59 protein-coding genes and 2 pseudogenes (2 of these 61 running past the window's edge) are annotated in these 56,207 nt (G+C 58.4%); 20 read left to right on the forward strand and 41 right to left on the reverse strand.

Translation table 11 applies throughout. The annotated features are described in order from the left end of the window. The 16 genes from ACQKP1_RS22435 to ACQKP1_RS22510 form a co-directional block, all read right to left on the reverse strand. A protein-coding gene (locus ACQKP1_RS22435) for an ATP-binding protein (RefSeq protein ID WP_427277100.1) crosses the window boundary here: on the reverse strand, window positions 1-346 show its start. 905 nt of this gene lie to the left of the window's left edge; the window shows 346 of its 1,251 coding nt (coding positions 1-346); its start codon is at window positions 344-346; the stop codon falls past the left edge of the window. Window positions 347-639: 293 nt separating this feature from the next. After that, window positions 640-951 (reverse strand): type II toxin-antitoxin system RelE/ParE family toxin, encoded by a 312-nt coding sequence (locus ACQKP1_RS22440; protein WP_136600446.1) that lies wholly within the window; start codon window positions 949-951, stop codon window positions 640-642. Further along, the gene (locus ACQKP1_RS22445) at window positions 948-1,199 is read right to left on the reverse strand and encodes an antitoxin (protein ID WP_427277101.1); all 252 of its coding nucleotides are present in this window, start codon (window positions 1,197-1,199) and stop codon (window positions 948-950) included. Before ACQKP1_RS22445 ends, ACQKP1_RS22440 begins: the two co-directional genes overlap by 4 nt. Before the next feature lie 339 nt (window positions 1,200-1,538). Further along, a complete protein-coding gene (locus ACQKP1_RS22450) occupies window positions 1,539-1,799 on the reverse strand; it encodes a hypothetical protein (RefSeq protein WP_427277102.1) in 261 nt (86 codons plus the stop codon). Window positions 1,800-2,202: 403 nt separating this feature from the next. Then, window positions 2,203-2,646 carry a chemotaxis protein CheW gene (locus tag ACQKP1_RS22455; protein WP_427277103.1) on the reverse strand — a complete coding sequence of 148 codons (444 nt, stop codon included), beginning with the start codon at window positions 2,644-2,646 and terminating at the stop codon, window positions 2,203-2,205. Next, window positions 2,646-4,160 (reverse strand): methyl-accepting chemotaxis protein, encoded by a 1,515-nt coding sequence (locus tag ACQKP1_RS22460; RefSeq protein ID WP_427277104.1) that lies wholly within the window; start codon window positions 4,158-4,160, stop codon window positions 2,646-2,648. Before ACQKP1_RS22460 ends, ACQKP1_RS22455 begins: the two co-directional genes overlap by 1 nt. A gap of 111 nt (window positions 4,161-4,271) precedes the next feature. Continuing rightward, on the reverse strand, window positions 4,272-5,015 hold the full coding sequence (locus ACQKP1_RS22465; RefSeq protein WP_427277105.1) for an SDR family oxidoreductase: 744 nt from the start codon (window positions 5,013-5,015) through the stop codon (window positions 4,272-4,274). Window positions 5,016-5,199: 184 nt separating this feature from the next. Beyond that, window positions 5,200-6,114 carry an AraC family transcriptional regulator gene (locus ACQKP1_RS22470; RefSeq protein WP_427277106.1) on the reverse strand — a complete coding sequence of 305 codons (915 nt, stop codon included), beginning with the start codon at window positions 6,112-6,114 and terminating at the stop codon, window positions 5,200-5,202. 167 nt (window positions 6,115-6,281) lie between these two features. Next, window positions 6,282-6,683, reverse strand: coding sequence for a putative quinol monooxygenase (locus tag ACQKP1_RS22475; RefSeq protein ID WP_427277107.1), 402 nt, complete (start codon window positions 6,681-6,683; stop codon window positions 6,282-6,284). A 296-nt stretch (window positions 6,684-6,979) separates the two neighbouring features. After that, complete coding sequence (locus tag ACQKP1_RS22480) at window positions 6,980-7,861, reverse strand: SDR family NAD(P)-dependent oxidoreductase (protein ID WP_427277108.1); 882 nt, start codon at window positions 7,859-7,861, stop codon at window positions 6,980-6,982. 509 nt (window positions 7,862-8,370) lie between these two features. Beyond that, entirely contained in the window at window positions 8,371-9,249 is an 879-nt protein-coding gene (locus tag ACQKP1_RS22485; protein ID WP_427277109.1) for a ribokinase, read from the reverse strand. Between the two features lie 6 nt (window positions 9,250-9,255). Beyond that, window positions 9,256-10,128, reverse strand: coding sequence for a MurR/RpiR family transcriptional regulator (locus tag ACQKP1_RS22490; RefSeq protein WP_427277110.1), 873 nt, complete (start codon window positions 10,126-10,128; stop codon window positions 9,256-9,258). After that, on the reverse strand, window positions 10,125-11,099 hold the full coding sequence (locus ACQKP1_RS22495; RefSeq protein WP_427277111.1) for an ABC transporter permease: 975 nt from the start codon (window positions 11,097-11,099) through the stop codon (window positions 10,125-10,127). The genes ACQKP1_RS22490 and ACQKP1_RS22495 overlap by 4 nt, the downstream gene beginning before the upstream one ends. A 5-nt stretch (window positions 11,100-11,104) precedes the next feature. Next, window positions 11,105-12,625: a sugar ABC transporter ATP-binding protein gene (locus tag ACQKP1_RS22500; RefSeq protein WP_427277112.1), complete on the reverse strand. Its 1,521-nt coding sequence runs from the start codon at window positions 12,623-12,625 to the stop codon at window positions 11,105-11,107. Window positions 12,626-12,694: 69 nt separating this feature from the next. Next, the gene (locus tag ACQKP1_RS22505) at window positions 12,695-13,741 is read right to left on the reverse strand and encodes a substrate-binding domain-containing protein (protein ID WP_427277113.1); all 1,047 of its coding nucleotides are present in this window, start codon (window positions 13,739-13,741) and stop codon (window positions 12,695-12,697) included. Window positions 13,742-13,771: 30 nt separating this feature from the next. Next, the gene (locus ACQKP1_RS22510; RefSeq protein ID WP_427277114.1) at window positions 13,772-14,761 is read right to left on the reverse strand and encodes a sugar phosphate isomerase/epimerase family protein; all 990 of its coding nucleotides are present in this window, start codon (window positions 14,759-14,761) and stop codon (window positions 13,772-13,774) included. Window positions 14,762-15,521: 760 nt separating this feature from the next. Between ACQKP1_RS22510 and ACQKP1_RS22515 the strand changes: the two genes are divergently transcribed. Both ACQKP1_RS22515 and ACQKP1_RS22520 read left to right on the forward strand, forming a co-directional pair. Beyond that, the gene (locus ACQKP1_RS22515; protein WP_427277115.1) at window positions 15,522-15,788 is read left to right on the forward strand and encodes a type II toxin-antitoxin system ParD family antitoxin; all 267 of its coding nucleotides are present in this window, start codon (window positions 15,522-15,524) and stop codon (window positions 15,786-15,788) included. Beyond that, window positions 15,785-16,081, forward strand: a complete 297-nt coding sequence (locus ACQKP1_RS22520) for a type II toxin-antitoxin system RelE/ParE family toxin (RefSeq protein ID WP_427277116.1) — start codon at window positions 15,785-15,787, stop codon at window positions 16,079-16,081. Before ACQKP1_RS22515 ends, ACQKP1_RS22520 begins: the two co-directional genes overlap by 4 nt. Window positions 16,082-16,488: 407 nt before the next feature. Here ACQKP1_RS22520 and ACQKP1_RS22525 read toward each other — a convergent pair whose 3' ends face one another. Further along, entirely contained in the window at window positions 16,489-17,247 is a 759-nt protein-coding gene (locus ACQKP1_RS22525) for a MauE/DoxX family redox-associated membrane protein (protein WP_427277117.1), read from the reverse strand. 53 nt (window positions 17,248-17,300) lie between these two features. Between ACQKP1_RS22525 and ACQKP1_RS22530 the strand changes: the two genes are divergently transcribed. Continuing rightward, complete coding sequence (locus ACQKP1_RS22530; RefSeq protein WP_112831544.1) at window positions 17,301-17,756, forward strand: MerR family transcriptional regulator; 456 nt, start codon at window positions 17,301-17,303, stop codon at window positions 17,754-17,756. A 249-nt stretch (window positions 17,757-18,005) separates the two neighbouring features. On the opposite strand, the gene ACQKP1_RS22535 is transcribed toward ACQKP1_RS22530, so the two are convergent. The 11 genes from ACQKP1_RS22535 to ACQKP1_RS22585 all read right to left on the reverse strand — a co-directional run bounded on the left by ACQKP1_RS22535 (window position 18,006) and on the right by ACQKP1_RS22585 (window position 29,163). Further along, entirely contained in the window at window positions 18,006-18,716 is a 711-nt protein-coding gene (locus ACQKP1_RS22535) for a response regulator (RefSeq protein WP_427277118.1), read from the reverse strand. A 214-nt stretch (window positions 18,717-18,930) separates the two neighbouring features. Beyond that, a complete protein-coding gene (locus tag ACQKP1_RS22540; protein ID WP_427277119.1) occupies window positions 18,931-21,135 on the reverse strand; it encodes a copper-transporting P-type ATPase in 2,205 nt (734 codons plus the stop codon). A gap of 11 nt (window positions 21,136-21,146) precedes the next feature. Further along, window positions 21,147-22,595, reverse strand: a complete 1,449-nt coding sequence (locus ACQKP1_RS22545; RefSeq protein WP_427277120.1) for a multicopper oxidase family protein — start codon at window positions 22,593-22,595, stop codon at window positions 21,147-21,149. 1,317 nt (window positions 22,596-23,912) lie between these two features. Further along, complete coding sequence (locus tag ACQKP1_RS22550; protein ID WP_427277121.1) at window positions 23,913-24,362, reverse strand: DUF411 domain-containing protein; 450 nt, start codon at window positions 24,360-24,362, stop codon at window positions 23,913-23,915. A 58-nt stretch (window positions 24,363-24,420) separates the two neighbouring features. After that, window positions 24,421-24,696: a copper-binding protein gene (locus tag ACQKP1_RS22555; RefSeq protein ID WP_333900652.1), complete on the reverse strand. Its 276-nt coding sequence runs from the start codon at window positions 24,694-24,696 to the stop codon at window positions 24,421-24,423. A 16-nt stretch (window positions 24,697-24,712) separates the two neighbouring features. Continuing rightward, window positions 24,713-25,189, reverse strand: coding sequence for a cupredoxin domain-containing protein (locus ACQKP1_RS22560; protein WP_333900653.1), 477 nt, complete (start codon window positions 25,187-25,189; stop codon window positions 24,713-24,715). A 26-nt stretch (window positions 25,190-25,215) separates the two neighbouring features. Beyond that, on the reverse strand, window positions 25,216-26,574 hold the full coding sequence (locus ACQKP1_RS22565; protein ID WP_427277122.1) for a multicopper oxidase family protein: 1,359 nt from the start codon (window positions 26,572-26,574) through the stop codon (window positions 25,216-25,218). Between the two features lie 14 nt (window positions 26,575-26,588). Then, entirely contained in the window at window positions 26,589-28,049 is a 1,461-nt protein-coding gene (locus ACQKP1_RS22570) for a TolC family protein (protein ID WP_427277149.1), read from the reverse strand. Beyond that, on the reverse strand, window positions 28,049-28,270 hold the full coding sequence (locus tag ACQKP1_RS22575; RefSeq protein WP_427277123.1) for a hypothetical protein: 222 nt from the start codon (window positions 28,268-28,270) through the stop codon (window positions 28,049-28,051). Before ACQKP1_RS22575 ends, ACQKP1_RS22570 begins: the two co-directional genes overlap by 1 nt. Window positions 28,271-28,358: 88 nt before the next feature. Next, window positions 28,359-28,781 (reverse strand): hypothetical protein, encoded by a 423-nt coding sequence (locus ACQKP1_RS22580; RefSeq protein WP_427277150.1) that lies wholly within the window; start codon window positions 28,779-28,781, stop codon window positions 28,359-28,361. Between the two features lie 109 nt (window positions 28,782-28,890). Next, window positions 28,891-29,163, reverse strand: coding sequence for a hypothetical protein (locus ACQKP1_RS22585; protein WP_427277124.1), 273 nt, complete (start codon window positions 29,161-29,163; stop codon window positions 28,891-28,893). Between the two features lie 185 nt (window positions 29,164-29,348). Between ACQKP1_RS22585 and ACQKP1_RS22590 the strand changes: the two genes are divergently transcribed. From ACQKP1_RS22590 to ACQKP1_RS22600, 3 genes are all read left to right on the forward strand, one after another. Next, window positions 29,349-30,026: a winged helix-turn-helix domain-containing protein gene (locus tag ACQKP1_RS22590; RefSeq protein WP_427277125.1), complete on the forward strand. Its 678-nt coding sequence runs from the start codon at window positions 29,349-29,351 to the stop codon at window positions 30,024-30,026. Further along, window positions 30,013-31,371, forward strand: coding sequence for a sensor histidine kinase (locus tag ACQKP1_RS22595; RefSeq protein ID WP_279875230.1), 1,359 nt, complete (start codon window positions 30,013-30,015; stop codon window positions 31,369-31,371). The genes ACQKP1_RS22590 and ACQKP1_RS22595 overlap by 14 nt, the downstream gene beginning before the upstream one ends. Window positions 31,372-31,733: 362 nt before the next feature. Then, complete coding sequence (locus ACQKP1_RS22600) at window positions 31,734-32,204, forward strand: DUF305 domain-containing protein (RefSeq protein ID WP_112828944.1); 471 nt, start codon at window positions 31,734-31,736, stop codon at window positions 32,202-32,204. Between the two features lie 119 nt (window positions 32,205-32,323). Here the strand turns inward: ACQKP1_RS22600 and ACQKP1_RS22605 are convergent. The 3 genes from ACQKP1_RS22605 to ACQKP1_RS22615 form a co-directional block, all read right to left on the reverse strand. Then, window positions 32,324-33,270 (reverse strand): IS630 family transposase gene (locus ACQKP1_RS22605; protein ID WP_427277151.1). Its coding sequence is split into 2 segments (ribosomal slippage): window positions 32,324-32,931 and window positions 32,931-33,270, totalling 948 coding nucleotides; the frame shifts between segments, so codons are not numbered across the junction. A 310-nt stretch (window positions 33,271-33,580) separates the two neighbouring features. Next, window positions 33,581-33,892, reverse strand: coding sequence for a type II toxin-antitoxin system RelE/ParE family toxin (locus ACQKP1_RS22610; RefSeq protein WP_427277126.1), 312 nt, complete (start codon window positions 33,890-33,892; stop codon window positions 33,581-33,583). Then, window positions 33,889-34,140, reverse strand: a complete 252-nt coding sequence (locus ACQKP1_RS22615; RefSeq protein ID WP_112828946.1) for an antitoxin — start codon at window positions 34,138-34,140, stop codon at window positions 33,889-33,891. Before ACQKP1_RS22615 ends, ACQKP1_RS22610 begins: the two co-directional genes overlap by 4 nt. A 59-nt stretch (window positions 34,141-34,199) precedes the next feature. Between ACQKP1_RS22615 and ACQKP1_RS22620 the strand changes: the two are divergent. The 3 genes and pseudogenes from ACQKP1_RS22620 (at window position 34,200) to ACQKP1_RS22630 (ending at window position 36,286) form a co-directional block, all read left to right on the forward strand. Beyond that, a pseudogene (locus ACQKP1_RS22620) lies at window positions 34,200-35,508 on the forward strand (multicopper oxidase family protein). A gap of 31 nt (window positions 35,509-35,539) precedes the next feature. Continuing rightward, window positions 35,540-36,016 (forward strand): cupredoxin domain-containing protein, encoded by a 477-nt coding sequence (locus ACQKP1_RS22625; RefSeq protein ID WP_077546209.1) that lies wholly within the window; start codon window positions 35,540-35,542, stop codon window positions 36,014-36,016. A gap of 18 nt (window positions 36,017-36,034) precedes the next feature. After that, complete coding sequence (locus ACQKP1_RS22630) at window positions 36,035-36,286, forward strand: copper-binding protein (RefSeq protein WP_072492835.1); 252 nt, start codon at window positions 36,035-36,037, stop codon at window positions 36,284-36,286. A 38-nt stretch (window positions 36,287-36,324) separates the two neighbouring features. On the opposite strand, the gene ACQKP1_RS22635 is transcribed toward ACQKP1_RS22630, so the two are convergent. From ACQKP1_RS22635 to ACQKP1_RS22660, 6 genes are all read right to left on the reverse strand, one after another. Further along, the gene (locus tag ACQKP1_RS22635; RefSeq protein ID WP_052821447.1) at window positions 36,325-36,693 is read right to left on the reverse strand and encodes a hypothetical protein; all 369 of its coding nucleotides are present in this window, start codon (window positions 36,691-36,693) and stop codon (window positions 36,325-36,327) included. A gap of 125 nt (window positions 36,694-36,818) precedes the next feature. Continuing rightward, entirely contained in the window at window positions 36,819-37,250 is a 432-nt protein-coding gene (locus ACQKP1_RS22640; protein ID WP_037094849.1) for a c-type cytochrome, read from the reverse strand. Window positions 37,251-37,391: 141 nt separating this feature from the next. Then, window positions 37,392-37,826, reverse strand: a complete 435-nt coding sequence (locus tag ACQKP1_RS22645; RefSeq protein ID WP_077546207.1) for a c-type cytochrome — start codon at window positions 37,824-37,826, stop codon at window positions 37,392-37,394. Further along, entirely contained in the window at window positions 37,823-39,307 is a 1,485-nt protein-coding gene (locus tag ACQKP1_RS22650; RefSeq protein ID WP_037094843.1) for a multicopper oxidase family protein, read from the reverse strand. The genes ACQKP1_RS22645 and ACQKP1_RS22650 overlap by 4 nt, the downstream gene beginning before the upstream one ends. Window positions 39,308-39,382: 75 nt before the next feature. Then, window positions 39,383-39,784, reverse strand: coding sequence for a hypothetical protein (locus ACQKP1_RS22655; RefSeq protein ID WP_115672697.1), 402 nt, complete (start codon window positions 39,782-39,784; stop codon window positions 39,383-39,385). Window positions 39,785-39,854: 70 nt separating this feature from the next. Continuing rightward, window positions 39,855-40,994 (reverse strand): cytochrome D1 domain-containing protein, encoded by a 1,140-nt coding sequence (locus tag ACQKP1_RS22660; RefSeq protein WP_427277127.1) that lies wholly within the window; start codon window positions 40,992-40,994, stop codon window positions 39,855-39,857. A 1,012-nt stretch (window positions 40,995-42,006) separates the two neighbouring features. On the opposite strand from ACQKP1_RS22660, the gene ACQKP1_RS22665 reads away from it, so the two are divergent. From ACQKP1_RS22665 to ACQKP1_RS22675, 3 genes and pseudogenes are all read left to right on the forward strand, one after another. Further along, window positions 42,007-42,267 (forward strand): metal-sensing transcriptional repressor, encoded by a 261-nt coding sequence (locus tag ACQKP1_RS22665; RefSeq protein ID WP_097137468.1) that lies wholly within the window; start codon window positions 42,007-42,009, stop codon window positions 42,265-42,267. After that, window positions 42,267-42,743: pseudogene (locus tag ACQKP1_RS22670) on the forward strand (MFS transporter); the annotation flags it as partial. The gene ACQKP1_RS22665 and the pseudogene ACQKP1_RS22670, both read left to right, overlap by 1 nt. A 437-nt stretch (window positions 42,744-43,180) precedes the next feature. Beyond that, window positions 43,181-43,801 carry an RNA polymerase sigma factor gene (locus ACQKP1_RS22675; RefSeq protein ID WP_172977939.1) on the forward strand — a complete coding sequence of 207 codons (621 nt, stop codon included), beginning with the start codon at window positions 43,181-43,183 and terminating at the stop codon, window positions 43,799-43,801. A gap of 238 nt (window positions 43,802-44,039) precedes the next feature. Here the strand turns inward: ACQKP1_RS22675 and ACQKP1_RS22680 are convergent, their stop codons facing one another. Then, entirely contained in the window at window positions 44,040-44,804 is a 765-nt protein-coding gene (locus ACQKP1_RS22680; RefSeq protein WP_097136877.1) for a Crp/Fnr family transcriptional regulator, read from the reverse strand. Window positions 44,805-46,377: 1,573 nt separating this feature from the next. Here ACQKP1_RS22680 and ACQKP1_RS22685 point away from each other — a divergent pair. The 3 genes from ACQKP1_RS22685 to ACQKP1_RS22695 all read left to right on the forward strand — a co-directional run bounded on the left by ACQKP1_RS22685 (window position 46,378) and on the right by ACQKP1_RS22695 (window position 48,740). Next, window positions 46,378-46,650 (forward strand): DUF2933 domain-containing protein, encoded by a 273-nt coding sequence (locus tag ACQKP1_RS22685; protein WP_077546201.1) that lies wholly within the window; start codon window positions 46,378-46,380, stop codon window positions 46,648-46,650. Window positions 46,651-46,671: 21 nt separating this feature from the next. Continuing rightward, window positions 46,672-47,328, forward strand: a complete 657-nt coding sequence (locus ACQKP1_RS22690; RefSeq protein ID WP_097136873.1) for a methyltransferase family protein — start codon at window positions 46,672-46,674, stop codon at window positions 47,326-47,328. Window positions 47,329-47,465: 137 nt separating this feature from the next. Then, the gene (locus ACQKP1_RS22695) at window positions 47,466-48,740 is read left to right on the forward strand and encodes a class I SAM-dependent methyltransferase (RefSeq protein WP_427277128.1); all 1,275 of its coding nucleotides are present in this window, start codon (window positions 47,466-47,468) and stop codon (window positions 48,738-48,740) included. A 75-nt stretch (window positions 48,741-48,815) separates the two neighbouring features. Here the strand turns inward: ACQKP1_RS22695 and ACQKP1_RS22700 are convergent, their stop codons facing one another. The 3 genes from ACQKP1_RS22700 to copM form a co-directional block, all read right to left on the reverse strand. After that, complete coding sequence (locus tag ACQKP1_RS22700) at window positions 48,816-49,259, reverse strand: NrsF family protein (protein WP_427277129.1); 444 nt, start codon at window positions 49,257-49,259, stop codon at window positions 48,816-48,818. Between the two features lie 359 nt (window positions 49,260-49,618). Then, on the reverse strand, window positions 49,619-50,041 hold the full coding sequence (locus ACQKP1_RS22705; protein WP_097137466.1) for a hypothetical protein: 423 nt from the start codon (window positions 50,039-50,041) through the stop codon (window positions 49,619-49,621). A gap of 122 nt (window positions 50,042-50,163) precedes the next feature. Next, window positions 50,164-50,610 (reverse strand): CopM family metallochaperone, encoded by a 447-nt coding sequence (gene copM / locus ACQKP1_RS22710; protein ID WP_245423430.1) that lies wholly within the window; start codon window positions 50,608-50,610, stop codon window positions 50,164-50,166. A gap of 363 nt (window positions 50,611-50,973) precedes the next feature. On the opposite strand from copM, the gene ACQKP1_RS22715 reads away from it, so the two are divergent. The 5 genes from ACQKP1_RS22715 to ACQKP1_RS22735 all read left to right on the forward strand — a co-directional run. Further along, window positions 50,974-52,410: a YfcC family protein gene (locus tag ACQKP1_RS22715; protein ID WP_077546196.1), complete on the forward strand. Its 1,437-nt coding sequence runs from the start codon at window positions 50,974-50,976 to the stop codon at window positions 52,408-52,410. 12 nt (window positions 52,411-52,422) lie between these two features. Beyond that, entirely contained in the window at window positions 52,423-53,649 is a 1,227-nt protein-coding gene (locus tag ACQKP1_RS22720; RefSeq protein ID WP_077546195.1) for an arginine deiminase, read from the forward strand. Window positions 53,650-53,659: 10 nt separating this feature from the next. Next, window positions 53,660-54,661: an ornithine carbamoyltransferase gene (gene argF, locus ACQKP1_RS22725; protein ID WP_077546194.1), complete on the forward strand. Its 1,002-nt coding sequence runs from the start codon at window positions 53,660-53,662 to the stop codon at window positions 54,659-54,661. 2 nt (window positions 54,662-54,663) lie between these two features. Beyond that, a complete protein-coding gene (gene arcC, locus ACQKP1_RS22730) occupies window positions 54,664-55,575 on the forward strand; it encodes a carbamate kinase (protein WP_077546219.1) in 912 nt (303 codons plus the stop codon). Between the two features lie 206 nt (window positions 55,576-55,781). Continuing rightward, window positions 55,782-56,207, forward strand: the start of a protein-coding gene (locus tag ACQKP1_RS22735; protein WP_077546193.1) for a heavy metal translocating P-type ATPase. It continues 1,692 nt past the right edge of the window; the window shows 426 of its 2,118 coding nt (coding positions 1-426); the start codon lies at window positions 55,782-55,784; its stop codon lies beyond the right edge, outside the window.

The following is a 56,207-nucleotide window of genomic DNA, read 5'->3' on the forward strand; positions in this document are numbered from 1 at the left end:
GAATGTTTGCTGAGCCGGTTAACAAAAATCGCCCAGGCCGCCGATCGTTGTCTACAGCCTGTTTTATGGCACGCAGCAACTCCGGTGCACGCTGCACCTCGTCTATGATGGCGGTATCAATCTGACGAACGAAGCCGACTGGATCGGTCTTTGCCGATAGTAAGGTCGTTTCGTCATCTAACGTGAAATACGGACGATCTGTCTGGAGCAGGGCTCGAGCCAACGTCGTCTTGCCACACTGACGCGGTCCGTTCACGAGTACGACTGGCGTATCTTCGAGCGCGACCCTAATTCGCTCGGCTGCGCCTCGCGGATAAAGGAGGTCAGAAGGACTTTCCCCATTCAATCTGTTTTTCCTCCTGATCGCTGCCAAATTCTACGATTGCCGATGCGTTCAGGTCGGAGTTTACATGCGTCCAATTCGGATTACAACTTCGTCCAATCCGGAACTTTCAGCCGTCCATTTCGGAAACTTAAGGGGGCGGGCCAGCTATCGAGAAGAGTGAGCGGCGGCGCGTTGGAGTGGGCATTCAAATCGTATTGCTCTTGAAGGGATCCGAACCGACGACACTTTTTTGATCGCTCGAAGACAAGGGCTTATCTAGCACGCGCACAGGAGTTCCTCCCGTCGTGAAAACATCACTCGTTTAGACGGTCAGCCAAACGCCTCAGGAGATCCATTCGTTCGTGAAGAATCGCTACGATGAGAGCGGGAGCATGTTCGCGAGGCAGACAGAAGATGTAGTGGTGCTGGCATCGCGCCATCCGCAGCGCCGGATAGAGTGCGCTCAGATCCTTGAAGGGAACTTTGCCCGCGGCAATGTCCTCCATTCCTCGCTCCAAAGCCGAGACGTAGTGACGTACCTGGGCGGCACTCCATTGTGTCCGTGTGTAACGGATTACCGAGCGAAGATCGGATTCTGCCTCTGCGGTCAGGATGTAAGCCGTCAAGCGCGACCTTCTGCAATCTCCTCGTCGAGGATCTCACCTACGGTTTTGGTCGACAGTTTTCCGGCGAGCCCCTCACTGATGCGCGTACTCATCAACGCCTTTAACTCTTGCCAGGCCCGTTCTCCCTCGACGTCGCCGGGAAACAGGCGCTCAAGTGCGTACTGCTTGATTGTCTTGCCCTGCAGAGCGGCTAGCGCTTTGAGGCTTTGATGTTGTTTGTCCGTTATGTCGATCGTCAAGCGGCTCATCTCACATACTCCCGAAGTGACGAACCCACATTAGCACATATGTGGTTTAGTTGCCACCATTGCAACGTTATCATAAGACCTCGCTTGCGGGGTTCCGTCATGTCGAGAAATTGCCAATCGGCATCTATTTGCCACTGCCAGCACGGAACCCTAGGCCATTCAATTTGCGGGTACGTGCGCACAGTCGTGGGGTTGAATATCCGCAAGCTCGGTGGATCATCCAAGCCACTGAAGAGACAAACCTGGCGTAACGTTAAATTATGGAACTAAAGCCGAGATTGCATTGGTTCCGAGGGCGGCGCCTCGATCCGGCACAAGCTGTTATGGCACCAGTTCGCATTACTTTCGATTCGAGTTGGCCCGAAGCGCCGCCCGTGCCTGCCGGCAAATCTGCCTCAGATCGTCGCCCTCGGCACGGCAATTCTGATCAACGAAGGTCAAAAGGACGACCGCCCGCCGCATGCCGAGGACACCCCGCAGTTTGTCCAGAACGTCCAGATCATACGGGGAGAGCTGCGCCAGTGTTTGCAACTCGTGGAGACTTACATGGGGCAGCCCCATAAACGCGACACTGGTCATCGGCAGTTCCACATCCGCCACCACCGGGCTCTTCCACCGAATTGTTTGCTATGCGCATGGATGCCGCGGTGCGACATGGTTGGCCTTCGCCTTTTGAGCCGCTGCGCTGATCGCAAAGCAAGCGACTCCTAAGGCATGGAGATTGCAAAAACGGGAACAGCCAGGGCCGCAAGTGAAACAATTGCCGACACTGCCAATTTGATCCGACGTATCCTGCGCGTGCGCGTCCCGGTCCAGTCATAGGCCATCACAGACACCCCTAGTTGACCAACCATCATGGCCGGCTCTGCTGAAATGTCCGACAACCAGCTTGCCCGAACCTTTCCACCTAAATTGGGTTGCGCTGCCCGGAAGGGCTCCTCCCCGACCCGGTCGACCGCTCCTCGACGGACCGCGAAGCAATCCGCCGGGGACTGTCAGTTGTTTACGCTGCCAGGGGCGCGGTCTCGCTCCCCTGGAACATCCGCTCCAGATTGAGGAAGCAGATCATCTTGCCGTCATGCGCGACGATGCCTTCTGCGTGGGCTAGACCTGCCGATGACCCGACCGTAGGAACCGGTTGCAGAACATCCGCCGGCAGAGTGAGGATATCGGACACGCCGTCAACAAGAAGGCCGATGACGAACCCGTTGGCTTCCGTCACCACAATGGCGCTTCTTTCGGTCGGCTCAGCCGAGGCCATGCCCAGTTTCGTAGCCAGATCAATGATCGGGATCACCAGGCCACGCAGGTTCATGACGCCGATCACGTCTGGAGGCGTGTGAGGCAAGGGAGTGGCAGGACCCCATCCGCGAATTTCGCGGATGGTTGTCGTGCGAACACAGAATTCCTGTTCTCTGAGACGAAATGCAATGATCTCCAGCATCATCAGAAATCTTCCCAGCTCTCAGCCTTGGGCGCTGCTGATCCGAAAGCTTTGGACAGGGTGCCGACCATACGACGGGCCGGAGAAGTGAAAGGCCGGTGTGCGCTCGCTGCAGTTACCGCAGGTGCCGGTGACTGCGTCGTGTACTGGCCGTTGCTCTGCCCCAGTTGGAACTGGCTGACCAAGGCCCGCAGACGGCCTGCTTCCTTGGCAAGCGTTGCTCCCGCCGCATTGGCTTCTTCCACCATGGCGGCATTCTGCTGGGTCACCTGGTCCATCTGATTGACCGCAGTGTTGACCTCCGACAAGCCAACCGACTGCTCGCGTGCTGAGGTGGCGATGGCATCCATGTGCTCGTTGATCGTGATGACATACTTCTCGATGGACTTGAGCGCCTCGCCGGTGTCGCTGACAAGCTTGACGCCCTTTTCCACCTCAACTGTGGAGTTGCGGATTAGCTCCTTGATCTCCTTGGCGGCCTGCGCTGATCGCTGAGCAAGCTCACGGACTTCCTGAGCAACAACTGCAAAGCCCTTGCCCGCCTCACCGGCGCGGGCGGCCTCAACGCCAGCATTGAGCGCAAGCAGGTTGGTCTGGAAGGCAATCTCGTCAATGACCCCGATGATGTTGGAGATCTGGCTGGAGGACTGCTCTATCCGCTCCATGGCATCAACGGCATTGGCAACAACGGAGCCCGACTGCCGGGCGCTGATATTCGCCTGGGCCGCGATCGTGCGTGCTTCCTCCGCACGTTTTGACGAATTCGCGACATTGGTCGTGATCTGATCGAGAGCCGCCGCAGTCTCCTCGAGAGACGCCGCCTGCTGCTCGGTGCGCTTGGACAGGTCCTCAGCGCTCTGGCTGACCTCACGCGAGCCGCCATCAATTGAGCTGGTCGACTGAGAGACCGATGTGAGGGTTTCTTTTAGCTGCCCAATTGCACTGTTGAAGTCAGCGCGGAGGCTCTCAAACTCTTCTGCGAATGACTGCTCGAGCTGGAAGGTGAGGTTGCCCGAGGCCAGCTGCTTCAGTCCATCCGCAAGGCCTGTCGTTGCTTGAGCCATCGCCTGGGCGCGCACCCGTTCCTGCTCGGCGGTCAGACGACGCTGCTCCTCACTTTGGCTGCGCTGGGCCGCAGTCTCTGCTTCCAGCCTGCGATTGTCGAGCGCGTTCTTCCTGAAGATCTCAACAGCAGCAGCCATTTCGCCGATTTCATCGGCACGGCCTGCAAAGGGTACCGCAGTATCAGCATCACCAGCCGCAAGCTTGTTCATCGAGCCCGTGATGGTTTGGATGGGTCTCGCAATCCCAGAGACAGCGAACCAGATGGAGCCTGCGATGAGAACAGCAATTGCGCCAATCGCGCTGAAGGTGATCGTCAGGGTGGTCGAGTAAGCCGAGTTGGCCTCAGCATAAGCATCGGCGGCGATCTGGTTGCCAGATCTAGCTTGATGTCTTGGCTTTGGTAGAAGGGCCTCCAGCGCGTCGAAATATCGAGGTCTCCGTCGCGGGAGCATCCACGTAAACCGCACTTCTGAGTTGGCAGATTTTTCGAGGGGCAATGAAGCGGCAGGCGCCGGGGAGCCCACCGCTTCAAATTTGAGGCCATAGGTGGCGCCTCTTCTCGATCAGACTCCGCTAAATAGCGCTACCGCGTCCGGACCAGCCGGGAAGCGAAGCCTGCCTGACGTATCATGGACCGCAGCCCATACCGCCTCCGCCACATCTGTTTCCTTGGTCGTCATCGTTGGCGCGGCGTAGCCTTGGAAGATCGGGCCCGCGAACCCCGTGTAGGTCGCCGGGATCATGTCCTCGACTGGGACCTCCGCGTTCTGGGCGAAGCGTGTGGTCGGACCGTATCCAGGCTCGACCAACTTCGCGCGGATTCCGAAATATTCAAGTTCGTGGGCAAGCGACCCAGTAAAGCCTTCGATAGCCTGCTTGCTGGCCGTGTAGGCGGAAGCCAGGGGCATAGGCGCCAATGTTGCGCTCGACGTAACATTCACGATGACGCCACTGCCACGCTCGCGCATCTGAGGGACCACGGCCTGCGTCATGGCCATTACCCCAAATGTGTTCGTGTCGAAGATCTTGCGAACGTGCGCCATGGGCGTGGCTTCGAAGGCGCCGACGGTTCCGATGCCCGCATTGTTGACAAGCACATCGATCGGGCCAGCCGCGTCAATTGCCTGTGAGATGCTGTCCTGGCTCGTGACATCCAAGGCCACGATCTGCAGGTTTTCGGAACGAGGCAGTACGTCCGGGTTGGGTTTCCGCATGGCGGCGAGTACCCGCCATCCATTTGCTAGAAAATGGCGCGCTGTTTCGAGCCCGTAGCCGGACGATGTGCCAGTAATCAATATGGTTTGCATTGAGACCTCCTTTGGGTTGGATCGCCCTCGTTGTAGAACAGACGGTTCAGACGATACATAATCAGAGATCCACGATTATTGCTCTATCGTCCAAATCAGAGGACTCTCAGAGCTGCTCGCAATACGTCGTTCGCTTTCCCGAACCCGGGCCGAACCGGTGGATTGGCGCGTAGCAAGGGTTAACCTAGGAGGTTCGCGGGTCGCCGCTTGTACGGGCGAACCTGCCCGGTGGGCATCCCAGGCGCTTACGGAAGGCCGTGCTGAACGCGCTGGCCGACTCGTAACCGATCTCGTCGGCTATCCTGTCCAGCGTCTTTGACCCTCGGATCAGCGCGTCCTTCGCCAATGCCATTCGCCAACGTGCCAAGTATTCGATCGGACCACAGCCAAGCACCTCGCCAAAACGCGCAGCGAAGGCGGATCTGGAGAGGCCAGCAACTTTCGCCAGGCTGGCGACCGTCCAATGCGCTCGCACATCAGCATGCATCGCCCTCAAGACGCGTGCGATGGCCGGGTCCCGCATTCCGTTTATCAACCCGGCCCTCACGTCGTCGGAGAAAAACCCTCGCCAGCGCAAGGCCTCGATCAGCAGCACCTCGAGCATGCGCTGCAGTATCAGGTCCCTGCCCGGTTCTTCTCCGGCGCATTCCTCCTTGATAAGTTCAATCATCCTGCTCAGCCGTCCAGCCCGGCCTTCGGAGGCCGGGATGTGGACGATGCGAGGAAGCAAGGCCAACAGTAGGGGTGCGTTTGCCTGCTCGATTTCAAAGGTTCCTCCCAAGGATTCGAAGTCCGCGTCGCCGTCCTGTTCGCCGTGGCGCGCCGGCGATTGAAGCGGGTCGCCGAGCACGAATTCGGCGTCCGGTCGACTTCCGAACGTAAAGGCAGGCGTCGATGGGAGGAGGATAAAATCGCCTTTCTCGACCCTCAATGGCTGATGGCCGTCGAAGGTAAACCAGCATTCGCCTTTCAGGATGATGGAAAAGCCGGGCGCGTTATGGGCTGCGTACCGCACGCCCCAATCTCCCCGCCCCGCAACTGGCTTGGAGATAGCGGTTCTAGGCCGAAGCAGAGCGATTACATCGCTAAGTGGATCCATTCGCGTAACCCATGATGAGGACTAAGGGGCGAATTTCCGAGATGCCGTATCCGGATCGAGATTGGCCAGTATTTGACGAGCCCGCCCGCGGCTGCAAGGGGTTGTCACGCGCGAGCGGGCTCAATGCGTGACGAGCGACCTTTTTAGATCCGCCAGTCGAACTGGCCCTAGGTGAGGACGGCTTTCCCGCCAACCGGGATTTCGTCGGAACTCGTCCACTCTTCCACCAAGGGGCCAAAGCGCGCGGTATAGGCTTTAGCCTCCTCGGTCGCGGTAAAACGCGTGTGCGCCTCCTCGCTGACCCAGCCCTCGGTGACGAAGACCACATCGGGTTCGCCTTTCGAACGACCAACGAGGAACACCTTGCAGTCGGCATGCTCGAACGCCGGCGCTTCGAACAGAAGCGCGACAAGGGCATCCCCCTGGCCTGCTCTGGCCTTCATCCTCGCGTGAAATCCATGGGCTATCCCAGTCGCCGCTTGACGCGCATTGGCGGGGACTCCAATCGTTCCGACCGTTGCCATCGCGGCAACCGAGCCAATTGCCATCATTACTTCCCGACGTTTCATTTTAAGATCCCTTCAGTAGATTGCCGGACCATTCTAGCGAGATACACTGGGGCTTCGATAATTGATCGTCCAATGTTCATTATCTACTGTCCGGAACAACGGTTTTTTCCATACCTCGGCACCTGCGCAGAGGCCGGCTTCGTAGACCCTCGCCGATCGGCTCAGTTGGCCCGGGGCTCAGCAGCCCAAGAAATCGCCGCGACTGAAGCTCGCGGCGAAAGGGGGGAAGCCGCCCTGCCATTAAAGGCGCCAGGACAGCGGCTTTACTGTTCCGTCCGTGCTGGGCTGTTATCCCACTACATGCGGAAGCCACCTGAGATCTCGATATTCTCACCGGTGATCCAGGCCAGATCGTCCGAGAGCAATCCCGAGATGGAGCGGCCGAGATCGGATGGTTCACCCAGGCGGCTCAGTGCGGTTTGAGCCGCGATCGCTGGAATGACCTCCGGATGGCGCGCGAAACCGTCATTGCCAAGGCGTGTCCTCGTGGGGCCTGGCGCAACGGAATTAACGCGTATACCACGAGGAGCCAATTCCTTGGCCATGTACCGCGTGAGCGTGGTCAGGCCGCCCTTCATCGCGGCATAGGCGGAGTAGCCTGGTGAAACACTCGTCGGGCGCGTGGCGGAACTGGCCACGTTGATAATCGCGCCGCCATCCCTGAGCGCGGACAACAGACCCTGGGTCATGAAGAAGTGGCCCTTGAAGAGCACCCGGCTCATCTCGTCGAACGCCTCCTCCGTAGTCTCGTTGAACGGCGCTGCGATCGACATGCCTGCATTATTGACAAGATAGTCGAACTTGTCGGTGTTCCATTCGAGTCGGAGAGTGGCCCGCACATTCTCCTGGAACGCCTTGATACTGTCCATATGGTTCAAGTCCAGGTGGTAGAGGACCACCTTGACCCCGAGCCTTTGAGCGTCTTCAGCCGTCTGGCGCGCGCCCTGCTCGTTATTGCGATAGGTACCTATGGTATGAACGCCCCTTTCCGCCAGGGCGAGGGCGGTCGCTTGGCCAATGCCCGAGCTCACACCGGTGATAACCGCCACCCAGTTTTCGTTTCCGGCGTTCACACTAGGAGCGGGCTGGTCCGCTTCCTGCGCCTGCGACGAATTCGCGAGTGCCGCCGCGGCGGCAATGCCCGCACCCATTCCCATCAGTAGCTTACGCCGTTCCATCGCTATGGTTCCTCCATCTTCATGACGTTTGGCGGATGCAGGTTAGGGTCGCCCGGAGGGGCTTGCCATATCGCGCTGTCCGAAATCATTTACCGGGCGTCCGTGAGACTCTGATTGTCTTGACCCCAGCACCGAGCGGCGCGAGGTAATTCCGCATCGTGACGACGGTGGTCGCGCCCGCGACCGGTCCGAACACTGTGCCAAGACCACCGAGGAACGTCATCAGCACAACCCCCCCAGACCTGGTGGGGGCTACCGATGCACCGCGTGGACCTTGGGCTCGTACGCGGGTGCAACGTGAAACCTGAGGTTCCTCTTCTTTGTGCTAGGTGACAGCGCATCGCCAGTGCCTAAGGCTCTTGACAAGAATCGAACCTGCAGCGCGTCCATAAGATGTAGCTTCGTCAATTACTTAGCTGCTACAGCTCAGTGCGGCGTAGCAGAATTATGGAACATACGCCGCACAAAACGCCGTATGACACCAATTCTTCAACTTGGTACGCGTTGCACTAGCCGCCTCTCAGACTCACTCCGCTGACAAGGGACGCAGCGGCTTGGTTGGCGGCATCAATGGCGACTGTGATCTCCATGCCCCTTGCAAGTTCGGCGGCTAGCACACCGGTAAATTCGTCACCGGCACCATGCGTGCTGATAAGCTCAACTTTAAGCGCGGGCACCGCCAACTCCAGCCCCTCAGCCGTAGCGCAGGCGACACCTTCGCCGCCGGCTGTCACCACGGCAACAGGATAGATTTGCGCCAGAAGGCTGGCCGCACCCAGTGCGCCCTCAAGAGTTTCTACAACCGGACCCCGGGTAAGTTGCTCAGCTTCGACCTGGTTGACGACGATAACGTCCACGAGCCCTATGAGGTCCGTCGAAAGCTCGCGCGCGGGTGCCGCATTGAGTATAACACGGCCTCCTGCCGATCGCATCGCCCGCGCCGCTGCCACATTTGCCGCATCTGGGATCTCGTTCTGCAGGACGAGGACGCCGCCTTGGGCAAAGAGTTCAGCAGCAGCATCGACATCGACGTGTCCCAATTCAAGATTGCTGCCCGACACGATCACCGCGCCGTAGTCGCCGTCCTGATCGAAAATCGCTACACTCATGCCGCTTCCGGCACCTTCGACGATGCGAATGAACCTGCTGTCGACGTGTCCATTCACCTGGTTCGCCACGAGAACGCGTCCGAATTCGTCATCCGCTACGGCGCCGATCATTGACGTGCTGACACCGGTTTTGGCCGCAGCTATTGCCTGATTGCCGCCCTTGCCACCGCATTTTGGCAACCAGCGCTCGCCGGCCACGGTTTCGCCCTTCCGGGGACGTCCGGGGCCGTGAACGATAATGTCGTAATGAAGGCTTCCAAAAACGATGACTTGAGGCATGCTTTCTTACACAATCTTGTCTTTGCGTTTCGACATGACCGCAGCCATAGTCTTTTGCAGGTTCTTCTCTGCGACACCGTAATTCCTTTGCGCGACGGCAACGAAGAGGGCGTCGAGAATGTTGAGCTGAGCAATGCGAGCGGCGGCATTCTCCCCCATCAGAGGCGAGCCCTGAGCCGTGGAGCAGAGAACAATATCGGCCACCTGCGCCAGCGCGGATGAATTGTAGTTGGTAATCGCGATCGTTCGCGCGCCGTTCTTGCGCGCCAACTGGATTGCCTCGATGACGGCCGTCGTATTGCCGGAATGGGAAAAGCCAATCGCGATGTCCTGCGGACCTAACAGCGAGGCTGACATCAGCATCATGTGTGAATCGTCCTGCACATTGGCGCGAATACCAATGCGCAAGAACTTGTGGGCGACATCGCGGGCAATTTGGGCCGATCCGCCAACGCCGTAGAAATCGCGCTGCCCAGACTGGTTGACCAGATCTGCAGCACGATCAAAAGCATCCATGTCAATGATAGCCAGCGTTTCTTCGAGCGCGTTGATCGACGTCCGGAACACCTTCTGAATGATCTCGCGCGACGTATCCTCGATCGACAGTTCCTGATGCATTTCAGCAGTCGGCAGCTGATTGTACTGTGTGACTGCGGACCTGAAGTCTCGGTAACCAGCAAAACCGAGCTTCTTGGTAATCTTGACCACCATCGCTTCGGATACCCCCGCTTCGGCCGCGATGTCCTTCAGCGCCGTTTCGTCGGTGAAATTGCGTAGCGCAAACACCGTTTCAACGACCCGCGCCTCCAGGGGCGTGAGATGAGGCATCATCATTCGGATGCGCGGGCCTACTGCCTTCAAGTCATTCAGGGAATTCATCCACGACCTCTCGTTACGCGATCGATCATCATCGCTACGAGAATTATAAGGCCGGTCGCAAGCAGTTGATAGAAGGCCTGAACGTTCATCAACGTAAGACCGTTGCGCATGCTGCCGAGAATGATCGCACCAAGGATAGTGCCGACGATACTGCCCTTGCCACCCATCAGCGATGCACCGCCAATCGCTGCGGCCGCGATCGCATCCAGTTCCCAGAGATTGCCAAGGATAGGTTCGGCAGCGCCCAGGCGACCAATCAGGATCATGGAGGCAAGGGCTGCAAGCGCACCGGAGATCACATAGGCCGTGATCTTGGTGATCGCGATCGGCACGCCAGCCACGTAAGCTGCCTCTTCATTGCCGCCGACAGCCAGCAAATACTCGCCAAGCGGTGTCTTCTTGAGCAGGACCCAGGCAAGGAGGGCTACGACTGCAACCATGATGACCGAATTGGGAATTCCCGCAACGGAGCCGTTGAACAGAGAGCGGAATTCAGGCGGCAGACCGAAGACAGGGTTGCCACCGGTATAGATCAGGGCAATGGCGCGATAGGTGCTGAGCGTTCCAAGCGTCACAATGAAGGGCTGAAGTCCGACATAGGCAACGAGAACGCCGTTGACCAAACCACAGACAACGCCAATGCCAAGACCGGCAAGAATGGCGAGCGGGATAGGTGTGCCGGCAACGAGTAGCGCTGCCGTGATGACGGCGGCGATGGCAGCCGTCGGCCCGACCGACAGATCGATACCCCCGGAAATAATGACCAGCGTCATCCCGAGCGCCAGACACGCATTGATGCTCGACTGTTGCAGGATGTTGACGAGGTTCCTCTGCGAAAGGAAATCTGGCACTAGCAGGCCAAAGATGGCTATGATGATGATCAGGCCGATAAGAGTGCCGGCATCGCGAAGGGACAGCGATCCCAACAGTTTCGACTGTGTTGCAGCGGCATTAAGCGTTGAATCGGACATGACATTTATTCCTGTTGGCTTTGCCGGGCGGAGGCGCGATGTCCCTTGCCGACGGCATGAGAAACAATCGCTTCCTCTGAAAGCTCTTCACGCGCCAGCTCGGCCACGACCGTTCCCTCCCGCATGACGAGGACCCTGTCGGACACTCGCATGACTTCGGGGAGTTCGGATGACACGACCACGACGGAATGACCTTCGGAAGCGAGTTCCTCAATGAGATTGTAGATTTCGGATTTGGCTCCGACATCAATGCCCCGTGTCGGCTCGTCGAACAGCAAGACCTTGGATCCAGCCGCCAGCCAGCGGGCAATGATCGCCTTCTGCTGGTTGCCGCCACTGAACAGACGGATCGGCCGATCAAGGAGGAACGGTCGAAGGTTGACCCGGGTTAACAATTCGGCCGCCGTGCGCTTCAAGGCTCGATGTTGGATGATTCCAGCTGGCGCAAAACGCTTCATCGACGGCAGAGCCACATTGTTGGTGACCGAGCGTCCAGGAATGATGCCCTCGCGCTTACGTTCTTCAGGCAGAAGCCCAATGCCGGCCGCAATGGCTGCACGCGGACTGGAAAGCGTCATGGTCGAGCCATCGATCCGGATGGTGCCGCCGGTTGCCTTGTCGGCGCCCGCGATCAACCGTAGGAGCTCCGTGCGACCGGACCCGACCAACCCAGCAATGCCGAGCACCTCCCCCTTGTGGAGGTCGAAGGAAATGCCTTGAACCTTCGCGGAGGACAAATTCCGCGCTTCGATACGGATATCCCGGGTCGCATGCGAGACATGCTCTTCCGCCAGAAGTTCCCGTCCAACCATCATCGAGATGACGTCGGCGGGCTCTGTCTGCTTCAAGTCGACGACACCGACCAGCCGGCCGTCTCGCATCACGCTTGCGCGCTCGCAGATCCCGAAGACCTCATCCATCTTGTGAGAAACATAGATGATAGAGACGCCGCTCGCAGCCAATCGCTTGATGACCTGCGCAAGGCTCTCGAATTCGCTCGGCGTCAGGCTGGAGGTCGGCTCGTCCATGGCGATGATCTTCGCCTTGTCGAGCAAAGCGCGGGCAATTTCGACCACCTGCCGCTGCGCCACCTTCAGCGACGAGATCGGCGCTGCGGGATCAATCGAAGGATCGATCATCGCCAGCGCTTCGGCAGCCCGCTTCTCCTGCTGACGCCGATTGACCAGGAGACCTCCTGCCCAGGTGATGGGGTGACCAAGAAACATGTTCTGGGCGACGGTCAAGTGCGGCACCTGCTGCAATTCCTGATGGATCATTGCAACACCAGCGATGCGAGCACTGTCGGGTGTCTTGAAGGCCTGGGCGATACCGTCGATCAAAAGCTGCCCACTTGTCGGCTTGAAGACGCCGGACAGAATCCGCAACAGGGTCGACTTGCCCGCACCGTTTTCACCGAGCAGGGCGTGGATCTCTCCGGGTGCAATCTGAAAGGAGACGTCGGACAGGGCGCGAACGCCCGGAAACACCTTCGTGATGCCTTCGAAAGTCAGTCTGGCAGTGGTCATTGTCTTTGTGGCCCTTCGTGAGGATGGACGGCCGGCCCGTATAGGACCGACCGCCTGCCCTGGGAGGTATTACTTGCCGGCAGCCTTCATCAGAACTGCACGCAGATCCACGCCATCGCCCTGGAACTCGGCTACGTTGTCCTTGGTGATCAGCGCCTGGGGTGTCGCGACGACGCGCGGAAGATCCTGACCAGCAACGAGACGCAGGGCGACTTCCATGCCGACTTCACCTGTCAATACCGGGAAGCTATCGACCGTACCTGTCAGCTCGCCAGCCTTGATCGAGGCATAGGCATCGGAAATGCCGTCCGTACCGAAGACAGCGACCTTCTCAAGCAGGCCTGCAGCCTTAACCGCTTCGACGATGCCAAGCGCCATGCCATCATTGTTAGCATAGAAGCCAACGAGATCCGGATGCTGCTGCAGGATGTTGGTTGCCGCATCATAGGACATCTGGCGATCCCAGTTGCCGGGCACGCTCGCCACGACCTCGAACTTGCCGGATTCTTCAATGGTCTTCCTGAAGCCATCGGTCCGCTGCACGGCCGCATAGACACCGGCCTGTCCTTCGACGATGGCAACCTTGCCACCTTCCGGACGATTGTCGATGAACCACTTGGCGACGCGCACGCCATTATCGCGCTGAACGTTTCCGACATAGTGTTCGGCTTGCGGGATAACGGCGTCGTTGACATTGACGACCGGTACGCCTGCAGCCTTGGCCTGCTCCATGATCGGCTGCAGGTTGGCGTCGGTCTGCGGCGACAGGAGAAGAACGTTATAGCCCTGCGTGACCATGCCTTCGGCAATCGTCAGCTGACCGAGCTGGTCGCCTTCACTCTGAGCGGCCTGATAGGCGCTTTCGACACCGACCTTATCGGCAAAAGCCTTGTAGCCCTCGCCGAGCGAGCGCCAATATTCGTTGGTCAGCGTCTTTGAGACGCCACCCGCCTTGGTGCCGGCAGGGATCGCCGGGAATGCGCCGAACTTAGATTCCAGCTCGGACCAATCCATGCGGTCCGGCTCAGAGTCGGAATTGAGCGGCGCGAGGTCCTGGGCAAAGGCTGCGCCGGCCCAGAGGCTCGCCGCCAGGGCGAGGGTCAAAAGTCTATTCATCGGTTCCTCCCGAGTTTCATAGTCGTTGGCTTAAGTGGCTGCCCCAAGCATCAGCTCTTGCAGAATGGCCTGGGCCGCCACGGCATCCTGACGGTCAATCGCACCAGAAAGGCGATTGTCCTGCTCGAGGCGATCAACGACATTCAGCATCCGCTTTACTGTCGCGATGTTCACCTCGCATTCGTGGACCGGATCCAATCCGGTCATGTCTGGGAATGTGTCGAAATAGATTGCACCGTCATAACCGTCGCGACGGATTTGCCGGAGCAGCTCAATCGTCTGCACGGTGTGGACTGCGCCCACCATGAGGCCGTCGTCGCGCTTTGCGTATCCGTCGTTCAGATGGACGCCGAGAAGCTTGCTGTGGCGGGCGATCAAAGCCGCGGCAAAGGCCGGCTGCTCGTCGGCATAGAGAACATGTGCAAAGTCGAGCGTAACGCCAAGATTGTCCGCTCCGACATCCCGGATCGCGAGCAGCGTCGTTGCCGCATCCGGCATGAGGCTGTAGGAACGTGGCTCATTCGGCTTGTATTCGATGCTAATCATGCAATCGCGATCATGCTCGCAAACTTCACGAATTCCATCAATTTCGTGTTGCCACATGCGGTCGTAGTCCGCTTGGAACGCGTAGTCGAAACCGTCTTGGCCGAGCCATAGCGTCATGAGGCTTGAACCCACCTCGCGGGCAGCGTCGATCCCCTTCTTGGTAAGATCGATTGCCTCCCGCCGGACAGCAGCGTCAGGATGGGTGAACGCCCCGAGCTTGAATGCCGGGTTGGTGTAATAGCGCATGGCAAAGCCGTTGATCGCAAGCCCGAGATCGCCGAGCTTCTTTGCCAACTCGCGCGGATCTTCGCCGAGATGATCGGGATAATTGAGATCAAGGTCGGTCAGGCCCTGAACGCGCGCGGCGCGCTCGGCCATCTGCAAGACGCTGGGTTTGCCTTTGATACCCGGCCACGCAATGTGCGCTGCGGAAGCGAAGGAGTTCAGGCGAGTGGCGAAACGGGGCTTGGTCAAGATCAATATTCCCAAAAGTTATCTGCCTCAACTTCACGATTTATCTTCAGCTTGTAAAGTTAGAAAGTGTTGTGCGTCGCAGCAAATCGGTTCCGCACGAGCGAGGTCGCGCGGGCAGTGGCTTCGAAAATGTTTTTTGATGACCTTCCCGCTGGTCGATAATTTATCCAGGCCGGAAGCGCGTCACTCTCCCACTCCAGGCTTCGGAGAGCAGCGCAATGTCTGTGGCAAACGTAAGCTTGAGGCCGATCTACACTCGCTCCACAGCCGCAGAGGCGACCTTTGATTCAGTGCCATCTGGGACGTGAAGAGGCGTGATATTTCTGATCTAATCAGTGATCGGCCTTAGGTGCGGCGTATGGCCTGGCTCAGCGGCAGACGTGAACGTTGATCGCAATCTTTATTTTCGATGATTGAATCTTACGATCAGAGGAGACGGTCGAGCGCCGAGCAGCAACAGTAGTGCAGGAGCGAGACTGCCACAGCCTCTGCCTTGAACAGGATCGAACCAGTGACCTGCAATTTGCACTCTAGGATTCGGTATCGCAGATCTATCCCGGGGTGAGAAAGGGTTTCACATCCCGGAGGTTTTCCCGACAGTCCCCCACTACTGGGTCGCTCAACCACAGTTTTCGCTAACCTCTCTTCGGGTCGGCCATGAGGAGAGTGGCCAGCTCTGACGGCGGGGCGCAAACTCACTCGCTTGATAATAGTTGATAAAGCTACTATCTTATCCTGGTTACCTCTGATGGAGACATGTATGATCAGCGCTGATCTGGGAAAGCAGCTCGAAAGCTATATTCAGCAGCTCGTGGATACAGGACGCTACGGCTCGAAAAGTGAAGTCCTGCGCGAAGGCGTGCGACTGGTTCAAGACCGTGAAACACGACTCGCCGCTTTGGATGCTTCAATCATGCGCGGCATCTCTGATGCGGACAGCGGTCGGACTAAGTCGGCCAGCTCTGTGTTCGACCGTCTCGACGCTAAATACCGTGCAATGGCTGACAAAGCCGAAAATTCCGCATGATCCTTGAGTTTACTAGCGAGGCCGAAGGCGATCTTGAGCAGATCGCCGATTACATTGCCGAGCACAATCCAGGGCGCGCTCTTTCATTCATTCGAGAGCTGCGGAGCCGGTGTGAAGATCTTATCCTTCACCCCAACAGCTTCGCCCTCGTTCCTCGCTATGAACAGCATGGAATCCGTCGACGCGTTCACCGCAACTACCTCATCTTCTATCGCGTTGAGCCCGCCAAAGTGGTCATTGTCCACATCCTCCACGGCGCAACGGACTATGGCGTATTCCTTTTTGGCGAATGATCAAATCAGGTCGATCTGAGGCGAAATGAAGCGTAACACGAAGGGAATAGCTGCATTTAGTGTCAACTCGCAGATCCGCGGAGAGCAGTCTTCTTGCAGTCGATCTATCTGCAGGTGTCTGATAATTGAGTAAATACAGAGCCAAGCGGCATATGGTTAAATTATGGAACTTTAATTGATGATCGAATCGAACCTAACGGTTGATGGTCGACTATGACTTTGTTAATCAGACGCGTCACCAAGCTGCTCATAACCGCTGCCCTCTCCCAGTCCCCGGTGAGATTGTGGCAAGCTAATCGCTGAGATAGCTGCCTAACGCTAAAGGGATAACACCTTTGCTTTGACAGGTATCGGCGACCCGGTCACCGACACCGGCCCCAATTCGTGTTAAAATATATAACGACCGTTCACATTGATGCCATCCACACCGCCATCGCGATCATCATCAAGTTCTCGGTGAGTGAGATGAATCCGAGCGGTACGTTGCTAGACCCTCCCACGCAGGCGCATTTGAGCTCACGCTTGTCGATGTAAACGGCCTTGAACACCGAGGCTGCGCCAATGCCACCAACGAACAGAGCCACGGGAACAGAAAGCCAGTTCGCAACGCCTGCCACCATCAGAACACCTGCAAGTCCTTCGGCGTAGGGGTAGAGGTAGCTATATGGCACCCACCTCTTCGCGAGGAGATCATAATTCAGGAACATCGTGGCGAAGGTTTCGACATTTTGAAGCTTGAGCATGGCCAGAACGACCATCGAGAACGCAATGAACCATTCCAAGGCCCGGACGGTGAAGGGCGTGCCAAATACAGCGTAGCTCACACCCATGGCCGTCAGTGCAGTCATCGCGAACAGCACGATGACGGGGCGATAGGTGGTTGCCTTCGGGTCGGCCACGGGCTTTCCAAAGTAGCGCCGCAGATCGTCATAGCCGCCGACACGGGCACCGTCGATGAACACCTGCGGTGTCGTCTTCACACCGTGCTCTTCCTTGAACGCATCCGTTTCCGCGCGCGTTTTCAGGTGATGGTCCTCCACCTCATATCCGGACCGCTTCAGCAGGTCCTTGGCTTTCAGGCCATAAGGGCAGGTATGCTCCGCAGTGACCATCCGGTAGAGGACGGCTCTCTTCACTGCGGTCGAGGGGTTCACTCTATCCAACATTTCACGTCTCCTTTGCCTTGTGAAACAGTTGGCAAGACCATACGTTCCGTACCATGGTACGGAGTCAATACCCAATGGACATGACAATCGGAAAATTCGCATCAGCCGGTGGCGTCGGCGTGGAGACCGTCAGGTTCTACCAGCGCAAGGGTCTCCTCAAGACCCCGAAGCGCCTTGAGCGTGGCAGGCGATACGGCGCTGAGGATCTGAGGCGGCTGCAGTTTATCCGCCAGGCTCAGACGGCTGGATTTACGCTGGTGGAGGTAGGGGAACTGCTCGAACTCGATGCCGGGGACGACAGGGAGCGGGCACGCGAGGCCGCAAAGGCGCGGCTGATCGCGCTGGAAACGCGGATCACCGAGCTCAACCGCACCCGCGACGCGCTAGAGCGCCTGGTTGCAGAGTGCTCATCCGGCAAAAGCGGCCCTTGTCCTATCCTCCAGTCGTTTGAAAGCATTCGCCTTATCCAACTGGCAGTCGAAAGCCTGGACGGGGGACCGGGCGATTGATGGTCGCCTTTGCGATCCTCATGGCTGGATGATGTAATCCGTCTCCCATGGTGTTTAGTAGGGCAAGCGTTCATCATCATATGGCGCATAAAGCGTACCGGCACATCGGAAGGTCCGCGACAACGACATTGAAGCTCTACCTGCTGGCATATCGACCGTTAAGAACTTTGGCGCCAGGCGTCTTCGTCCCGCCCAGATTGCCCAACGACCAGTGCAGATCAACTCTGAAATGTGCACGATTGGACAGCATCAGACACGGTCTATATGCATCGCGAACAGGTAGCCGCCACCTTGCACGGTATGTATCAAATGCTCATCATCGTCGAGCTTACGACGCAGACGGCTGACTTGGACATCGATCGAAGGAGCGCAGCCCTCGATGGCGCGATTGGCTGCTACGTCCAGAAGGAACTCGCGACTGAGAACGCGTTGTGGCGCTTCAAGGAACGCGAGCAACAGATCGTATTCTCCCGTCGAAAGATCCACGACAACACCGCTTGGTGCGGTCAGTTCTCGCTTCATCGTGTCTAGCGACCACCCTGCAAAGGTGAAGCTCCGTCCGGCACGCTCAGTCGAAGGGTTACCAGTCGTGCGAGTCCGTCTTAGCACCGCGCCGATGCGTGCCAGCAGTTCGCGAGGATTGAAGGGTTTGGGCAGATAGTCGTCGGCCCCGACCTCAAGACCGATAATGCGATCCGTCTCGTCACCCTTGGCCGTCAGCATGATGATCGGGACGGAGGAAGTGCGGCGCAGTTCGCGACAGATTTCCAGCCCGTTCTTCCCCGGCAGCATGAGATCGAGCACGATGAGATCGACCGACAAGCGCTTTAGCGTCTCGGCCATTTCCACTCCGTTTCGCGCCGTGTGAACGCGAAAGCCGTTTGCCCGAAGAAACTTGGCGACCAGGATCAGGATCTGGCCGTCATCGTCAACGATCAGGATTTCGGCTGAGGCATCCAAGGGTATTCTCTCCGCAGCTTCACCTGGTTTGCAGACTCTGGAGTTAGCAGAGCGACTTGCGGCAATATGTGTCGCGAAGGTAACAGATTGTTTCAACAGCAGAAGCCCTAAGATCGAGAATCCAACTGTTCGAGGCACACAAGGCGCACGAAGGACCTAGAACTTGGGCCGTCACGCCTAAGAGGCGATCATCAACAGGTGCGCGCGATCAGCTTCATAGCTTTATGTTTCTCAGGCGAAGCGAGTTCGCGATAACGCTCACCGACGACAGGGCCATTGCTCCTGCGGCAATGATCGGGGAGAGCAACAGGCCGAAGACGGGGTAGAGAACGCCTGCTGCGACAGGCACGCCTGCGGCATTGTATATGAAGGCAAAGAAGAGGTTCTGACGGATGTTGCTCATCGTCGCGCGGCTCATCTGCCTTGCCCGGACGATGCCCTGAAGGTCTCCCTTCAGAAGGGTGACCCCTGCACTCTCAATGGCAACGTCGGTTCCGGTTCCCATGGCAACACCTACATCTGCTGCGGCCAGTGCAGGAGCATCATTCACACCGTCGCCCGCCATGGCAACGATCCTGCCTTCACTGCGCAGCCGCGAGACGATCTTGCTCTTGTCCTCAGGCAGGACTTCCGCTTCCACCTCCGAGATGCCGAGGCGGCGTGCTACGGCAAGAGCGGTCGTCTTGTTGTCGCCCGTCAGCATGACGACGCGAATACCGTCTTCGATGAGCGCCTTCACCGCATCCGGTGTCGTCGCCTTGATGGGATCGGCAATGGCAAAGAGACCTGCCAAGCGGCCATCAATAGCAGTGAAGATGACCGTTGCGCCGTCACTACGAAGCTCTTCTGCCTTTGCAGTCATCGCGGTAACGTCGACACGTTCTTCCTCCATGATGCGGTCGCTGCCGAGGATCAGCCGCTTGCCTTCGACCACGCCCGTCGCGCCTTTGCCCACAGGACTGTCAAAGTCGGTAGCATCTCCCAGAGCGATGCCACGGTTGTTGGCCGCATTGACGATTGCCAGTGCCAGCGGATGTTCGCTTGAACGCTCGACCGTCGCCGCGAGCCGCAGCAATTCGGATTCTGATATGCCTGCGACCGCGGCGATCGCTGTCACCTCGGGTCGCCCCTCTGTCAAAGTGCCTGTCTTGTCGACGACAAGCGTATCGATCTTCTCAAAGCGCTCCAGGGCCTCGGCGTTCTTGATCAACACGCCGAGACTTGCTCCGCGACCGACGCCGACCATGATCGACATTGGTGTTGCCAGCCCCAGAGCACAGGGGCAGGCAATGATAAGGACGGCAACTGCCGCCACTAGGGCGTGGGCGAAACGGGGCTCCGGCCCATAGATCATCCAGACAGCGAACGCGACGAGTGCCACCCCGATGACAACCGGAACGAACCAACCCGAGACTTCATCGGCGAGGCGCTGGATAGGCGCGCGTGAGCGTTGGGCCTCTGCGACCATGCGGACGATCTGTGAGAGCATGGTGTCGCTCCCGACCTTGCTGGCCTCCATGACGAAACCACCGGTCTGGTTCATGGTCCCGCCGATCAGCCTCGACCCGACATCCTTGGTGACAGGCATTGATTCGCCCGTAACCATGGATTCGTCGACGGAGCTTCGGCCCTCCAGAAGCAAGCCATCAACTGGCACCTTCTCTCCCGGTCGAACGCGCAGGCGGTCGCCAACAGCTACGGAGTCGAGACCGACATCCTCATCTATACCATCGGCGCGCACGCGCCGTGCGGTCTTCGGTGCAAGATCGAGAAGCGCGCGGATGGCACCGCCCGTCTGTTCGCGCGCCCTCAGCTCCAGAACCTGACCGAGCAGGACCAGGATAGTGATGACGGCAGCAGCCTCGAAATAAACGGCGACCGAACCTCCCTCTGCGTGGAACGTGACCGGAAACAGTCCCGGCGCAACGGTCGCCACAACGCTGTAAATCCAGGCGGCACCCGTTCCCATCGCGATCAGCGTGAACATGTTCAGATGACGCGTCACCAAGGATTTCCAGCCGCGCTCGAAGAAGGGCCAGCCCGCCCAGAGGACAACTGGTGTCGCGAGCACCAATTGCAGCCAGTTCGAAGTCTGTGGCGCCAGTAGCATGTGCAGGTTTGTCAGATGGCCGCCCATCTCCAGGGCGAGCACCGGGATACTGAGAACCAAGCCAATCCAAAACCGTCTGGACATGTCCGCCAGTTCTGGACTTGGACCTGTTTCCAGCGTCGCCATTTCCGGTTCAAGCGCCATTCCACAGATGGGGCAATTGCCGGGCCCTGTTTGGCGGATTTGGGGGTGCATGGGGCAGGTGTAGACTTGGGCGTTGACCACGCCCGGACGGCTAGGCTTGGACGAAGCGGCTACCGGACTAGTCGAATGCCCGTGGTGGTGATGCGGGTGATCTGCGTTGTTCATCTCGCCCTCCCTCAGCCCTGCTGGCCATAGTCGACGAACGTCATCATGCCCGTCGCCATATGATAGAGATGATGGCAATGTAACGGCCAACGGCCCGGATTGTCTGCGTCGAACTCGATCGATACACGCGCCATGGGCGGCAGCATCACAGAGTCCCGCATAGCGCCGGAAATGTTCTTGCCGTTGATTTCCGTGACTTGGAAGTGATGGCCATGCAGATGCATCGGATGCGCCATCATCGACATGTTGTGCATGGAAATCCGAATGCGCTGTCCGCTGCGGACTTCGATCGGGCTGTCGGTGTCGATGGACCAGCGATAGGTCGCCATGTCACCGCCCAGCATCAGCGCGAACTGCCGATCAACAGCGCGCCGTGCCAGCGGTGTTAGGCCGTGAAGACTTTGCTCGAGCGAGAGGTCAAGAACCGGGCCCTTGGCTGCCGCATTGGTTTCCAGCTTTTGCACTCGTGCGGAGGCGGTGGCGAGGATCACGCCAGTGCGCTCGATGGCCCCTTCCCGCAGAGCCAGTATAGGATATGCCCCGTCGACAAGTGGCAAGGCCAAACGGATGTCGGCCCGTTGGCCCATCGACAAGGGGAACTGACGGCCGCGGACCGGGACGACGTCCATCCCGTCGACAGCGATCAGCTCGCCCTCAAGTTCGCCCGTATCGATCGTGAAGGCGGTTGCCGTCGCGCCATTGATGATGCGAAGCCTGATGCGGCCGCCCCGTTCTACCTTGACGATCTCGGGGTCATCGAGCGTCCGGTCATTGGCTAGATAGGCGTCATATTCGATGTCGTTCAGATCCATGCCCATCATCGTGTGAGGCGCGGCCGAAGTTTCAGCCGAGCCCATCTGATGGCCACCATGCATGTTCATCATGGAGGACATATCTCCGTGTCCAGAGGGCATGGCATGACCGCCACCGCTCTGAAGGTCGGATAGCAGTTCCTCGGGCGACTTGAATGAGAAATCATGCAGGAGCACGATGACCTCTTGCTCGTCGCGGGCAAGATCCTCGGCGGTTCGTATGATCAGGGGTGCCGCGAGCAGGTTCTGCTCCTGCAGAGTGTGGGCATGCATCCAATGGGTGCCGCCTCTCGTCAAAGGAAACTTATAGGCCCGGCTTTCCTGAGGCGGAAGCAGTGCAGCCGGATTGCCCGGCACCCCGTCCAATTCCCAAGGCGGCGTAAGCCCATGCCAGTGGATGAGTGTCTCCTCGTCGCTTTCGTTGCGAAGAAGAACGTCGAAGTCCGAGGGCGCGTTGAGGACCAGCCCGGCGTTCCCGGCCTTGTCGGTCAGTCCGAAGACGGAGGCAGCCTTGCCGTGGACGTCTAGGGTCCGTTTACCGATTACAAGCTCGTCCGTTCTTGTTCCTGGGTTTGCCCAGGCATGGCCGAAGGGGGACAGTGCCACGGAACCCAAGGCGAGCGTTTTCAAAAAGTCTCTGCGATACATGATGTTTCTCTCGATCCGACCGTTACAACGGCCATGCTATTGACAGGAAAATGCGCGTCCAACGCTTTCGTCAGGCAGCAGATCGAGGTGGATGACGGCCGGGCATGGGGAGCTGGCCGTCCAGTCGAGACGGCGGCTCAATGCAGTTTAGGCCGCGCTCGGATAATTCGGGTGCCAGCGGCAGCATGGACAAGGCGACGGCATGGACAGCACAGGTACTCGTACATGAAGCATCGGTTGAGCGGTACGAACTCGTCAGGCCACCTGTCGACATGCGGCTGCCGTGGTATGCGTTTACACTAGGGTAGGACCAACGCTGCGAACTGAAATCCGCCTGAGACGATGCGAAGAGCCCAGCCATCGCCAGCAAAGCGACGGCAAGCACGGCCCAGTCTTTTAACCTCACCATCCCTAGCATCAACGTATCCCGTTTCATGAAACCACCATAAGGGCATTTGGGGTCATCTGATTGATATCGATCAATCTAACGAGAAAATGCGCCTTCCCGCCATGGGAAGGTCAAGCCCTCCGAGTCGAGGAGAGGCTATGTTGCACTTGTTGAGCTCGATGTAGAATGACCTCGCGGGCGGAAGAACGATTTGCAAGGCCTATGTTCTGGAAGGATCATCAAAGCCTGCCTGTGCATGCCGACATCATGTTAGGCCCGCGACATGCGGCCCTACCTCATCATTTGGAGAATCAGGCCACCGAGGTGAGCGATATTTGCTGAATTTTCGTGCACGTTTCACGATGAAATGATATTCTCTCCTCCTCGGGCGTAGGAGAGGTCAATGTCTAGACCAGTCGTCCTTCTAATTGCAATCGGATGATTTTGTCTTTCCCCGTGGCGCACGGGGCAGAGCGCATACCTTTTCATGTCTCTCTGTTCGACGGCGACGTGACGGTCAGCCTAATCATCACATCGGTGGTTACGTCGGTAGAGCCCGATTATGATTTCGATGTAAAAATTGAACTGACGGAGCAGAACGCAAGCGGCGAGATTGAATACCTCGATGAAGGTAAACACGGAGCGCGGGTCAATTGCGCCGGTCGAGGCAAGGTGTTAGTTGGAAGATCAGTATACGTTCCGAACCCCGCACAGGCCAGAGGCGACTGGAAACAGGACCTTTTGCAGACTGTCTGTGTCTCACCCACATCCTAAGCGACGAGAGTTTCGGCTGAGTAGTTACAGGGGGCCAAGCGAAAGTTGACACATTGATCTAGGATAACGGGGGAATCCGAGAGGGCTGGGTCCTGATGAGGATTCGTCGCCGGCTCTCTCGATCTCGTGCGGTTTCGTAAGAAAGACTTTACCGACTAACTCGGCCGAACCGCCATGAATACATAAGGCTTCGATCCGTCGAGTGGCACTGCCATGACGTCGTAAGATGCCTTAGGACTATCACCCATTCCAAGCGAGCCGCGCGGCATTCCTGCCACCGCCAGCCCGGCGAGTTCCGGTCGATCGGTCAACAGTTTTTCAACCGCCTCTATCGGAACATGGCCCTCAACATAGTAACCATTTATAACTGCGGTATGGCAGCCCTGTAGATCTGGCGGCACTTTCAACGATACCTTGATTGCTTGCATATCGTTTTCATCGCGCTCGTCCACGATGTAGCCTTCAGTCGCGTACGCCCTGCTCCACGCTACACAGCAGCTGCAACCCGGATCCTTGTGGACGGTCATAGCAACTCGTTCGGCAGACGCGACCTGCGGCATCATCGCTGCTGCGACTACAAACCCAACAAATTGTCTACGTTTCATTTGTCTATCTCTCCATAGAAAATGGCCGCCCCGTCTGGGTCGGAGGCGGCCATTGTTGTTACTTCAGCTGGGTGACGGTCAGCTTACCGTCCACCCGTTCGGCCATGAATTCAACATTCGCACCCGTTTTCAGCTTGTCGAGCATGGCGGGGTCTGACACGCTAAATACCATGGTCATGGCTGGCATATCCAGGTTCTTCAGTTCCTCGTGGATCAACGTGACCTTTTTCGCCTTTGCGTCGACCTTCTTAACCGTTCCCTTGGTGAATTCCTGGGCAAAAGCGCCAGTTGCCAGGACTGTGACGGCAGCTGCTAATGTGATGATAAATTTCACTTTTTCCTCCTGCGTATTATTTCTGTGCGACGGTAACGTCGCCGTGCATTCCAGCGTCATAATGCCCTGGCACGAGACAAGCGATTTTGAAGACACCATCATTCGTGAACTTCCAGACAATCTCGCCTGATTTTCCCGGAGCCAGCCGGATCGCGTTCGGATCTTCATGTTCCATCTCGGGGAACTTTTCCATCAGAGCCTTGTGCTCCATGACCTTATCTTCCTGGTCGAGCACAAATTCATGGTCGACCTCGCCGGCATTCTTCACCGCGAAAACAATCGTTTGGCCCTTGCGAACTTTAAAGGTGCTCGGGGTGAACAGCATCTGGCCGTCATCCGTCTCTGTCATCGTCACGCGGATTGTCTGTGTAGCCTTAGCCTTGATGCCAGGCTCTCCGACAGCCATTTCTCCATGTCCGCCAGCGTGTTCGCCGGAAGCTAAAACTGGGCTCCCGAGAGTGGCCATAATGAGGCCGATGATCGCAGTCTTCATGAGTTCAATCCTTTCTGAGTTGATCTTCAGCCGTGATCCGAGTGCTTCGGAGTGAGCTGCGTTTTTGCATCCTTAGCTTTCGGAACATCGGGGAGCGCGCCCGTCCATTCCCAAGCCTGAGTACCCGGTGGGTTTTCGTACCAGCCTGGATCTGAATAATCGCCCGCAGAGATGCCTTCGCGGACCTTAACCACCGAGAACATGCCACCCATTTCAATTGGGCCATGCGGACCCCAACCGGTCATCATGGGAACGGTGTTCTCCGGGATTTCCATCGACATCTCGCCCATATCGGCCATGCCCGCTGTGCCCATAGGCATATATTCTGGTTGGAATTGTCGGATCTTCTTCGCGACCTCTTTTTTATCGACGCCAATGAAGGTTGGGATGTCATGGCCCATGGCATTCATGGTGTGGTGCGACTTGTGGCAATGGATTGCCCAATCGCCTACATACTTGGCGTCAAACTCGTATGCTCGCATCGCACCAACGGGGATGTCGATACTAACCTCAGGCCACCGAGCTTCTGGTCGTACCCAGCCACCGTCAGTGCAGGTCACTTCGAAATCATAGCCGTGCATATGGATTGGATGGTTGGTCATTGTGAGATTGCCCACCCGCACGCGGACTCGATCGTTCTTGGAGACGACGAGCGGATCGATCCCAGGGAAGACCCGGCTGTTCCAGGTCCAGAGGTTGAAGTCCGTCATTTCCATCACTCGGGGCACATAGGTACCTGGATCTATGTCGAATGCGCTGAGGAGAAAGACGAAATCTCGATCCACGGGCATAAACGTTGGGTCTTTCGGATGGATCACAAAGAAGCCCATCATGCCCATCGCCATCTGAACCATCTCGTCAGAGTGGGGATGGTACATGAAGGTGCCGGACTTCACGAGGTCGAACTCGTAGACGAATGTCTTGCCGACCGGAATGTGCGGTTGAGACAGGCCTCCTACGCCATCCATGCCCGAGGGTAATATCATTCCATGCCAGTGGATGGTCGTGTGCTCGGGTAGCTTGTTGGTCACGAAAATTCGGACGCGATCACCCTCGACGGCCTCAATGGTTGGCCCTGGAGACTGGCCATTATAGCCCCAGAGATAGGCCGTCATGCCGTCTGCCATCTCCCTCTCTACGGGTTCAGCAACCAGGTGAAATTCCTTCACGCCGTTGTTCATTCGGAATGGCAGAGTCCATCCGTTGAGTGTGACGACAGGATTGTAGTCCGGACCTGTGGAAGGTCTGACTGGCGCCTGGGTGGCGGCCGAATCCATGAGAGTTGCCTCCGGCAGTCCCATATTTGAGGTTTGGGCCCACGATTTCGATGAAACGAGCGCCGCACCCGCTGCGCCGGCCCCAAGTAGCTGTCTTCTACTGAACATTGTCAGGTCCTTTCTCAATGTCCGCCTGCAGGCGCAGCTTCAGCCGATGCGACCTCGGACTCTGCTGCAGCCGATCCAGTGCTTCCGCCATAGATGACGGGAGCGAGGTTGGCCTCGGCTATCCAGAAATCTCGTTTCGCGTTTACCGCAAGCATGGTTGCATCGATCTTCTCTCGGGCATCTGAGATCAGTTCGAACGTGCTGGTGATCATTCCGTTGTAGGTGAGCAGAGATTGATCTTCGATCGACTTACGCAACGGAAGAACGCTGTTACGGTAATGTCGAGCGATGTCGTAATTTGATCGATAAGCAAGATAGGCAGACCTTGCTTCGGAACGAACGTTGACCGCCTTTTCCGCAAGCTGATTGGCGGCACGCATGTAGGCCAGTTCCCCCTTACGCATCCGTGCCTGCCCGGAATCAAAGATCGGTATCGTGAACTCCAATGATCCCGTTCGCGAGATGTTACGATGGATCTTGCCATCTTCCAGTTCGCGTTCCTGCTCAACCATACCCACGAGTTCGATGTCAGTGACGAACCGAGTGACATCTTCCAGCTTGTACGCCTGAGCTGTTGCATCAAGTTCCAAGCGTGCGACTTGCAGGTCGATCCGCTTTTGGATGGCCTCCGCTTCAATGCTGTCACGGTTGATCAAAGCCTTCGGTAGCGACGGCAAGCGGTTCGGAATCTGAAATTCTACGTCAGAACCAGAAAGCCCCATCAACCGAACAAGCTCTTCTTTCGCCAATTTGGCAGCAAGCCGTGCTTTCGCTGTTTCTCCAGCCAATTCGGCGTAGAACACATGTTCTCGAGCCTGATCTGCTTTGGGCAGAGACCCAGCCTCGCCCAGTTTCTTAGCCAAATCAGATGCGGCGTCAGCCGTTGCTTTAGCTTGATTGAGGTAAGTAACGTTCTCCCAGGCGGCGACGGCGTTTATCCAAGCGACGCGGGTCTCGGCGGCAAGTGAGATCGAAGCAAGCGCGGCGTTCAGCTGAGCTTGGCGGAACCGCGTTTCTGCGAGCTTCATATTCTTGTCGTAGGTAGCCAATGCCAGGATATTCGCGGCAATCGCCCCCTCGAGTACACGGTAAGCCTCGAGGCCTGGGGTGCCGATACCAGAAAGTCCCACCGAAAACGATGGAAGAACCGCAAGCTGCGTCTGCCAAGCATCAGCTGCACTGTCCCCTAGATCAGCGTAAGATGCCTGCAATCCTTTGTTGTTTAACAGTGCGACCTGAACGGCAGTCTCGACGTCGATGGTTTTTTTCGACATCAACGCCTTTACCCGCTCACGCACCTGCTCTGCGTGTTGGCGATTTTGCACCCACACAGTTTGTTTGCCCGTAGCCTCGGCGCTCTTCGCAGATGACTCTGCAAATCCTGCATCCTTGAATGAATAGCCTGTGCTCACACATCCCGTCGCGAACAAGGGAAGGACCAGGGTAGAGATCAGTTTAATCTTTACCGCGACCATCATGCGCCTCCCTTCGGAGCTTGCGCATCATTCAAACCGCGCCAAGGCTTGGGATCGACAGGGACACGGTGAGAGTAAGCACCCACCGGATTCTGATAGGCGATGGGTACGACGTCGGCGACCGAGTCGGCATGGCTAGAAGATGCTACCACTTCTGGCAGCGTGGATGCGCAACCGCTCGCGAGGAGCGGCATAGCAACCACCAGGAACATATGTCTCATGGCTGGATTCCGAATACGACAGAGAATAGTGTCAAAGCGCCAGATCGCGCTCAGGCACAGCAAAAGCCCTCTAGGGGATCGCTAGGGCTCAGATATTCGGTGGCAGAGTAACGCGCGGCGCCACGCCCAGAGAGAGCGGGTCTTGACGGCTCCCGCTGACCCGCTCCGGGATCGGATGGAGGAGGCCGGTAGCATCGCATTCAATAGCTGCAACCACACAGAATTCTTGGCAGCAGTTTTTGTCTGCGATCTTGGATCCGCTTCGCTCATGGTGATCGCTGTGAGCGCCCATGTCAGCAAGCGCGCGGATCCCGCCCTTGTGGGAGGGCGGGTGACCGGCCTCGGCCTGCGTCTCTTTGACGGGCATCTCCAGGTGCATGGCCGCATTGACCGTGGACAAACTGTATCCCGCCAGTGATACGAGTATCACCAGACGAAAAGTCAGCAGTAATGCCGATATGAATCGACCACGCTCTTTCATGAGAGCATAAATTGCTGTCTGCTTGACCACTGTCAACTGAAAACCCCAAGCATCATCGGTTCATGATGACCGTGTTGCACATCAATCACGCTTGAGCCTCCGAACCACCGCTCACAACACAGGCCGAGCCGGGTTGAAGTTACCGCGTCTTGCTGTTGCGCAGGTACTCTGCCCGAGGATCGATGATCGACCTCGAGCCGTATCGACTGTTCGTACGCTCGACCCAGCCGTTATCCAACACTCGGAAAGTCACGTTGGGGTCCGATTGTGACGTTGCGGAATCGCCAGGGCTGCCATGTCCCTGAGTGATCTGCGTGATCGGCGATGCGTTTTCGCTCAAAAGCGTGAAAGCGAACGCGCCAGAGGCAATGGGGAAAAAAGCGGCGGCGGCGAACACAATGCGTTTCATCATTTTTTTTATCCTCGTCTAATCACTGCGACTTGCAGCAAATGAAACATAAGACACGGTGTTGTCTGCGGCCTGTCTTCTGCCATACAAATTTGTAATCGCCATACAGAATGATTGCCGCAAGTTTGACGAAATCAGACGGGACGGCTTTTTCAGTGTGCGGATCGCTCAGGGAGATTCTTGATCTGATGAAAATACTGTTGATTGAGGACGACCAGATTACCGGGAGCTACATTCAAAAGGGGCTGGCTAGTTCTGGACATTCAGTAGACTGGCTCACAAACGGGCGCGACGCACTGACAGCCGGCTTAGACACCGGGTACGATGCGCTGGTTGTCGATCGTATGATACCCGGACTTGATGGATTAAGCCTCGTCAAAAGTCTGCGCGCCGCGTCTGTTCGCACACCAGTGTTATTTTTGACGGCGATGAGCGGCGTGGACGACAGAGTTGAGGGGCTCGATGCTGGTGGTGACGATTACCTCATCAAACCGTTTGCGTTTTCCGAATTAACCGCGCGGATCAATGCTCTTGTTCGACGCCCACCGATTGCGACAGAGAAGACGAGGTTGCGAGTAGGCGACTTAGAGATGGATCTGGTTTCAAGAACCACGACTCGTGACGGGAACGCCATCGAACTGTTGCCTCGCGAATTTGCGTTGTTAGAACTGTTGATGCGCAACGAAGGTCGAGTTCTTACCAAGACAATGTTCCTGGAGAAGATCTGGAATTTTAACTTCGACCCGCAGAGCTCTGTGGTCGAGACCCACATTAGCCGCTTACGGGCAAAGATAGACAAGCCGTTCCCAAAACCGCTTCTGCACACGATAAAAAATACAGGCTATACCCTGCATGCTCGCGGGTAACATTGTCAAAAGCACCGCTGTTCGGCTTGCTGCCATTTACATCGGTCTCTTCGCAGCTGCTTATCTGGTCGCCAACACCATAGCGTACCAGATGGTGATGGGCTTTCTTGATGATCGGCTGAACGCGAACGTAATGGAACGGTATCGGGAAATTTCTTCCGCCTATGAGGCAAAAGGAATTGCCGGCGCCATCGAAATGATTGAGAGCCATGGGCCCGCCATCAGAGGTGAAGAAACAGTTTACACCCTCCGCGACCCCTCTGGCTCATCAATTGCTGGTAACGCTGAGTTAGCGAATGTTCCTCAAGGCTTTTCAGTTCAGCCCCCTGGTGGGCTACTTGCGGCCACTTCCCATTATAAATTGTTCCGCGGATCGTTGGGAGAATATGACCTAACGGTCGGTATCAGTTACGGCGATACGGATCACTTGTCCGGGATCGTCATGACAAGCTTTGGCTGGGCAACTGCGATGATCGTCGCAGTAGGCATTCCTGGCGCTGCTCTGCTGGCTTATATTAATCGCAAAAGAATTTCCACACTTTGCCGCACAGCTCACGAAATAGGGCATGGCGAGCTCTCCAAGCGGCTTCCTGTCTCGACCCGGATGGACGACATTGATGTGCTGTCGACGGAAGTGAACGTGGCACTGGCTCGTCTCGAGGCAAGCGTTCTCGCCATGAAGCAGGTCACCACAGATGTCGCGCACGATCTGAGAACCCCCATCGCTCGTACCTTTCTAGTTCTTAACGATGCCCTGCAGCTCACCAACACTCAAGAGATAAAGGCAGGTATTGACCTGGCACTCTCTGAGCTACAGTCTATTGCCAACACTTTCGACGCGCTTCTTCGAATAGCGCAGATCGAAGCTCGCAATCGCACTACAAATTTTATCTACTTCGATCTTAAAGCCCTGGCGCTTGAACTCTACGAGGCCTACGAGGCTGTTGCTATCGAATCTGGCTACAGCCTTTCAATTATCGTCGAGGAAGCTGACTGCTTTATACTCGGTGATCCGGCGCTTATACGGCAATTGCTAGCAAATCTACTGACAAATTCGCTGAGACACACCCCAGCTGGTACCACGATCTCGTTGGAAGTTCAGCGTGAAGCGGATACAATCCGCCTAACCGTCTCCGATGATGGCCCGGGTATACCCGAGGAAGAGCATGAAAAGGTCTTTGAGCGATTTTATCGTCTTGAGAAAAGCAGGACCACATCCGGCTCTGGGCTGGGTCTCAGTATGGTCAAAGCAATCGCAGAGCTTCATGGCGCGCGACCACAAATTGTTCACTGCCCACACGGACTAAAAGTAGGTATCACTTTCACAAGCGTTGATACAGATTGAAAGAACTGACGCGTCCGAGAGGAAACCTATTTCTTAGGGTTATGCTTATGAATTCTTATAGCAGACGCATGAGACGCAGTCTTCGACCGATAGTCGTTCGGCGAGCAAGACGGTCTCTGACCTTTATTGCAGTCTTGCTATTCCTCTTTTTCGGGCTCATTCTGGTAATTCGTACATTATCTATGCACTAATCGAATGGGGTATCCGCCCGTACCATTACAATTCCTATTCATCGGCCGCCTCTCATGCCACCAAGAACCTGCCTCTTAACCTGATGATCGACTTTTTTTTCTTGCAGCAGGAACCTTCCCCCATGGGAGAGTTGTTTCTCAGGTATCGTGTCGTATCCAAGAGGTTGATGAATGTCCTACAAGCGATTCTTTGCAATGATCACCGTCTCGACGGTGGTCATGTTTGGCCTGATGTATCTTAACACATTCTCTGCAGACCACCTATTTTTCAGCGAAACAAGGTCGTTTGCGGCTCTCTACATGGGAGCAAGCATGGCGGTCATCATGTTGTTATTCATGCTCGGAATGTATAGTAATCGGCGCGCCAACATAGCAATTTTCGCCGTAAGCGCCGTGGTTTTTGCGGGGTCGCTGTACCTCCTTCGCAGCCAGGTGACGGTTGACGATGTGGATTACATGAAGGCGATGATACCACACCACTCCATCGCAATCTTGACTTCTGACCGAGCAAAGATTGTGGATCCAAGAGTCCGAAAACTTGCCGACGGCATCATTGAGGCTCAAAAGCGAGAAATTGCTGAGATGAAGGCTCTTATCCAAGAGCTTGAAGGCGGCCCGGGGGCTGCGCCGAACGTCGACTGACCAGTGCCGTTTAGCTGCCCGACGAATAAGCTCCAGGATATAATTGCAGTATTGGTCTAAAATTCGGCACCGATGAGTGTCGTCATGACCTCAAGGGCGCCGTTTAGAGCGGTTCCCTTTCATGTTGGATCGTATCCGCATGATGTGAAGAAGTTTCGGGCCTCTTGAGGCTCGACGAGGTCGATCAATTTCCCGATCCTGTCCCACAGGCCGGTCACGGTGCGCTCTGCCGCCTTGCGCAGGAGCGCTTTGAGCTTCGAGAATGCCTTTTCAATGGGATTGAAGTCTGGGCTGTAGGGCGGCAGGAACAGCATGCGCGCACCGGCAGCCTCGATCATCTCACGCGCCGCCGGTCGCTTGTGGCTGGAGAGATTGTCAAGGATGACGACATCGCCAGGCTTCAGGGTCGGCACAAGAACCTGGGCGACGTAGGCCTCGAACCATTCTCCATTGATTGGCCCGTCGATGACGAGCGGTGCAACCATTCCCGTGCTGCGCAAGCCAGCCACCAGCGTCGTGGTCTTGCGGTGGCCGTGCGGAAAGCCCATTCGCAGGCGCTCTCCCTTGCTGCAGCGTCCGTGCGTGCGCGCCATGTTCGTCGCAGTCCAGGTTTCGTCGATGAAGACGAGCTTGGTAGGATCAAGGTCCAGTTGATCATCGAACCACTGCTGGCGCTGTTCCAGGACGTCCGGACGGATTTGCTCTACCGCGTGGCCAGTCTTTTTTTACGAGTCTGGCCGTGCCGGACAAGAAACCGGTGCAAAGCCGACTTGCTGATGGTGATGCCCTGGGCAGAAAGCGCGTCGCGCAGCTCGAACAAGGTTCCATCGCGGTGCTCAGCGAGCCATGCCATGATCGCCTCGCCATGGGCCTCTGTCTTTCGAGAATTTCGATCTCCGCCAAGAGGACCAGGTCGCACGTCGCCCTGGCGAAGTTGCAGATTTCGCCAGCGGCTGACGCTTGCGGCACTCACGCCAAACCGTTCGGCAGCCTCGCGGTGGGTCGCACCAACGGCAACAGCAGCAAGCACGCGAACACGCAGATCGACAGAGAGAGCTTTTGACATATCTGCCGACCTCCATCGGCAGATAGTTTGAATCAGAACCCGCCTGATTTGCAAAGCCCCGCAGATTCACTCAGTCAGGGAACCGCCCTAAAAGGCGGCGTCCGCAGCGTGGATCCACAACCAGAGACGGGGGAAGAAGCACTGCATTTTGGCAGGGTGTGCCCGGTACGGAAACGGGATCAGCTTCTGCCTCTAAGATGCGGGTCGCCTCCTGCTCTTGAAGGGATCCGAACCGACGACACCTTTTTGATCGCTCGAAGACAAGGGCTTATCTAGCACGCGCGCAGGAGTTCCTCCCGTCGTGAAAACATCACTCGTTTAGACGGTCAGCCAAACGCCTCATGAGATCCATTCGTTCGTGAAGAATCGCTACGATGAGAGCGGGCGCATGGTCTCGAGGCAGACAGAAGATGTAGTGATGCTGGCATCGCGCCATCCGCAGCGCCGGATAGAGCGCGCTCAGATCCTTGAAGGGAGCTTTGCCCGCGGCAATGTTCTCCATTCCTCGCTCCAAAGCCGTGACGTAGTGACGTACCTGGGCGGCACTCCATTGTGCCCGTGTGTAACCGATTACCGAGCGAAGATCGGATTCTGCCTCTGCGGTCAGGATGTAAGCCGTCAAGCGCGACCTTCGGCAATCTCCTCGTCGAGGATCTCACCTACGGTTTTGGTCGACAGTTTTCCGGCGAGCCCCTCACTGATGCGCGTATTCATCAACGTCTTTAACTCTTCCCAGGCCCGTTCTCCCTCGACGTCGACGGGAAACAGGCGCTCAAGTGCGTACTGCTTGATTGTCTTGCCCTGCAGAGCGGCCAGCGCTTTCAGGCTTTGATGTTGTTTGTCCGTTATGTCGATCGTCAAGCGGCTCATGCGACGTACTCCCGAAGTTATAGACCCACATTAGCACATATGTGGTTCAGTAGCCACCATTGCAGCGTTATCGTAAGACCTGGGCGCAAACGTCCAACATGGGCTTGCCGGAAGCCGCTCTCATGGACTCGGCGGCCACGCAAACCCCGGTAAAGCCGACGGTCGGCCCAGATTACAATCCGGTCGTCACCCTCAACGGTTGGACCTTGCCGTTCCGAATGAACAACGGGGTGAAGGAATTCCACCTCGTTGCCGAGCCGGTGGAGCGGGAGATGGCCGAAGGCATGACCGCATATCTTTGGGGGTACAACGGCCAGTCACCGGGTCCGACCATCGAAGTCGAAGGCGACCGGGTTCGCATTTTCGTGACCAACAAGCTGCCGGAGCACACGACCATTCATTGGCACGGTATGATCCTGCCGTCGGGGATGGATGGTGTTGGCGGGCTGTCGCAGCCTCACATCCCCTCTGGCAAGACCTTCGTTTACGAGTTCGATCTCGTGAAATCCGGCACCTTCATGTACCACCCGCACTCGGACGAGATGGTACAGATGGCGATGGGGATGATGGGCTTCTTCGTCATCCATCCCCGGGACCCGAAGTTCATGCCGGTGGATCGGGATTTCGTCTTCCTGCTCAGCGCCTATGACATCGATCCGGGAACATACGTGCCCCGGATCATGGAAATGACCGACTTCAACCTCTGGACGTTCAACACGCGCGTCTTTCCAGGGATCGATCCGCTCGTCGTTTCCAAGAACGACAGGGTTCGTGTTCGCGTCGGTAACCTGACGATGACGAACCATCCAATCCACATGCACGGCTACGATTTCGAGGTGACCTGCACCGATGGCGGCTGGGTCAGGCCGGAGGCGCTGGCCCGAGGTCAGCATCGACATCCCTGTCGGTGCGATGCGCGCCTACGAGTTCGACGCGAAGTACGTCGGCGACTGGGCGATCCATTGCCACAAGTCGCATCACACCATGAATGCCATGGGTCACGAGATCCCGACATTCATCGGGGTCGACAAGAAGGAGGTTGCAAAAAAGATCAGGCAGATCCGTCCCGAATACATGCCCATGGGGACGGCCGGCATGGCGGATATGGGCGAAATGTCGATGGAAATACCGGAGAACACCGTCCCCATGATGACCGGGTGGGGTCCCCACGGCCCGATCGAAATGGGCGGCATGTTCTCCGTGGTGAAGGTCCGCGAGGGTATCTCACCGGGCGACTACAGCGATCCGGGTTGGTACGAGAACCCTCCCGGCACGCAGGCGTGGGAATGGACCGGGAGCTTGCCCGAGCCTGTCAAAGCGAAAGATGCCAAGACACAACTTCCGTCTGCCCATTCCAATCACGGTTAACTTCCTCCCAGAAACGACAAAGGAAACGATTATGAAACGCATTCTAGTTGGTCTGCTACTCTCAACGTTTGCCACCGCTGCTTTTGCATCCGGTTCGCATGAGGGCGGTCATGGCGAAATGGCCGTTGGCGAACCCGGTGAAAAGGCCAAGGCGTCCCAGACCATCCGTGTCACGATGAAGGAAACGGATGACGGCAAGATGATCTTCACACCAAGCACCTTCAAGGTCCGCCAGGGCCAGACCGTTCGCTTCGCGATCAAGAATGCGGGCGAGGTCGATCATGAATTCGTGCTCGACCAGGAAGACAAGATCATGGAGCACAAAGCCGTGATGGAGAAATTCCCGGAAATGGAACACGAGGATCCGAACGCCATTCGCCTCGCGCCCGGAAAATCCGGCGAGATCGTCTGGAAGTTCACCAACGACGGCGTGTTCAAGATCGCCTGCCTCGTTCCCGGTCACTACGATTCCGGCATGCACGGCGACGTCACGGTCGCGAAGAAATAAGGAGCAACAGAAATGACGATGAAAGCTATCACAAGAATCACACTCGCCGGCGCCGTCGCCTTCGCCTTCGGCACCGCCGCCTTCGCGCAGGAATTCACCAGCGGCACGGTCAAGAAGCTGGACGAGAAGGCGAAGAAGGTCACGCTCATCCATGAAGAGCTGAAGAACCTCGAGATGCCGGCCATGACGATGGTATTCCAGGTCGCTGATGACGCGATGCTGGAAAAGCTCAAGGTCGGCGCAAAGGTCCAGTTCGTTGCGGTCAAGTGAAGCACAGGGCCGCGCTGGATGCAGCGCGGCCCCGTTCCTCATGAGACCGGCAGGAGGCAGAAGGTGCGCCAGAGATCCTGCTTCCAATCCCCCGGCTCGGGCGAATCCGACAGCATAAACTCTGATTGGCCGATCATGACGGCCTTCGGCGCGGCGCATCGTACCTTTGCAAGGTGGGCGCTGTGGTCGATGAATCTGATCTGACCCTCGGGTCCGCGCTCCGTGAGCGCGACTTGCACATCGAAATTATATTCCGGGTCAAGAGAGGTTGCCGCGACGGTCACGGACAGGCTGATGGTCGTTTCATCCGCGAAATAAGACGTATGAAACGGCTGATCCTCTTGGGCATTTGACGCCGACACCAGCAAAGCCAGAACGACAAATGCGCATGTTATGCCAGTTCGCATTGCACACCCCTCCCATAGGCGACTTGGCCGCCTCATCCTATCACACCACAACTCCACTCGCAGCCGCCCGATTTCCTCAAACCCGCCTCGACAGGTCTGGCAGGGTATCTCGCCGCCAATGCTCCTCAATTGATGCCGTTCGCCCGCTGAAGCTCGCGCACATAGGCCACGATCGTAGCGACGTCGGCCCTCGTCAGACCCGGCTGAGGAGGCATGTTTCCGAATTTCCAGTGATGCGCGCGCACGCCGTTGGCGACGGCCATTTCAAAGGCGTAGTCTCCGTGGTGAGAAGGTTCGTATATCCGATGGATGAGCGGCGGGCCGGCATCGGTTCCGGCCGCGTTCTTGCCGTGGCACGCTGCACAGACGGCGTTGAAAGCTCGTTCTCCCATCTTTGCGGTGTCGGACAATGACGAAGGCACGACAACCGACAATGCCGTCCCCTGGCCCGATACTCCTCTTCTGGCTTCGTCTTCCGATCCGGTTCGATTCCAAAGCGCAAAGCCCGCAACCGCTGCCGCGGCGACGAGCAGAGCGAAGACGTTTCTCTTGTTCATTTGTGAATCCTTATGTCTTTAGGCCGCCGAACACCCTCTCTGCCGCCATCAACTACCGAACCCGTCGGCATGAATGTGGTGGTGGGGCGGCGCGCGATGGCGATGTGGGGCCACGAAATTGTTTTCGTGGCCTCCGGCGTGTCAGCCGTTCGAGATGCGGCGTTGGTAGTCTGCCTCTCGCTGCGGCCAGGTACTCTTGATGTAGTCGAGGACAGCCTCGATCTCGGCGGAGGTCAGAGCCTCCCGAAAGCCGGGCATGTCACTCTCGTAGCCACCGCCAACCACCGCGGCGGTCCCATCGGTGATGATTGCGAGGAGCTGCCTGTCCGAATGATGCCAGGTGTGACCGGTCTCGTCATGCGGCGGCGCCGGAAGGCGGCCGCTCGTGCCCGGGCTGCGCCAGTCGGGCTGGCCTTCGAGTTTCGTGCCGTGACAGCTCGCACAGTTCGCTAGATAGACTGCCCGGCCAAGGGCGATGCGATCGCTCGCCTCCTGACCGGATCGTCCCTTTCCGACCAAGATCGCACCGGCCGCCGCCAGGAGAGTTGCGGCGACCGCGATCCAGAGCGGTTTCATGCAGCGATCCTGAACTCGGTCATCATCCCGGTGGCCAGATGCGGCATATGATGGCAATGCAACATCCAGCTCGCGGCCTCGCCGGCATCAAGGGCAACAGTGACCATCGACATCGGCGGTATGTACACGGTATCGCGGCGCGCACCTTCGAAGCGTCGCCTGTTGATGCCAACAACCTGGAATGCATGCCCATGCAGATGCATCGGGTGCCCCATCATCGACATATTGTGGAACATCAGTTCCACCCGATCGCCGCTCGTTGCGGCAACCGGCCGATGCTTGCCCCATGTTGCTCCGTCGATGGTCCAGACATAGGGCTGCATCGAGCCGCCGAGCATGATCATGTGGCTTCGATCCACCGGACGGGCGGCAAGCGTGTCGACAGCGACCAGCCGTGACTCCTGAGACAAGTCCGTGTCGAAGGCCGGGGCGTCATTCGCTGAAAGGGAATCGATCCTGTCGATCGTGGCGCCCGCGGGGGCGAGAATAATGCCGGTCCTTTCACGTTCGCCCTCCCTGAGCGCCAGAATCGGCCATGCGCGGGTCTCATTTGGAAGGTCGATCTCCAGGTCGAGACGCTGCCCCATGGCCAGCCCGAACCGCGAACCCGCGACCGGCTGGACCTCATGCCCGTCGACGGCGACGAGCCGGGCTTGTGCTTCGCCCGTGTCGATCCAGAAAACGGTGGCTGCGGCTGCGTTGATGACACGGAGGCGAACCCGGCCGCCGCGTTCGACCTGAACGACATCGGGATCGGACAGGGTTCGGTCATTGGCGAGATAGGCATCCCAGTCGTAGTCGTTGAGATCCATCGCCATGTTACCCATATCCATGGCCATCGAGCCCATTCCCCCGGCCTCGCCCTGGTTCATTCCAGGCATGCCGCCATGGTTCATGCCTTGCATCGCGCGTGACATGCCGGCAGCGCCATGTCCATCAGCGCTTGCGCTGGTGATCTCTTCCAGCACTTCTTCCGGTGTCTTGAACGCGAAGTCGTGCAGGAACAGGACGACTTCCTGCCGATCGGCGGATAGGTCTTCTGCCCTCCGGACGATCAGCGGCGCGGCGAGCAATCGCATTTCCTGGATCGGCACATGGCTGTGCATCCAGTGCGTTCCGGGCTGGGGCGCGAAATCGAAGCTGCGCGTTTCACTGGGCTGAAGAAGCGGCTGCGGCATATCCGGGACGCCGTCCTGAGCGTTCGGGGGAATCTGGCCGTGCCAATGAATGATCGTGGACTCGGCGAGATCGTTGGTCAGATCCACCCGAAATCGCTCGCCCGGATCGAGGAGCAGCCCCTGCCCGTTGGGACCAGCAAGTCCGAAAACGGTGGCCGGTCGATTGTCTATATCGAGCGTGCGGCTGGTGGCGGCCAGGCGGATCGCAGCCGCGTCCTGGCCGTAGGCCCTGATGGGGAAATGGGATGCAGCAAGCATGGCTGCGCTGGCGGCGAGGAAGCCGCGTCGTGAAAAGGTCGTCATATTCGTCACCTCGGGACGATCTGTCCCGCCTGAAAGGTCCAAATGGATCGCAGCGGGATCAGCCCCGCCGCAGGCTCAGAGGAGGCGCGATATAGGAGGGCGATCATTCCGGCCGGGAGCTGCCGCAACGAAGACGGCATCCGGCGGGAAGGGATATTTTTGCCGCGAGCTGATTTGCTTTGCCGAAGTACGCACAACCGGAAGCCAGGCCGATATTCCGGCGCAGGCGAAGGCGCACAATCCGGCATCTGCTTTGCAGGATTTCCCTTCGCTGCAAGCGGCCATCGAAGAAGAGGCTTGCTCCATGTGCTGCGTCAGCGCGGCGCGTTCCAACATCCCGGACATGCGGGTCTCGTGTGCTTGAACGGCAAAAGAAGCAGCGGCAAGCGAGATGGTTGTAACAATGATAAGCAACGCGCGAAGCATGGGCAAAGAATAGAGCCTCGCCGACCCTTTGTCCATTGATGAAGCCTGCATGCCGGCCGTCCTGATCATAGGTTTGAGGCTTAGGTCGTGCGGGGCGGCGAAGCGCCGCCCCGACGTTGCATCACTGCGCCTGATAGGTGACGCCGTTCGGTCCCTTGCCGACAGCATATGTCTTGACCACGGACTGGCTGCCGACGTCGATCTGGGAAACGGTCCCGGCCACGATGTTGGTGACGAAGACAAAGGCTCCGTCGGCAACGACCGTCACGCCGTGAGCGCCCTTGTCCGTCTGGATGGTCTTCACGACATTCCCGCCTACGACATCGATAACCGAGACCGTCTCACTCGGCTCCGTTTCGGTTCCCTGGTTCGCGACGTAAACCAGCCGGCCATCAGGCGTGGCGTAAACCTGGATGGGCGAACGGCCGACATTGATGCGTGCGATCACCTCGCGCGACTGCGTGTCGATAACGGCGACCTTGTTTTCATCGCGCAGCGAGACATAGACCCGCTTTCCGTCAGGTGTGAAGCCGACCTGGACGGGCGCAACGCCTACCTTGATCCTGGCAACTTCCGAAAGCGCCGTTGTGTCGATAACCGAAACAGTACCGTCCTGGACATTCGCGACATAGATGGCGCTTCCATCCGGGCTCATCCGCAGGCCGTGGGGGTAGTCGCCGGTGCCGACCGTGGCGACGACCTCGCCCTTGGCAAGATCAACGACCGACAAGCTGTCGTCTTCGGAATTCGAGACGTAGGCGCGATTGCCTTGCGCGTCTGCGATCACATGCGCAGGATGCCCACCCACGGGGATCGACGCCTTCACGCCGGAGGAAATATCGGCCGCGTCGAGGACGATCAATTGGCCTGCGACAGCGGCATCACCATGTCCGTCGCCGCCATGGCCAGCCCCATTGGACGCATGAGCGTCTTCAGCTTTGCCGGCGACCGGCAGGCCCACCGCCAGCACCAAATCTTTTCCCGATACGAACTGCACGTTGTGGGGCGTGATCGGGACCGGAACGATGTCGATCTTTTCCGTGGTAAGGTCGATGCGGCTAACGGTGTTGCCAAATTCATCGGCCGTATAGACGAAGCCGGTTGCAGCAGGCTCCGCTCGGACGGTGGCGGCGAACGGAATAGCAAGCACCAGGGCCGATGCCGTCGCGAAGGCCAGCATGGCCGCACGTCTGCGAATCGCGGTTGCTGTCAGGACTGCCGCGGTGATGGAAATCGAACGGGTCGAGTGGGTCTTTAACATGGTATTCAGCTCCTCGGCTCGCAGCCTTGCGGGCTGCTCGAGCACATCTTGAGGTGAGTTTGAAAAGTGGCCCGGCGTGCGGATACCGAAGACTTCCTCGCGTGCCGCTGCCTACCGATTTCGGCAAGGTCCGTGCATGGCCCTTTCTGGCTCGCCGGCAGCCGACGATTGGAGGCTATGTCACGTCGGCGTCACGCAGAACGGCTCGTCTCCTCGGCCGTATCGTTGGGCGGCCTGGGACGCGCACGGTCGGAAGACTAAGGCATTGTGCCAGTCCTCGGGTCGGCTGGAGCACACGGACAGAACAGGCCGAAGGTGCTCAGATGACCAAGATGGATCGCGGAGGTCGCTTCTGACGACGCAACTCCGCGGATGAGGGCACGGGCGATGCAGCCGGCGAGACTGTCTCGCCGTTCAACGTGCGCCAGCTCCAGGCCGTGTTCAGCGGAGCGCAGAGGAAGCACCCGAGGCCCGACAGGCAGTGACCGCTGTCGCACGGGTGCTCGAAGCCGCGTTGGGTATCGTTGTCGCAGGGCATGCGCACGAGGAGGTCGGCACAATCCGCAGCTTGAGTCATGAGCGCCGGGATGCCCTCCCTTGAAGCAGCACGCGCTTGATGCCCGCCATCTGTGAGAAACGCCGTAAGCCCGAACGCGATGGCGAGGAAAAGGATAAACCCGCGCCGCAAGGCGGTCGCCCACCCGTGCGACCCTCTGAACGCCTTGACCATTGTCACGCCGGCGGCCACCTCGGCTCATCCTTCGGTTTACTTGAACATCGAAACTGGGGCAAACCTAGCGCAGATCCAGCGTGACGAATTTGCGCTGCATCAAACAAGGGGGTCTTAAATGCTAGCGATGCTGCTCGCTGAGGCGGTCGGGCGCGCCAATCCCGATGATTGCGTGGAAGGCTGCGGGAATATCTATTGAGCAGACGGTAAGTATATTGCCGGGTCTGCTTCATCGAGAAGATGGTCGATTATGTCCAACGGAGTGTGAGGGCTAGGTGTCTTATGGCGAAATGCGGCGCCTTATCGTCTACGGCGGATAGGATTGCTGGTAGGGGTTCGACTTCAAACCTTCATGAAACACACCCACACATTGTAAAGCGCCTGAAGCGTGCTCGAGGTCACCGTGGCAGCGTAATCGAAATGATCGAAGAAGCAAAACGATGCCTCGATCATTTCGATCATTGCCTTGAGGAAACAGTCGGGTCCCTTCCGCGCCAAAAAAGCGGTTCGGTTGATGTGTTCAAGGAAGCGAAATATCTCTGATCTTCGCGATCCTCAAGAACCGGACCTATCGCCATCTCTTTCTTGCCCAAGGGATCGAGCTGGCCGGGGCCCACGCCGGCGCGGTGCCGGGCGGACGCGCTCGCCATCAAGATGATCGCCTATGTGGCCGTCGCGCCCATCGCATCGGCTTTCGCCGAGCGCGTGCCGCAGCGAGCCATGTTGGTGGCGCTCGATCTCGTGCGCGCTTCCGTGTCTGTGTTGCTGCCCCTCGTTACCGAAATCTGGCAGGTCTATGTGCGAATCCTCGTCCTGCAGTCGGCCTCGGCCGCCTTCACGCCGACCTTCCAGGCGACGATCTCCAACATATTGCTGGAAGAAAAGGAGTATACGCGCGCGCTGTCGCTATCCCGGCGGCCTACGATCTGGAAAGCATCGTCAGCCCGATGCTGGCGGCAGCACTTCTCGCCTTCATCTCCTTCCACAATCTGTTTGCCGGCACGGTGATCGGCCTCCTTATCATCCCTTGATGGAGGGCCTCACGGCGAACCTGACAATGTTGTCGGGTTGTCGGACCCCGCTCGCTCTGCAGTCACTCCGCTCTTCGTCTCGGCTGCCTAGCGAGCAGCGATCATAAAGTAATCTGTTGGCATGTGGCCACCAAGCTGCGTCGTACGGGTCAGAGAGTAACGGGTCGGCTTGTGGCACGATAATGCACGGCTCTTGGATCGCAGCTCCTGCATGAGGCCGCGAGACCGTGCGATAGAACAGAGCCCCACCTGATCGGCATTGTCGGATCGCATCGCTGGCGTGCTTATCCTGTTCGTAGTGGGGCCATGACACTTGATTAGAGTTAAAGACTTATCAGCCGCGCCTGTCCAACATCAGGCGAATTTTGGGAGCTGCCCCGTGCAGGAGGAAAATGCGGAGGATGACCGAAGCTGGAGGCAAGAGAATGGATACGCAACGTTCCGGTAAGTCTGACGATGCCGCGAAACCTCTTGATGCTGCCGTCCAGCGGGCGCTTGTCGAGGCGAGAGAGGAAATGCTGGTCTTCCTCCAGCGCCGCCTTAGGAATCGCGACGATGCGGAGGAGGTGTTGCAGCGCTTCTCCCTTCGGGCGCTGGAGCGCGCATCTCAACTCAGAGATATCCGCACCGTTCGGGGCTGGCTGGGCCGCATCCTCGCCACCACCCTTGTTGACCATCAGCGGAACTTGAGCAGGCGACGGCGTCGGGAAACCGCTGTCGACGACGCCGAGATCGAGAGTGAACCTGTTGACGCCGAGCTCGATGCAGCGGTCTGCAATTGTCTGTATCGTCTGCTTCCAACTTTGAAACCCGAGTATTCGGACATCGTCTGGCGGGCTGATATCCTGGGCGAGCCTCGCGACAGATTGGCAGCAAGCCTTGGCACCTCGCTCAACAATGTCGCGGTGCGACTCCACCGCGGGCGGCAAGCGCTACGCAAGCGTTTGGAAGAGATGTGCCGCACCTGTCCGATCCATGGTTTTCTCGACTGTCATTGCGAGAAAGCCGAGAAGATCCGCAAAGCTCACGAAGATGTATCTCGCTGAGGATACTCGACTGGCTCGATTTCAGAATCGCGCCGTTGCTGGATACGCATTTGCACGGCTGCCGAACCTGGCCTGATAGGCGAGCGGCGGAAACTCGATCAGAGCCTCGGTTCGCACTTCGGTTGGAATTTCATCCGGGAGTCCATCGATGAAAGCCACCGCGACGGACAAGACAGCCTGCGGCCGGCGAGCGCCCCTGCAATGAGTATATGCTGCGCCAAATCCCTTTGACGAAGCGCTACCCCCAGGGTCGTCGTTCAAGCCAGGCCATCGCGATTTCCGGATCGACGCCGGATACTTCGATGAGGCGATCCGGATCGATTATTCGCAGACGCCGGTAGTGGAACTGGACGATTCCTTCCTTGCGCAGCGCGCTGAGAACACGGTTCACGTGAACGAAGGTCAAGCCGGTGGCGTCGCCGATTTGCTCCTGGGTAAGCGGCAGCACCATTTCCTCGCTGCGATGTCCTGGCCATTGTGCACGGTAACGTGTGAACAATTCAAGGAGCAGATGAGCGACCCGTTCGCGCGCTGAACGCCGACCTATGCTGGTGAGATGATCGAAAGCCAGATTGCAGTCGTGTGCAAGTGAGCGCGCCAGGCGCATGGTAATGTCGGGGTCTGCACGCGAATGCGACGTCAGGACAGAGGTCGGAATGACCGATACCACGACGTCGGTCAGGGCTTGAGCACCGACGGTTGCGGGCGCGCTCCTCGATGAACGGACACCCAGAACCGCGCCCGGCAGGGCGAATTGGACAATCTGCCGTCTGCCGTCCTCCAGCAATGTGTAGATGGCTACCCATCCGTCGAGAAGGTTGAAGATGGCCTTTCCGTCGAATCCTATGCTGAACAGATCCCGGCCGGCTTCGACGCGTCGGTCGCCATTGCGGTAGTTGGGAATCAGTCTGTGTGCGTCGACTGGCAAGGCAACGGTGTGCGCCTCACTGTCATTGTCCTGTTTGTGACGTCCTCGTCGTTTGGTCACCTCGTCGGCCTGCATGGCCGTCTTGTGGAGGGACACGGTAATGGGGAAATTTGGTAAGGGTGGTACATTCCGTGCGTTCTCAGCGGTTTCCCAATGGTCGCAACGGAGCGACCGGGATGTCTCTCCTGATAAAGACGCTTGATGCCAGCTCACATTACACCTCCCGGGCTCCTGGCCCGTTGCGGCGGCCGCGCTTGCGCAGCCAATCAATAGATCATTGATGGACCGAGCCTTCGGCGCGATAAGCGCGAAGCGATCGGCAAGGCACATTATGGTCGTGTTGCCGTTCACGCCGGTCTGACGGGCGTGGCTGACGATCGACCTGAATGGCCTTAGATGAGCTGATATCGGGGGATAGGCGGATCGCGGCCGAGGATGATCGAGCGCAAGCAATCCTGGCGCGAAACCCAAGTGCGCGAAGACGTGGGTAGGAAGCGCGAGAAACCCAGGGACTGTGCTGATAGGGATACAACACAGGGTGCGCATATGGCGCTGCAACAACCTGAACCCGAGACGCAATCGTCGTCGTCCGCCATGGCGACCTTTAGCAATGAGGTAGCCTGATGTCTCTCCGAAACGCTCGGTGTCGATTGACCGACGTGCGCCATCGATGGTCCGGCTTGTGCGAGGACAGCGATCACACTAACAATCAGCAGTGCCAGATACCGAAGCATAAAATCGAATTCTCGGCGGTTCACAGGTCGCGCACCCTCGCTCCGCATGCACCTGGACTGGTTCTCTGCACACGAGACGAGAAAGCTACCTTTGCATCTCACTACATTGTTTGCCAGACCGGTTTGATCCAGATCAACACGCCAACTGGAATCCGTCGCTATAGCGTGCCTCGTTATCCCTACCGCGAATACGTGACGGGCTGGCCGCCCATGCTACCCGCCATGCTTGATCGAGATTAAAGAGCGAGCGGCAAAATGATGCTCCTCTCATCGTCACAGAATCCTCCCGCGGGATGGAAATGTCATCGATAGCCTCTGTACCGGCAGATCGAAAACGCATCATCGGCGTGCTCATCGTGCGCACGCGCAGAAGAACCATGCTCAGCCCCTTCTTCGCGAAATCCGAGGGACTGCTGCTGATCGACCCCGCCACTGGCGCGCGTGATTTTCGGCGGAACCCGCAACGCACCACCGCGGCCACCTACGACCTCATCGTCGGAAGCGGAGCTACTCATCTCGTATGCGGCTTTATCGCGGACTCAGAGCGGAATCGCCTTCGAATGCAGGGTATTGATGTTCGGATCGGATCATGCGCTCGCTCGATCGGTACGTTGGTCCGCGGGTTCGAAGACTTGCCTCCAGCTTAATTTGAGTTTCAGCCTGGCATATTGGGGGTGAATTCTGCGGGAGGGCGGCAAGCCAATGGCTAGAACGAAGAGCAACCGACTGGCTTTCGGAAACGAGGCATCGCCTGGTTCGCCGGGAAGCAATCTGAAACTTAACTCACATCAAAGATTCCAGACATCTGTCGCAGCATCATCCGGGGTAAGAAGAGCACCTTCCTGCGGACTGGCCTTAACATTCGACCGGCATCGCGGAGCCATCGGCGTGTTCAAACTGTCGGATGAAGCACCATGGAAACAAACCGAGACCAATTGCATAAAGACGAGAACCCGGGGCGGCGTTTCAGCGCGGCCAACATCGCCCTTTACGGCTTCCTCGCAATCGCGGGATTTTATCTCCTCACGGAACACCGCGCGCACTTGCTCGGCTGGCTGCCCTGGCTGCTGATCCTTGCCTGCCCCCTCCTGCATGTCTTCATGCACGGCAAGCATGGCGGACATAGTGGGCATGGCGGCGGCGGCGACCGCTCGTCCGCGCGACAGCAGTCGCCGCATCAGCACTGAAATTCCATCTAGGAGCGCGCCATGCAAGACGACATTCCCGCGTACGGCCTGTGGTCCCTCGTCATCCTCAACTCGATCGTCTTCATCTTCTTCGCGTTCAGCTTCTTCAAGCCATCAACGCCGCGAGACTGGCGATCCTTCGGCGCCTTCAGTGCTTTCATCGTGGCGCTGTTCACGGAGATGTACGGTTTTCCCCTGACGATCTACCTGCTCTCCGGCTGGTTGCAGTCCCGCTATCCCGGCGTCGACTGGTTCTCCCATGACGCAGGTCACCTGCTCGAGGAGCTGTTCGGCTGGCGCGCCAATCCCCATTTCGGTCCGTTCCACCTGCTGAGTTTCGTCTTCATCGGCGGCGGCTTTGTCCTCATCTCGGCCGGGTGGAAGATGCTCTACGAAGCGCAACGCAAGCGCGCGCTCGCCACCTCGGGGGTGTATTCCTGGGTTCGGCATCCACAATATGTCGGCTTCGTTCTGGTCATGTTCGGCTTCCTGCTGCAGTGGCCAACCCTGCTCACGCTCGCGATGTTCCCCATTCTGGTCTTCATGTATTGGCGCCTTTCCAAACACGAAGAACGCGAGTCGCTCGCCGAATTCGGCGACGCCTATGCGCGCTATATGCGGGAAGTGCCGGCATTCATTCCCCGCCTGTCGGCGCGACGCGCCAAAGCGAGCGGGTGATCAAGATGGCGGGCGACTGTTCGTCTTTCATCGATCATGGCTTTTCCCGCTCACCCTTTTCAACCCACGTTAAAGTCTGCGGCGGGATCGCACGCTTTCTAGTCGGGATATACCAACGTTGACTAGAAAGCCCCGTCATGGATGCCCTTGTTTTCAAAACCCTTCGTCGCTTTGTCAAAACCGGGACTCTCACGATAACAACCGCCAACGGGGTCACCAGGAGCTTCGGTGACAGGGCCGGTCCGGCGGTGGCAGTGCGGTTCAGAACTGCCGCGGCGCAGCGTCGGGTTCTGCTCGATCCCGAGTTGCGGCTTGGCGAAGCCTTCGTCGACGGCGACCTTATCATCGAACAGGGCGCCATCACGGAGTTGCTCGAGCAGCTTCTGTCCCAGGAGCAGAACGACGCGGCGCCGATCACGACAAAGATACTCTCCCGCTTGCGTTTTGCTCTCCGGCGGCGGGTGCAGAAAAACGGCCGTCAGAAATCCAGGCGAAACGTTGCTCATCACTACGATCTCAGCAGCAAGCTCTACAAACTCTTCCTCGATGAGGACATGCAGTACAGCTGCGCCTATTTCGAAAGAGCAGACATGTCTTTGGATGAGGCGCAGCAGGCCAAGAAGCGCCACATTGCCGCGAAGCTCCTGCCTGGTCGTCATGCGCGCGTGCTCGACATCGGCTGCGGCTGGGGCGGTCTGGCGCTCTACCTGGCTGAGGCTTTCGACGCCCATGTCACCGGGATCACGCTTTCGAGCGAACAACTCGAATTTGCCAGGGGGCGGGCAGCGGCGGCTTCAGATCCGGCGCGTCTGGAATTCCGATCGCAGGACTACAGGGACGTGAACGAACGTTTCGACCGAATCGTGTCAGTGGGTATGTTCGAACATGTCGGCGTCAATCACTACGATGAGTTCTTCCGAAAATGCCGCGATCTGCTCGATGATGAAGGCATTTTCGTGCTGCACTCGATCGGCCGCTCCGATCCGCCGGGTTTCACCAACCCGTGGATCGCCAGATACATTTTCCCGGGCGGATACATACCGGCTCTTTCCGAGGTCCTGCCGGCGATCGAGCGGGCGGGACTCGTGGTCACCGATGTCGAGATCCTGCGCCTTCACTATGCCGAAACGCTCAGACATTGGCGCGAGCGATTTCTCGCCCGCCGCACTGAGGCGGTCGATCTCTTCGATGAGCGCTTTGCGCGCTTGTGGGAGTATTATCTCGGCGTCTCGGAACTCGCTTTCCGCTATCAGGGGATGATGGTGTTCCAGATCCAGATCGCCAGGCGACAGGACGCCGTCCCGCTGACGCGGGGTTATATCGAGCGGGAAGAGCGTCGCTTGCAGGCGGTCAGTACCACACAGCCGGAATGTGAGTCGGCACAGGAACACTCATGCGTGGCGGTCGGCTGAAAAGCCATTGCCTCGCCGTAAACGGCTGCTTGTGCCCCCTTGATCCAGTTCATCTTTTGTCGCGCGCTTCGCTGATCATAACGCGAGCCAGTCACACACAATGCGAGGAATACGCCGATTGAGCAAAAAGGCCGCTGTCATGGAGAAGATTGCGATCGCGCCGAAATGCCAAAGCAGGACCATCGCGCCGGTGTCCAGGCCATGAAACAGATTGAGCATGGTTGCAGGCAGGGAAAAGGCTGACAGAGCGGCGACCGTGATGGTCGGCCCCCTCCACAGGATCAGGCCGATCCCGCCGAGGCCAAGCATCGCGAAGAAGATCGGAATTCCGACGATCCCGATAACGAGCGGGCATTGTGGACTCGTCTCGAAGGCGAAAGCACGCCAACCCTCCCGGGAGACGTCGAGGGCGATGCTGGTAAATTCCGACACGAGCCAGAGCCCCAGGACGATCAGGGGCAGGAGGAGCCAGGACCGGGATAGCGGTGAGATGCGCACGATCAAAAGCGCCAGCGGCACGAAGCGGCCGCGCTAAGAGGAGCGCCGGCACCACGATCGCAAGGATGACGACCACCCAGAGCCGGCGGGTCCGGATTCGGCTTTCAACGTGTCGCGGCCTGATATCCGCCGCAAGCCTGTCGATCAGATCTTCCGTTCGTAGTCGCCGCCGCGTCATCGTCAGTTTCCACTGAAAGCCGCGCCCATCGCCGGCTGATACTCCAGGGCGGGTGGTTCAGATGAAGGGCCGCCGCACGAGGGTTCGATGTGTCATTCGCAGGAGAACGGCAAATTGTTACCTTTGCCACACTTTCCGATCCGAATTCGAACAGATTGAAATGGGCGTTGCTGCAGCAAAGGCCTGACGCCTGTTTGTCGCTTTATTGGACGTGATCACTGGAGAATGTCACCGAGATCGGCCGCGAACGTCCCGGAACAGTGATCTCGACGGCGATGGCGTAGCGATCGTTTCCCGAGAGAGTGACAAAACCACCGTAGGTGATCGTGTTCTCGATTTTCATCGGCTCGAGCTGGATGGTTTGCTGGCCAACGTGACCCAGGCCGCTGATGGTTGCGGACACGCTCGCGTTCTGCACGCGTGCGCCTGTCTGGTCGTCGAAAACGGCGACGACGAGGTGTTGCTGATGCGGCGCGGTTCCAGGCCCGCCGTGCATTGTGCTTTCCGGGTGACCGCTCGGATGACCCCGGACGACAGGAGCCGGGACGATGCCAAGGTAAACGGCAAGGCCGCCGGCTTTCTGATAGCCATCGTTTGCCATTGCGGTGCCGATCGCGAGCATCATTGCGATCAGCACACCAGAGCTACGCAGCCATGCCCTTACCGCCATGTGATCTACTCCGACAGCGAACTTCCGTGAGGCTCCGCGACCCTTGCGGGGTTTGATGCCCGTGGTCAGTTCCGCATCTATTCGCCGCGCTGCCGCAGCCACTGACGCATATCATCGATTTCGGTCTGCTGCGCCGTGATAGTCTGCTGCGCCCAGGCTCTGGTCTGCTGGTCGGACCCAAGCTCGAGAACGGCCCGGGCCATATCGATGGCGGCCTGATGATGCGGGATCATCCCTTTGACGAATGCGACATCCGGATCCGTCGACTGCATCGCTTCCATCATCGGTGCGTGCATGCCCATCATGGCGCGCATGTAGGCCTGCGAGGCTTGCGGCAGCGATGCCAGGCAGGCCGACATGTGGTCGCCCATCATGACGTCCATCATCTCCATCATCGGCGCGCATTGTTGCGGCACGCTCAGGGTTGCTGAGGGAGGCTGTTCGCCCCCCGATCGGTTGTCATGGTGCGCATCATTCTGGGCGAATGCCACTGCCGGTGCGAACACCAGCACAAGTGCCAGCATCGTTCTCGTCTTGCACTGCATGTCGAGCCTCCTTGCTGCTGCGATCGGCCGCGCATCTGCATTCCATGCATATGTGTCGACCGGATCCGTTGTGCCGCTGCCGTGTAGATCCACGATTGCGTCCAATCGATATGTGGCTCAGCATAGGCCGATGTGCGGCAGGCGAACTTAACTTCGATCAAGGAATGGTGGGCGCTTCGACCAGAAGATCACCGATATGGTCTTCGAGCGACCGCGTTTGCCTTCTCTGCGCACGACGTGGGTGGCCATCCGCGGATTCCCGACACGCTCAGGTTCAAACACGATCGCCTCCCCAGCTTAGCCAGGGTGACGGTGACAACACGCAAGAAGGGGGGGTGTACCATGAGCATCGCATCGTCGGCGACCGAAGCAAGGAAATGGCGGTTTCCAACCGCCTACACCATTCTGTTCGGACTTATCGTGCTCGTCGCAGCGCTGACCTGGATCATTCCAGCCGGCCAGTACCAACGAGTGCAAAACCCCGCACTGGACCGCGAAGTTCCAGTTGCCGGTACATATAGCGTGAGCGAGGCGAACCCGCAGGACGTGTTCGACGTCATCATGGCCCCGATCGGCGGGCTCTACGACCCCGTGACCAATGCGGCTAATGCCATCGACGTTGCGCTCTTCGTGCTCATCATCGGCGGGTTCATCGGTGTCGTCGCCTCCACCGGAGCAATCAACTCCGGGATCAGCAGTGCCATGAGGTCACTCAAGGGCCGCGAGAAGTGGATGATCCCGGTGCTGATGGCGCTGTTCGCCTTCGGCGGCACCACGTACGGCATGGCTGAGGAGACGCTTGCCTTCTATGTGCTCCTGATCCCGATCATGATCGCGGCGCGGTACGATGCCGTGACCGCGGTGGCGATCATCCTGCTCGGTGCGGGCGTCGGCGTGTTGGGCTCCACGGTCAACGCCTTTGCCACAGTCATTGCGTCCGACGCTGCGGGTATTCCCTTCACCCAGGGAATCGTGCTGCGCTTCGTCATTTTGGGGCTCTCCTGGCTCGCCTGCGTCATCTATGTCATGCGTTATGCCGAGCGCGTCCGGATCGACCCCAGCCGCTCGCTCGTCTATGATCGCAAGGCGGACAACGAGGCGCATTTTCTTGCCGCACATGGCGGCGAGGCACTTGAATTTACCGGCCTGCACAAGGTCGTGCTTGTGATGTTCGCACTCACCTTCCTGGTCATGATCTGGGGCGTGCTGCGGGCCGGATGGTGGATGGGCCAGATGAGCGGCCTTTTCCTGGCCTCGGCAATCCTCATTGGCCTGATCGCGCGTCCTGGCGAGGAGAAATTCGTTGACGCCTTCGTCAACGGGGCGCGCGACCTTCTGGGTGTGGCGCTGATCATCGGCCTCGCGCGCGGCATCGTCGTGATCATGGATGCCGGAAAGATAACCGATACGATCCTGCACTGGGCTGAACTCAAGGTTGCGGGACTGGGAGAGGTCGCGTTCATCAACGTGATCTACTGGATCAATGTCCTACTCTCCTTCTTCGTGCCGTCTTCCTCCGGGCTGGCCGTTCTGTCGATGCCGATCATGGCACCCGTCGCGGACTTCGCAGGGGTCGGTCGCAACCTCGTCGTCACCGCCTATCAATCGGCCAACGGCCTGGTGAACCTGATCAACCCGACATTTGCCGTGGTGATGGGCGCGCTCGCCATCGGCCGCGTCCCCTATGAGCGCTGGCTCCGATTCATGGCGCCGCTGCTCCTCATACTCACCGTCATCATCATGGCCAGCCTCAGCGCAGCCGTGCTGCTCGCTGCCTGAAGGAGAACCAGGATGACCATTACCTACGGCGTTCATTCCGAGGTCGGCAAGCTCAGACGCGTTCTGGTCGACCGGCCGGGCGCAGCCCTTACCCGCCTGACCCCTGGCAATTGTCACGAACTGCTCTTCGACGACGTTATCTGGGTCAAGCAAGCCCGTGTCGAGCACATGACGTTCGTCGATGCGATCCGCCATCGCGGCAGCGAAGTCGTCTTCCTGCGCGAGGCGTTGGCGCAGACGATGCAGGACATGGAGGCGCGCCGCTGGTTGTTGGAGCGGCGGGTCAACGTGAACACTGTGGGTGTCGGGCTTGCCGACGATCTCAGCGCCCACCTGATGGAAATCAATTCCGACGATCTGTCGCTCATCCTCATGGGCGGCATGAGCAGGGCGGAACTGCCGGTCGCGCCAACCGGCGTGCTGGCGTCGGTCCTGCGGCCGCAGGATTTCTTGCTTCCCCCGCTCCCGAACCATTTGTTTACGCGCGACACGACGTGCTGGATCTATGGCGGTGTCACGCTCAACCCCATGCGCTGGAATGCCCGCAAGCTCGAGACGGTGAACATTGCCGCCGTCTATCGTTTTCATCCGGACTTTCGCGATGCCGGCTTTCCTGTCTGGTGGGGCGACCCGGATGAGGACTACGGACTGGCTACCGCAGAGGGCGGAGACGTCATGCCGCTTGGAAACGGCCTCGTGCTGATAGGTATGGGAGAGCGCACCACGCCGCAGGCCGTGGGGCAGATCGCGCGCGCCCTGTTCGCCAAAGGGGCCGCCGAGCGCGTCATCGCGTGCAAACTGCCCGTCGAGCGCGCCTCCATGCATCTCGATACCGTGTTTACCTTTTGCGATCGCGACCTGGTGACGTTGTTTTCGGACGTTGTGGACGGCATCACCGCTTACTCGCTGCGGCCGGGTGCGAAGGCCGGGGAAATCGACGTGCGGCAGGAGACGGGCCATCTTACGGAGGTTGTGGCGCGGGCGCTCAGCCTCAAGAAGCTGCGGGTGGTGCAGACTGGCGGTGATGCCTATGTGGCCGAGCGCGAGCAATGGGACGACGGAAACAATGTCGTCGCCCTCGAGCCTGGCGTGGTCGTTGCCTATGACCGCAACACCTATACCAACACGCAACTGCGCAAGGCTGGCGTGGAGGTCATCACGGTGCCCGGCGCCGAGCTCGGCCGCGGCCGAGGCGGCGGCCATTGCATGACTTGTCCGCTGATCCGCGATCCGATCTAGGGAGGAAAGAATGCCCGTCAATCTTGTCGGCCGCAGCGTGCTCAAGCTATTCGATTTTTCACCGGACGAAATCCGTTTTCTGCTGCGGCTCTCCGCATCGCTCAAACAGGCCAAGTATGGCGGTTACGAACAGCAACGGCTCAAAGGAAAGAACATCGCGCTGATCTTCGAGAAGGATTCAACGCGTACCAGGACCGGCTTCGAGGTCGCCGCCTACGATCAGGGTGCGCATGTCACCTATCTCGGCCCGTCAGGAACGCAGATCGGCAAGAAGGAGTCGATGAAGGATACCGCCCGGGTGCTTGGACGCATGTATGATGGTATCGAGTATCGCGGCTTTGGCCAGGTACAGGCCGAGACACTCGCCGCTCATGCCGGCGTGCCTGTCTATAATGGCCTGACGGACGAGTTCCATCCGACGCAGATTCTCGCCGATTTTCTGACCATGCGCGAGTACACGCGCAAGCACCTGTCGCAACTCTCCTTCTGCTTCCTCGGCGATGCCGGCAACAATATGGGCAATTCGCTCCTCACCGGAGCGACGTTGATCGGCATGGACGTGCGGCTTGGTGCGCCGAAGACGTGTTGGCCGGACGAGGCGTTGGTCGATCAATGCCGGGCCGTGGCGGAGAAGACCGGAGCACGGATTACGCTCACGGAGGATCCTCAGGAAGCGTCGAAAGGGTGCGACTTCGTCTATACCGACGTCTGGGTCTCGATGGGCGAACCGGATTCGGTCTGGGACGAGCGCATCAGGCTTTTGACACCCTACCGCGTCACCGCCGATCTGATGCGCGCCACGGGCAATCCCCACGCCAAGTTCATGCACTGTCTTCCGGCCTTTCACAACCGCGAGACCGAGATCGGTGAGAAGATTTATGAGCAATACGGCATCGACTGCATGGAAGTGACGGAAGAAGTCTTCGAGTCGCATGCTTCCATCGTCTTTGACCAGGCGGAAAACCGCATGCATACAATCAAGGCGATTCTCGTCGCCACATTGGGGGTGTGATCGTGCGGGTCGTTGTTGCGCTGGGCGGCAACGCCCTTCTCAAGCGAGGCGAGCCTATGACGGCGGAGGTGCAGCGCGCCAATGTGCGCAAGGCTGCGGCGGCGCTTGCCGACCTTGCCGCGCATCACGACATCGTCGTGGCGCATGGAAGCGGACCGCAGGTCGGTCTGCTTGCCCTTCAGGCGACGGCGTTGAAGGATGTTGCTCCCTACCCGCTCGACGTCATCAGCGCCGAGAGCATCGGAATGATCGGCTATCTGGTCGAGCAGGAACTGGCCAATGCGCTTCCACAAGGCACAAGGCTGGCGACATTGCTGACCCATATCGAGGTTGACCCGGACGATCCCGCGTTCGGCCGGCCGGAAAAGCCTATCGGTCAGATCTACGATTGGCCAGAAGCCGAGAGCGCGCGCGTTGCGCATGGCTGGGCGATGACAGAAGAGGCTCCCGGGCGGTGGCGGCGAGTGGTGCCGTCACCACTGCCGAAACGCATCGTCCAGATGGAGGTAATCCGCCTGCTGGTCGATGCTGGTGTGGTGACGATCTGCGTCGGTGGTGGTGGTATTCCCGTCGTTCGGGACATCTCGGGCGGCATTCAGGGCGTGGAGGCCGTTATCGACAAGGATCGTGCTGCCGGCCTGCTCGCCGCGGACCTCGCCGCCGATGCATTCCTGATGCTGACCGACGTCGATGCCGTCTATCTCGACTGGGGCACGCCACATCAGCGACCGGTTCGAGCGGCGCAACCGGCCGAGTTGGCGGCTTTTGTGTTTCCGCCCGGGTCCATGGGGCCAAAAGTGGAAGCCGCTTGCCAGTTCGCCGGGACACCCGGCCGGATCGCGGGCATCGGACGCCTGGAAGATGCCCGCGCGATTCTGGAGGGCAAAGCCGGCACGATCGTCAAGTCGGCATAGTGGTTGGCCGGCCACTTCCATTGATCTTTACCACGCACGCCGACGCCGTGCGAAGCCAGAACTTGATCTGGATTAAAGATTCGCGCGCGTTTGGCAGCGAGGTTGCACATCTAAACATTGTCTCTTCCAAAGCCTTGATCAGTGCGGCAGAACCCCTGTAGCCCGCTGTGATGGACGTCTGGACGGGCTCATACGGACGAGGAAAAATGAGTTCACCGCACTCCCATCACGATCACCGCAATCATAACCACCATGCGTCCGGCGAAGCAGCGCAGGAAGCCGGGCAAGTCGCTTCCAGCATTGTTGCTGCGGCAGGGTCCAGCCATTCGGATCACGCCGGCCACGACCACGGCGCCATGGTTGCGGACTTTCGCCGCCGGTTTTGGGTGACCCTCGTGCTTACCCCTCCGGTGCTACTGCTCTCTCCGATGATAAGAGACTGGCTCGGACTCTCGGGCGTGCTCTCCTTCCCAGGCGACGGATGGGTCCTGTTCGCATTGTCGACCATCGCCTACTTCTATGGTGGCTGGCCCTTTCTGACCGGTTTCTTCTCCGAGCTGCGCAAGGGGCGGCCCGGCATGATGACGCTCATCGCGCTGGCGATCTCGGCTGCGTACTTTTTCTCCGCCGCT

It is taken from the genome of Allorhizobium sp. NPDC080224 (assembly GCF_050281005.1).
In the GTDB taxonomy this organism is placed as follows: Bacteria; Pseudomonadota; Alphaproteobacteria; order Rhizobiales; family Rhizobiaceae; genus Allorhizobium.

Coding starts and splice junctions, on each gene's coding strand:
- ACQKP1_RS22445 (WP_427277101.1), bottom strand. CDS start 1,199: ATGAGCCGCTTGACGATCGACATAACGGACAAACAACATCAAAGCCTC.
- ACQKP1_RS22455 (WP_427277103.1), bottom strand. CDS start 2,646: ATGATGCTGGAGATCATTGCATTTCGTCTCAGAGAACAGGAATTCTGT.
- ACQKP1_RS22460 (WP_427277104.1), bottom strand. CDS start 4,160: ATGCTCCCGCGACGGAGACCTCGATATTTCGACGCGCTGGAGGCCCTT.
- ACQKP1_RS22465 (WP_427277105.1), bottom strand. CDS start 5,015: ATGCAAACCATATTGATTACTGGCACATCGTCCGGCTACGGGCTCGAA.
- ACQKP1_RS22470 (WP_427277106.1), bottom strand. CDS start 6,114: ATGGATCCACTTAGCGATGTAATCGCTCTGCTTCGGCCTAGAACCGCT.
- ACQKP1_RS22475 (WP_427277107.1), bottom strand. CDS start 6,683: ATGAAACGTCGGGAAGTAATGATGGCAATTGGCTCGGTTGCCGCGATG.
- ACQKP1_RS22480 (WP_427277108.1), bottom strand. CDS start 7,861: ATGGAACGGCGTAAGCTACTGATGGGAATGGGTGCGGGCATTGCCGCC.
- ACQKP1_RS22485 (WP_427277109.1), bottom strand. CDS start 9,249: ATGCCTCAAGTCATCGTTTTTGGAAGCCTTCATTACGACATTATCGTT.
- ACQKP1_RS22490 (WP_427277110.1), bottom strand. CDS start 10,128: ATGAATTCCCTGAATGACTTGAAGGCAGTAGGCCCGCGCATCCGAATG.
- ACQKP1_RS22495 (WP_427277111.1), bottom strand. CDS start 11,099: ATGTCCGATTCAACGCTTAATGCCGCTGCAACACAGTCGAAACTGTTG.
- ACQKP1_RS22500 (WP_427277112.1), bottom strand. CDS start 12,625: ATGACCACTGCCAGACTGACTTTCGAAGGCATCACGAAGGTGTTTCCG.
- ACQKP1_RS22505 (WP_427277113.1), bottom strand. CDS start 13,741: ATGAATAGACTTTTGACCCTCGCCCTGGCGGCGAGCCTCTGGGCCGGC.
- ACQKP1_RS22515 (WP_427277115.1), top strand. CDS start 15,522: ATGATCAGCGCTGATCTGGGAAAGCAGCTCGAAAGCTATATTCAGCAG.
- ACQKP1_RS22520 (WP_427277116.1), top strand. CDS start 15,785: ATGATCCTTGAGTTTACTAGCGAGGCCGAAGGCGATCTTGAGCAGATC.
- ACQKP1_RS22525 (WP_427277117.1), bottom strand. CDS start 17,247: ATGTTGGATAGAGTGAACCCCTCGACCGCAGTGAAGAGAGCCGTCCTC.
- ACQKP1_RS22530 (WP_112831544.1), top strand. CDS start 17,301: ATGGTACGGAGTCAATACCCAATGGACATGACAATCGGAAAATTCGCA.
- ACQKP1_RS22540 (WP_427277119.1), bottom strand. CDS start 21,135: ATGAACAACGCAGATCACCCGCATCACCACCACGGGCATTCGACTAGT.
- ACQKP1_RS22545 (WP_427277120.1), bottom strand. CDS start 22,595: ATGTATCGCAGAGACTTTTTGAAAACGCTCGCCTTGGGTTCCGTGGCA.
- ACQKP1_RS22550 (WP_427277121.1), bottom strand. CDS start 24,362: ATGAAACGTAGACAATTTGTTGGGTTTGTAGTCGCAGCAGCGATGATG.
- ACQKP1_RS22560 (WP_333900653.1), bottom strand. CDS start 25,189: ATGAAGACTGCGATCATCGGCCTCATTATGGCCACTCTCGGGAGCCCA.
- ACQKP1_RS22565 (WP_427277122.1), bottom strand. CDS start 26,574: ATGTTCAGTAGAAGACAGCTACTTGGGGCCGGCGCAGCGGGTGCGGCG.
- ACQKP1_RS22570 (WP_427277149.1), bottom strand. CDS start 28,049: ATGGTCGCGGTAAAGATTAAACTGATCTCTACCCTGGTCCTTCCCTTG.
- ACQKP1_RS22575 (WP_427277123.1), bottom strand. CDS start 28,270: ATGAGACATATGTTCCTGGTGGTTGCTATGCCGCTCCTCGCGAGCGGT.
- ACQKP1_RS22585 (WP_427277124.1), bottom strand. CDS start 29,163: ATGATGAAACGCATTGTGTTCGCCGCCGCCGCTTTTTTCCCCATTGCC.
- ACQKP1_RS22590 (WP_427277125.1), top strand. CDS start 29,349: ATGAAAATACTGTTGATTGAGGACGACCAGATTACCGGGAGCTACATT.
- ACQKP1_RS22595 (WP_279875230.1), top strand. CDS start 30,013: ATGCTCGCGGGTAACATTGTCAAAAGCACCGCTGTTCGGCTTGCTGCC.
- ACQKP1_RS22600 (WP_112828944.1), top strand. CDS start 31,734: ATGTCCTACAAGCGATTCTTTGCAATGATCACCGTCTCGACGGTGGTC.
- ACQKP1_RS22615 (WP_112828946.1), bottom strand. CDS start 34,140: ATGAGCCGCTTGACGATCGACATAACGGACAAACAACATCAAAGCCTG.
- ACQKP1_RS22625 (WP_077546209.1), top strand. CDS start 35,540: ATGAAACGCATTCTAGTTGGTCTGCTACTCTCAACGTTTGCCACCGCT.
- ACQKP1_RS22630 (WP_072492835.1), top strand. CDS start 36,035: ATGAAAGCTATCACAAGAATCACACTCGCCGGCGCCGTCGCCTTCGCC.
- ACQKP1_RS22635 (WP_052821447.1), bottom strand. CDS start 36,693: ATGCGAACTGGCATAACATGCGCATTTGTCGTTCTGGCTTTGCTGGTG.
- ACQKP1_RS22640 (WP_037094849.1), bottom strand. CDS start 37,250: ATGAACAAGAGAAACGTCTTCGCTCTGCTCGTCGCCGCGGCAGCGGTT.
- ACQKP1_RS22645 (WP_077546207.1), bottom strand. CDS start 37,826: ATGAAACCGCTCTGGATCGCGGTCGCCGCAACTCTCCTGGCGGCGGCC.
- ACQKP1_RS22650 (WP_037094843.1), bottom strand. CDS start 39,307: ATGACGACCTTTTCACGACGCGGCTTCCTCGCCGCCAGCGCAGCCATG.
- ACQKP1_RS22655 (WP_115672697.1), bottom strand. CDS start 39,784: ATGCAGGCTTCATCAATGGACAAAGGGTCGGCGAGGCTCTATTCTTTG.
- ACQKP1_RS22660 (WP_427277127.1), bottom strand. CDS start 40,994: ATGTTAAAGACCCACTCGACCCGTTCGATTTCCATCACCGCGGCAGTC.
- ACQKP1_RS22665 (WP_097137468.1), top strand. CDS start 42,007: ATGGCGAAATGCGGCGCCTTATCGTCTACGGCGGATAGGATTGCTGGT.
- ACQKP1_RS22675 (WP_172977939.1), top strand. CDS start 43,181: ATGGATACGCAACGTTCCGGTAAGTCTGACGATGCCGCGAAACCTCTT.
- ACQKP1_RS22680 (WP_097136877.1), bottom strand. CDS start 44,804: ATGCAGGCCGACGAGGTGACCAAACGACGAGGACGTCACAAACAGGAC.
- ACQKP1_RS22685 (WP_077546201.1), top strand. CDS start 46,378: ATGGAAACAAACCGAGACCAATTGCATAAAGACGAGAACCCGGGGCGG.
- ACQKP1_RS22690 (WP_097136873.1), top strand. CDS start 46,672: ATGCAAGACGACATTCCCGCGTACGGCCTGTGGTCCCTCGTCATCCTC.
- ACQKP1_RS22695 (WP_427277128.1), top strand. CDS start 47,466: ATGGATGCCCTTGTTTTCAAAACCCTTCGTCGCTTTGTCAAAACCGGG.
- ACQKP1_RS22705 (WP_097137466.1), bottom strand. CDS start 50,041: ATGATGCTCGCGATCGGCACCGCAATGGCAAACGATGGCTATCAGAAA.
- copM (WP_245423430.1), bottom strand. CDS start 50,610: ATGCTGGCACTTGTGCTGGTGTTCGCACCGGCAGTGGCATTCGCCCAG.
- ACQKP1_RS22715 (WP_077546196.1), top strand. CDS start 50,974: ATGAGCATCGCATCGTCGGCGACCGAAGCAAGGAAATGGCGGTTTCCA.
- ACQKP1_RS22720 (WP_077546195.1), top strand. CDS start 52,423: ATGACCATTACCTACGGCGTTCATTCCGAGGTCGGCAAGCTCAGACGC.
- argF (WP_077546194.1), top strand. CDS start 53,660: ATGCCCGTCAATCTTGTCGGCCGCAGCGTGCTCAAGCTATTCGATTTT.